Raw genomic sequence first — 57,671 nt, 5'->3', positions numbered from 1 at the left:
GTGCTCCACAAAAAGAAAATAATTTGGAGTTTCTAAACTCGTCCCTTCTCTTCTATTCTTTATTTTTGAGTCAACAATTCCTTTAAAAAGAAACTCTTGATAGTCCCAAGTCTTTTTGTAATCTTTGACCCCCAAGTCTTGCAAAACGACTTTCTTATTCATGTCACAAAGATACGAAGCCTGTATTAGTCTTCAAGTTCTACCTCGAGATTGATGGATTCTGGCATTTTCATCATATCAAGAAAACTTACTTCATAAATCATGGTTTTTCCATCCATTGAAAAAGTGGCTCCTTCGACATTCACGTTCTTTACACGTCTTGGAAAATGGTATTTGAACGTATAGGTAGAACTTGACAAAAACATTTCAGCTCCTGCAAGGCTATCCAAACTCTTTTGAAACAATTCTTGATTTATAATAGTAGTGCTTCTTGAAAATTGGTTCCCAGAAAAAGTATAATTGACTTGTGTAGTTGGATCTTGTACTGGCATTGGTGGGGCCTGGTTTCCGCCCATTGGACTAGGCCCAAGAGCACTAACATTTTGAAAAGCATTAAATGCATCGTTCACTTCATTGACATTTTTGAATTCACTGAACATTTCAAACTGCATTTTTTGCTCCTCTGGTTTCATGACGATATGCATGCTAAAAGCCTCTAACTTTTTGAGTTTTGCTTGTTCTTCTGAAGGAAGTTGAGCGATACTGTCTTTTTTTTCTTCCAATAAGTCTTTAAAGACAATGGTAGAATCCATTGCTTTCTCTTGTTTAAGACTATCCAATGAACCGGCCATGGCCATTAATTCATTGGCATCAAAGTTTATAGATAGTTTTCCTGAACCGTCATCATTTAAATATACTTCTTCAGTAAAATTGCATGCAGTGGCCGCAGCTATAATAACTGTAGCTACAAAAAGTCTTAATCTTTTCATGTACTATTAATTCGGATTGTTCAAAATAACCAAAGCTGCAATTACACCAGGTACCCAGCCGCAGAAGGTCAAAAGTAGTACAATTAGAAAAGAACCACAACCTTTACCAATAACAGATAAGGGTGGAAAGATAATGGCCAATAAAACTCTTAAAAAACTCATGGATTGATTTTGATTGATGTATCTTATAAGTAGTATAAATTGCCTTTTTGTTACATAAAAACTGTTATTTTTAAACGATTTCTTTTGTATGAGAACAATTATACGTTTTACGCTACTCCTGTATTCTCTCGTCAACTATAGCCAGTTTCAATTTACAGGAGAATTATCAGAGAACCATTCAAATAAAACAGTGTATCTATCCCATATAAATAATTATAGAAAAAGCTCACGAGTCTATTTAGATCAAATTATAAGTAAAGCAACTACCGATTCCTCAGGCAGATTCTTGTTTGAAGGTGACAATCTTACATCAAAAAACAACTTGTATAGAATACATTTTGACGATTGTGATACTACCGTGAACACATCGCATTTTTTAAAGGAGTGCAATTACACACAAAGCATACTTTTCTTAGCTAAAAATACAGATACAGTTGAGCTACCCTTATTACAGACCAATCAAGCTCTTTGTGAAATCAATTCTACTAATAATGCTTCTAGCTTAATTCTAGAGATTGACGCCCTTAAAGAAGAAATGATTCTAGATTTTATGGAGTACCCTAGCAAAGCCAATGAAACACTTACTTTTAAAAAGTGGTTCAACATATTGCAAGAATTTGGAGTTAAATCTGGAGAACCGCTAGCCGAACTTTATATATATGACTTTTTATCAGAAAGAGCTAGTGAAACCCATGCGTATTACCTGAGTGATCTGCAGACCAATCCGATGTATGGGGATCTTTTGAACAGATTGAGCGCGAATTATTCAGATGCTGCATTCACTGAACAATATGAAAGAGAGCTAACGGCCGACAATACAGCGCAAAACGATTTTCCAGTTAGTTCAAAAAGGTTACAGTTAAAGCATTTATTCCTAACCGGTCTAGTTCTCTTGATCGTTTCAATAGCATATTATGGATATAATCATCGTATTCGAAGTAAAAAAAGCAATCAATTTGAAACACTTACAGGGCAAGAAAAAAACATAATGACCAAGATAGCCGCGGATAAATCAAACAAAGAAATTGCTGCTGAACTTTTCATAAGTCTCAGCACTGTTAAAACACACATCAATAGCATATATAAGAAACTGGGAGTTTCATCAAGAGAAGACCTAAAATCGCTATTATAGTACAATTCAACCGGGGTCTAGTACCAATCTCAACCTAACAAATCTTCTTTAAAGCATTATTTAAAATGATTTTTGGACTTAAAACTAAAAATCATGAAATCAGGTATTCTCTTACTATTGGCATTGAGTATAAATTTATGCGCAGCACAAGAATTCAATCAAGAAATCAATACTCAAAATGGGCATCAATTTCTTGTTGGACCGATTACTTTAGAAGGTCTTCAAAATGAACCTTACAAAGGGTGGTTTGATTCCTCATATAACAGTTATATGGTAGACAAATCCTTGACTAAAATGATGAAAAAACAACTTAAAAATTATGACTTAAAGTTGTTTTTAGGTACTTGGTGCGGTGATAGCAAACGTGAAATGCCAAGAATTATTAAGATTCTTCAAGAGGCTAAATTTCCAATGGAAAATCTGGAAATCATTGCTTTGGATCGGCGAAAAGAGTTTTATAAAAAAAGTCCGGGGGGAGAAGAAAAAGGATTGAACATTATTAAAGTCCCAACATTGATCTTCTTTAAAGATGGCAAACAGGTAAATCGGATAGTCGAAAGCCCGATAGCTTCCTTAGAGGAAGATATATTATCAATTTTAAAAGGCACATCCTATATTCCCAATTATTCTAAGTGAATGCGGTCTGATTGCTCTAATTAAAGCGCAAAAGTGTAATTTTGCGCTTTAATTTTTTGACAATGCAATTATCGGAACAAGAAATCGTACGTAGAGAGAAATTGACTAAGCTTCGTGAAATGGGCATTAACCCATATCCCGCTGCTTTGTACCCTGTTGATGCCACATCAAAGAGCATCAAAAACGATTTTGAAGAAGGGAAACAGGTGGTGATTTCCGGCAGATTGATGTCAAGAAGAATTCAAGGGAAAGCTTCTTTTGCTGAGGTACAAGATAGTGAAGGACGGATTCAAGTCTATTTTAATCGTGATGAAATCTGTGCTGATGAAGATAAAACCTTGTACAATGATGTGTACAAGAAATTACTGGACATTGGTGATATTATTGGCATTGAGGGTGAGCTTTTCACTACTAAAGTTGGTGAGAAGACAGTGATGGTGAAAAACTTCATATTGTTAAGTAAGGCATTACGCCCATTACCATTGCCTAAAGTTGATGCTGAAGGAAATACTTTTGATGAGTTCAACGACCCCGAATTACGCTACAGACAGCGCTATGTTGATTTGGTGGTAAATCCGAAAGTAAAGGAAACCTTTATAAAGCGTACAAAAATCACGAACAGTATTCGCGAATTCTATAACGAAAGAGGTTATTTAGAAGTAGAAACTCCTATTCTACAACCTATTCCGGGTGGAGCTGCCGCGCGTCCTTTTTTAACACATCATAATGCTTTAAATATTCCTTTGTATTTGCGTATTGCGAATGAGCTTTACCTAAAACGATTGATTGTAGGAGGTTTTGATGGGGTCTACGAGTTTTCTAAAGATTTTAGAAATGAAGGTATGGATCGTACCCACAATCCTGAGTTTACGGTCATGGAACTTTATGTCGCATACAAAGACTACAACTGGATGATGGAAACTACGGAGCAGTTGTTAGAAAAAATAGCTCTTGATTCAACTGGCAGAACTCAAGTAACCGTGGGTGAAAACCAAATTGATTTTACGGCGCCCTATGACCGTGTCCCTATTCTAGAGGCCATAAAAATTCATACTGGACATAATGTAGCTGGAATGGGTGAGAAAGAGCTCCGAGAAGTTGCCAAAAACTTAGGCTTAGAAGTTGATGATACCATGGGTATTGGCAAGCTCATCGATGAAATTTTCGGCGAAAAGTGCGAACATTATTATGTGCAACCCACTTTTATCACCGACTACCCAAAAGAGATGAGCCCGCTTACAAAAGAGCATCGTGAAAACCCTGCTTTAACCGAACGCTTTGAACTGATGGTGAACGGAAAAGAATTAGCTAACGCTTATTCCGAATTAAATGACCCCATTGACCAACGTGAACGCTTTGAAGATCAATTAAAACTTTCTGAAAAAGGCGATGATGAGGCCATGTTCATTGACCAAGACTTTTTGAGAGCGTTGGAATACGGTATGCCGCCAACCTCTGGAATCGGAATTGGAATTGACCGTTTGGTGATGTTGATGACCAATAACTCATCCATTCAAGAAGTATTGTTCTTCCCACAAATGCGACCTGAAAAAAAGCAAGTAGAATTAACTGATGAAGAGAAAATAATTATGGATTTGCTTAAATCAGTCGAAGAATTACCGTTAAGTGAATTAAAAGAAAAAGCTGGGCTCAGCGGTAAAAAATGGGATAAAAGCACCAAAAACCTTTCAAAATTAGGTTTATTTTCAGTTGAAAAAAGAGAAGATGGTTTGTTTGCTAAAAAGGGAGATTAAAATCTATTTTTAATATTCGCTAAAAATATACTAGCTTAGAATCCATATGGAGCTAAGCAAAAAGTTAGGACTGGTTTTTGGTCCAATAATATTTCTAGTTTTAATCAATCAACCATTTCAATTAGTTTCAGAACAGGGAGACTCCGTAATCGCCGTCGCAGTTTGGATGCTAATTTGGTGGATTACAGAAGCAGTTTCCATTTCTGTTACCGCCTTACTACCACTTTTACTTTTCCCCTTACTTAAAATATTACCTATTGCGGACGTCGGGGCTAATTATGGGAGTCCCATCGTTTTTTTATTTTTTGGGGGCTTTATAATGGCTTTGGCATTAGAAAAAGTGAATCTACATAAACGAATCGCCCTCAATATTATTCGACTTACTGGCACCACCCCAAATAAGGTGGTTCTAGGCTTTATGATAGCTACAGCTTCATTAAGTATGTGGATAAGCAATACAGCAAGCACCGTGGTCATGTTGCCCATAGCCCTCTCTGTTATCAATTTGCTCATTGATGATGAAGATGGATTTACCAAAAGTGACAAAAATTTTGCTTTAAGTGTTATGCTTGGTATTGCGTTCTCGGCAAATGCTGGTGGTATTGCCACTGTAATAGGGACACCACCAAATTCTGTTCTTATCGGACTTTTAGAAAACGAATATAATATTCAAATTTCCTTTTTAAAATGGATGACTTTAGGTTTGCCATTTTCGATTGTAATGATAGCCATCACCTATTTTGTACTCATCAAATGGATGTTTCCTAACAAGGATTTAAAATTCAATGCTTCAAAAGAAGTGATTCAAGTAGAACTAGAAAAACTTGGGCCAACTTCTGGTAAAGAAAAAATGGTTTTGGCCATTTTCGGAGTAACTGTGTTTCTCTGGATTTTTAGAACACTTATTAATAACATTTTTCCAAATCTTGGACTATCTGATACGATGATCAGTATTTTTGCGGCGATTTCTTTATTTGCAATTCCATATAATATTAAGAAAAGTGACTTTATTATTCATTGGAAAGACACTTCAAAACTTGCCTGGGGAATTTTAATTCTTTTTGGTGGTGGTTTGGCCTTAGCTAAAGGCATGTCCGTAAGCGGCATTGTAGATTTGGTTGCCAATGCTATTGCAAGTAGTGAAATTAGCATACTATTGACCGCATCCTTACTTATTCTATTGATGCTTTTTATGACAGAATTGATGAGTAATGTAGCCCTAGTAGCTGTTCTAGCCCCTGTTGTGGCTGGTATAGCCATTGGGTTAGAAATTCCAATTCTTTATTTATTAATTCCAGTAACTATGGCTAGTAGCTGCGCATTTATGCTCCCTATGGCAACACCTCCAAATGCTATAGTGTTTGCCAGCGGCTACGTAAAAGTCCCTGAAATGGCAAGAGTGGGCATTATATTGAATTCAATAGCTGTAGCATTGCTAATTGTAGTTTTTCAATTTGTAATTCCTTTCCTATTTTAATGAAAAAAGCTCCTTAAAAGGAGCTTTTCATATATTATTTCTAAAAGAGCTTATTCTTGTTCTTTATAGTCTTCAAACTCCAATTTGGACAAGCCCTCTTTCGATTTTGTAAAATCAATTGGCAGCATGTTCCCATTTGTAAGTTTGACATCTGTCAATACAGTTTGCTGCTCTGCCAAAGGTCTTAAACTATTCATATCAGAAAACTCATTATTTGAAATATACAGTTTCTTCAGTTTCTTTAAATTTTCCATACCAACGGGCATAGGGCCATTTAAATCGTTGTTTGCAAGAGCCAAAGTATTCAACTTAGAAAGCGTATTGATTGTTTTTGGCAGCGCTCCTTCAAGTTTGTTATTACTTAGATTCAATTCTTGAAGATTCTGTAATTGATTAATGCTTGAAGGTATGTTGCCAGTCAATTCATTTTTACCTAAATCAACTTCCTTGAGATTATCAAACTTTCTGAATAACCCAGGAATTTTGCCCTTAATATTGTTGTTTGATAAATCTAAAGTTTCAAGATTTCTTAAGTTACCTATAGTAATTGGAATTTTACCTTGTAGGTTATTATTTGATAAATCCAATCCAACTACTTTACCATCCTTAATAGTTACACCATGCCATGTAGTAATAGGTTTACTCTCGTCCCATTGATTTGTCCATAAATGACCTTTAGTTTTTGCTTTTAACTCTAATAGAGCGATGACCTCTCGCTGACTTACCTCATCCTGCGCGGTGAGCAGGTTTCCAGAAAACAGAACTAGAGCAAGCAGTAAAGTAGATAATTTTGATGTTTTCATAATCTCTAATTTGATTTGGTTCAGTTACGCGCTTATAAAATTCAAAAAAGTATAGTTTAAATACAATTAAATGTGGTGTAACTGTTTATTTAGCATTTCAAAATAGGTAAAATTGAAGTTTAGATTCACTAACAGCTCATTTTTTCGATGAAATACCATAGAAAAAGCCCCGATATATTATCGAGGCCTTTAATATTCTATAATACTGAATATTTTTTAAACCGCTTTTACTTAGTGTACGGATTAAAGTTTTCTGGTAAATAATCTGCTGTATCAAATCCTAAATCGATAGAATCGTCCTCGATATAATTCAATGAATTTACAGAAACATTATCTTGGTATGGGTCAAACCCCTCAGGCAAATATTCAGCGGTATCAAAATCAAAACTTTCCTCTTGTTCTTGCTCAACAAAAACAACGGATTTAATATTAAAGTTCTCTTCTGTAGTCTTTTCTGCTTTTGCACTTAGCAAAGGCAAAAAAAGCGCCCCGATAAAGGCGATTACGATGTATTTTCTATATTTCATTCTGACAGTTTTTAAATTTTAACCAAAGGTAAAACCGTTAAATTCTACTTTTAGTATGCTTTTTATTTTCGTTAACAAAGCCGAAAAATCATGTAAGAAAAGTATTGTCAATAAGCCGTGTTGGTTTTTAATAAAAAAGCAATACCATGATTCCAATCTTGAGAAATTGTTAGAGATATCAAACAAATTTTAACAAAAACACTTCATCGATTTTATTGTTATTTTTCTGTTAATTCGAAAGAAGTAGATGGCAAATTAAAATCCCGGCGAATCGCCGGGATTTTTCAACTAACTAACTAACTCAAAAATTTGATAAAATGAAACATCCTACCTAGTTTGACCTTGCATAGGGGTCAAAGTTGTTTGGAAGATACTTTGCAGTATCAAAACCCAAGTTTATATCATCTTCTTCTATATAATTTACTGAACTGATGGCCAAGTCATCTGAATAAGCATCAAAGCCTATTGGCAAATACTTTGAGGTATCAAAACCCAAATCGTATTTAAAGTCATTCTCTAAAAACTCAATAGTATCTATATTAAAATAACTATTATATGGGTTGAAATCTGCTGGCAAGTAATCAAAGGTGTCAAAACCTAATTCTAAATCTTCCTCTTCAATATAGTTTATAGAATTGACATTGAAATTTTCCGAATAGGCATCAAAGTCTTTTGGTAAATAGTCGGAAGTATCAAAACCTAGTTCTAAATCTTCCTCTTCTATAAAGCTAATATCGTTTAGGTCAAAAAAAGTTTCATATGGATTAAAACCTTCTGGAAGGTAATCCGCTGTATCAAAACCTAGATCCAATACTGATTCTTCTTCAACGAACTCTATTTCACTTAAACTTAGTTCAGCAGGCTCTACGACATTAACATTAGTAATGTTAAAAGGAGCACTCTCTTTTTCTTCAGCATAAACATTCAATGCTGTAAAATTGTTTTCAATGGTACGCGTGGCATTTAAATTAGCATTCACCGTACTTACTTGTTCATCTACTATGGGCGAACTACTCATAAAGAAACACCCATAAATTAATAATAACTTGTTCATTTTTTGATTGATTTAATGATTGATGTAATATGCTTATAAGACTACTCAAAATTTAAATTGTTACAGGTTTTGAAGATTTTTAACAAAAGAACGTATCGCTCTCAGGCCATACATAGCAGGCTATACAGCTCAAACTATTAGTAAAAGACAATACTCCGAAAGGTTTAATATTTTTTGAAAAAATTTTTGCGTTAATATGATTTTAACAGTTTCTTCAAAGTATTTTTTGGTTCTTTGATCAAATTGACAGATTCAAAATTGACCTCAATGATCATCAAATTATTTTCTCGTGGACTCTTTCTCATTTTTTTGCTGGGAACTTTGCAGTCCACCGATGCACAACTTTTCAAAAAAAAGAAGAAAAAGAATACCGAAAAAGCCACTCCAAAACCAAAAAAGGGTGATATCCAACCTTATGGTAAGGTAATTACTAAAGATGCCGTGACGGATGAGGGCCTTTTCAAAGTCCATCATATTGAATCCAAACATTTTTATGAGATTCCTGATTCTCTGTTCAATCGCGAAATGCTCATGGTAAGCAGAATCTCTAAAACCGCCACTGGTATTGGATTTGGTGGTGGCAAAATCAATACGCAAGTGTTGCGTTGGGAGAAAAAACCGAAAAGAGTGCTTTTAAGAGTAGTTTCTTATGGAAATGTTGCCGCTGACTCACTTCCTATACATGAAGCTGTGGTCAATTCAAACTTTGAACCCGTACTTTTCGCGTTTGATATCAAGGCTATCAATGAAAAAGACTCATTGAACCCGGCAACAGTTATAGAGATCAACCCTTTGTTCACAAAGGATGTCAATGCTATTGGTATGCCCCAATTTTATAGAACACGATATAAGGTAAGTCGATTGGATAGTGAGCGAAGTTTTATTGAAAACATAAAAAGCTATCCGTTAAATATTGAGGCCCGCCATGTAAAAACGTATTCGGCTAAAAGTCCACCAAGCAATCAAAGCTTGGGCTCGATATCTATTGAAATCAATAATTCGATGATTTTGCTTCCTAAAGAGCAGATGAAACGTCGTTATTTTGATAAACGCGTAGGTTGGTTTGCCAGAGGGCAAGTAGATTATGGTCTTGATGCCCAAGAAAGCAAAAGGGTTACTTATTTAGATAGATGGAGACTTGAAGTAAAAGATCAAGATATAGAAAAATTCAAAAATGGTGAACTGGTAGAGCCCAAAAAACAGATTGTTTATTATGTAGATCGAGCCACGCCTAAAAAATGGTTGCCTTATATAAAGCAAGGTATTGAAGATTGGCAAGTAGCTTTTGAGGCAGCAGGCTTTAAAAATGCCATTGTTGCCAAAGAACCACCAACACCTGAAGAAGATCCAGAATGGTCTCCCGAAGATGTGCGCTACTCCGTCGTTCGCTATTTGGCCTCACCGATTCCAAATGCCAATGGTCCCCACGTCAGTGATCCACGAAGTGGAGAAATTTTAGAGTCTGACATCAACTGGTACCACAATGTAATGAGCCTACTTCGTAATTGGTTTTTTGTGCAAACCGCAGCTATTAATCCTGAGGCGCAAAGCACGGAGTTCAAAGACGAGATTATGGGTAGGTTGATTCGTTTTGTATCATCTCATGAGGTGGGCCACACCTTAGGGTTACCTCATAATATGGGGAGTAGTGTTGCATATCCTGTAGATTCTTTACGTTCGAAATCATTCACTCAAAAATTTGGTACTGCACCTTCCATAATGGATTATGCCCGTTTTAATTATGTGGCACAGCCAGGAGATGAAGGAGTTGCCCTTATGCCAGATATTGGAGTTTACGATAAGTATTCCATTAATTGGGGCTATCGCCCAATTTTAAATAAATCGGCGGAAGATGAAAAAACAACTTTGAACAGTTGGGTTCTTAAGCATGCCAATGACCCAATGTATCGTTTTGGCCACCAGCAAATAGGTGATATTCATGACCCAAGTTCTCAAACCGAAGATTTAGGGGACAATGCCATTAAAGCAAGTGAATATGGTATTGAAAATTTAAAAAGAATTGTTCCTAAGCTTATGGAATGGACCACAGAAGATGGTGAAGATTATGATAATCTAGAAACTATGTATGGACAAGTTGTAAGCCAGTTTAGAAGATACATGGGCCATGTTGCGAACAATATCGGAGGAGTTTATGAATATCATAAAACTGCAGACCAAGAAGGAGCAGTCTATACCCATGTGCCAAAAGAACACCAAAAAAACTGTTTGATGTTTTTACATAATCAATTGTTTGAAACACCAGAATGGATGCTTGATAACGAGATTTTCAATAAGGTGCAGTATTCAGGCTCTGTGGAACGCATAAGGGCGCTACAAGAAAGAAGTTTGAATACCATTCTTCATTTGGGTAAAATGGCCAGAATGATAGAAAATGAGACCCTCAATGGTAACGAAGCCTATAAATTAGTCGATATGATGTCTGATTTACGAAGAGGAGTTTGGTCAGAAACTCGTTCAGGTAAAAAAATTGATACGTACAGACGTAATTTACAAAAAGCCCATATTGATAGATTGCACTATCTGATAACCGCTGAAAATCAAAAAAAACTACCTGATTTTGGAGGCTTTAGAAAATCAACTGTGGTAAATACAAGTCAATCAGATATTCGTTCCGTGGCAAGAGCCGAATTGAACAGTTTAAAACGCGATATTAGAAATGGTCTCTCGAGAAGTACTGATACCATGAGTCGATATCATTTACAAGATGCATTGGAGCGTATTAATATGATTCTAGATCCAAAGTAAAATTTTGTAAGAATTATCGGTTTAATACACTAAAAAAAGGGCAAACCAAAAGTTTGTCCTTTTTTGACCACACAAATCAGCAATTCACCTACACTTTTCATGATTTCACAACATATCGAAAATGTGCCCTATAAGTTTTCGTAAATTAGTTATCCCAAATCTTACATCATGAAATCCTACAAAATCAAAAGCTTGATTTATTTAAGCTGCTTTATTCTTGCAGCTGTATTCTACAACAATTACGAACAAAAAGCTTTTCAAGAACAAATCTTAAGTTCTGAAGTGTCAGAAACTAAATTTGAAGATTCTCCTGAAATAAAAAAGGAACAATCAAAAGAAGAACTTACTCAAAATCAGTAAGGAAATCTGTTTTGGCCTCTACTAAATTGTTAATGCCTTCACAAACTTTTTATTGCTATTAAACTTTACCGGCGATTGGCCGTCTTATGTTTAAATCATAAAATTTAATAGCATGAAAAAAGTTTTTATAGCGGTAGTACTGCTAACAGGATTGACCACATTTGCCCAAAGAGGTGAAAGGCATGTTCAAAAAGAAAGGTTTGCAAAAGACTATAGCGTTGAACAATTGGCCACATTGAAAACCAAAAAAATGACCTTGGTGCTAGACTTGACCAACGAGCAACAAGAGCAAGTCATGGAGCTAAATCTCGCCAATGCTGAATTCCGTAAAACAAGAATGGAAGAACTCAAAGCCAAAAAAGAAGCTGGTGAAGCAAAAAAGCCAACAGCAGATGAAAAATTTGCTTTTGAAAATGCCAGATTAGATCGACAATTGGCACAACAAGAAAAGATGAAGCAGATATTGAATGACAATCAGTATCAACAATGGAAGAAACTAAGTATGCACATGCATGCGAGAGGCAAAAAAAGAATGCAGAAAGAAGGAAGAAGAGGTTAATGTTTTTTGTTGATTTTTAAAGCCCCCTGCTTTGTGTGGTTACTAAGCATAAAAGGGGGCTTTATATTTGCTATCCCGAATAAGTTGCGGTATTGCCTTCAATTTCAGTATAAGCTGCAGAACCTATGGTATCAATAAAACGGTACGATGCTGTAGCAGCGCCCTGTGTGAACTCTGCAAGAACATAACCTCGTTGTTTAGCATCAAAATATTGAAGACCATCGATCAATAAAGTGAATGCCTGCTCAATACCGGCTATGGTCGCAGGGTCAGTCCCAAAAATGCCTTCAAAACCAGGGGAAGTTACCGATGAACATGCGAATTCTTCACCAACTTTATTTCCACTAAAATCTGTCAACACATTATGCCATGCATTATGGGTGTCGCCAGCAAAAACAACAGTAGACTTTCCATTTAAAATCGCATAAAGCTGTTCTCGCTCAACTGCATAACCATCCCAAGCGTCTAGATTATAAGGTACTTGCGCTGCCAATCGCCCTAATTCTGCTTCTGTTAATGTTGGGTCTCCGGCCAAGGCACGTGCTTTTAGGGTAGATAAATCTACAATTGCTGTTTGCAAGGCCCCTAAAGTATCTGGCGAGGTGTCACCAGCCGCGACTTGGCCAATTAAAATCAATAATTCTGCAGGAACGGTCATAGTTCCCATTAATACTTGCTGCCCCAGTACCTGCCATTTAGCACTACTGCCACCAACCGCATTTGCCGTCCATGCCAATTGCTCTTGCCCCATCAATGCCCTGCCTGAATCTCCCAATGCTCCTGCAAAACCAACAAAGTCAAAGGCGCCATCTGCACCAAAGAAATCAGTAAAACTAAGCTGTTTGTCGCGACCAATGATACGCGTATCCAGCATGACCAAGTTTACTAAATTACCGTACTCAAAGTTTCTGTAAATGACCCCCAGCGTATCTGTACGAACTGGTAGATATTCGCTATGAACTTGAATAGCACGTTGTAAACGAGCCTGGTAATCTCCTTCGGATTCATCATGATTTTCAGCACCTTCGTTATAAGCATCATTGGTTATCTCATGATCGTCCCAAATGACTACAAAAGGTTTTTTCTGATGCGCCAATTGCAAACCTTCATCGGTACGGTATTGACGATATCTTAATCGGTAATCTTCTAAAGACAAAATTTCAGTTGCTGGATCATGTTCTCTGCCCAAAACAGAAGTATTTTCATTCGTTCCATAACCCCCAACCTGATATTCATAGATATAATCTCCAAGATGAAGCACTAAATCAGCATCACTATTTGCAATAGCATCATAAACATTAAAAAGTCCCGCTGGATAATTGCTGCAAGAACAGACTGCTACTTTTAGATTATCAACCGGAACACCTGCCTCAGGAAGCGTAATAGTTTCACCTGTCATTGAGGTTACGGCTACATCTTCTTGCATAAAGCGATAGTAGTATTTTCCATTTGAATTCAAACCGGTAACATCTTGTACAATCGTAAAATCATTTTCTAAATTGGCGTACTGCATCCCCTCTTTAACGATATTTTGAAAATCAATATCCGTTGCCATTTGCCAATTAATTCGAATTGCCTGTTGTACCTCATCTGCAGTCGGGGTAAAACGTGTCCATATAATCACAGCATTCGCTATTGGGTCAAAGCTCCCCACCCCATGCAAAAATCTAGGTATACCATCATCATCATTTCCACCGCCTAAAAAATCATCTAGCTTTTCACAGGCCGCTAGTTGTGAGGCTAAAATTACCCCACCCGAAGCTAATATCGATTTTGCCAAAAAGGCTCTTCTTGATTGTACTTTTCTTTCCATTTTTATGTGTTCTCTAGTTTCTTCTAAAACTATGTAACGGAAGTAGCTTTTGAGTTAGTAGAATATTACTAGAAAATTAAGCTTGTTGTAGTTTTCTTTAGTTTATGTTAAGTAATCAGAATTATCTTTAGTTACATCTAATCAAGTTCTTTAACACTATATGTAGCTCTTTTAATGTAACTTAACAACAAAAGTTCCCATTTAACTTATGTCATCTTATATCGTTAGGTATGATTATAAAGATGACACTAACATAAATTAATGGGACATGAGCACTTCACCAAATTCATTTTTTCGAAATCTATCTATTACATTTTTAGGGTTTCTCATTTTACTTGGATGTAAAAAAGAAGAAATTAGTATTGAAGATTTTAACCCTGAAATATTGGTGTCTTGGAATGAAAAACTAATCAAAATTGCTATTGAAGAAGATGGTTTACTTACGTTAAAAGGTTTACGAACCACTTCTATGCTACACGTAGCAATGCATGATGCATTAAATGTTATTTCTCCAAAATATGAATCATACTCTTATCATACAGCTACTTCCTATAAAAATCCTATAGCCTCTGTGGCCTATGCTGCTTATACAATCGCTTTGAATTCCTATCCCAATAAAAAAGAAGCATTTGATGAAGAGTTAAATCAATGGTTAAGTCCAATTCAAGATGCCAAAATTAAACTTCAAGCCAAAGAATTGGGGGAAGCAGCGGCTCTTTCTATTTTAGAAAAAAGAAAAGGGGATGGATGGAACGGTGAAGCTGAATATACTTGGCACCCAATGGCTCCTGGCGTTTATGCCGAATTCAATAAGCATAGTGGTACTCCAGAAGGTTTTATCTTTGGTTCAGGATGGGCAAAAGCAAAACCCTTTCTATTACCAAAACAAGATTTTTTTAGATCTCCGCCTCCACCAGAAATTAATAGCGCTGCCTATACCACGGCGTTTAATGAAGTTAAAAAAAATGGTGCTTCGAACAGCATAGAAAGAACAAATGACCAAACTCATCTGGCTATGTGGTGGAAAGATTTTGTAGAAAATTCCCATAATAGATTATTACGCGAGCTTGTTATAAAAGAAAACCTCAACTTATGGGAAGCAGCACGAGCTTTCGCGCTACTGAATATGGCTACTTATGATGCCTATATCAACGTTTTTGATAACAAGTTCCATTATAATCATTGGCGACCCTATACGGCAATACGCTGGGCATCCAATGACGAAAACCCAGATACAGAAGCAGATTTAGAATGGAATAATTTACATCAACACACTTATGCTTTTCCATCATATCCTTCAGCCCATGGAACCGCAAGTTCCGCCGCCATGACGACATTGGCAAACACATTAGAAACTGGTAATGACTATAAATTTGTAATGACAACGGAAGAGGTTGATAGTGCTGGCCCATTTTCTGATAAAGTAGCAATGAGTCCGCCAACACGTAGTTTTAATAGTTTTTCCGATGCGGGTTTTGAGGCATCAATTTCTAGGATATACTTGGGTATCCATTTTAGATATGATTCTGAAGAGGGTCATAAATTAGGAAATAAAATAGGTGAATATGCAGTGAATAACTATTTACAACCCATAGAATAAAATCTTATCTTGAGAAATAGAAAGAACACACACTTCAATGAAAGATTTATTCCATACGTATACCCCAGACGGATTTAGTTCTGTCAATAGCTATCTTTTTACCGAAAAACCAGAACAATTGATTGCCTTTCTGCAAAATGCCTTTTACGCAACAGAAATTAATCGTTCTATAAATCCTCAAAACGGGGACATTGGCAACTGCATTCTTAAAATAGGGAACAGCTGTTTTATGATCAGTCAGGCGCGAGGAATGTTCGAAAGTATGCGCACAGCCCTTTATTTATATGTAAATGATGTTGATGCATTACATAAAAATGCCTTAACATACGGTGCAGAAGAAATCTTCGAACCAGCCGATATGGATTATGGCGATCGCCAAAGTGGAATTAAAGACCCTGCCGGCAACTACTGGTGGATATCTATGCGCTTAGCGGAAAAAGGGTACCATGAGTAAGCGCAACTTGCGGATACTTCGCTTTTATATTGTTGGCTGGACCATGGCGATGATTTTTTTAGCTATTGTTCGCGGAGTAGGAACTGAAGAATTGGGTCAGTTAAAATTCGATTTTAAATCTAGCATAATTATCAGTGTAACCCTTGGACCCATCTTTGGAATTATTTCCGGCCTTGCCTCTATCTGGGCAGAAAAAAATCTATATAGAAAACTGACCCTTGGAAAACTTTTATTGCTACGCACCCTTTATGCCATTGCTTTTATAGCAGTAATGATTGTTGCCGCCTATTGGGTATATCAGCTCTATTTTGGCACAGACATCAGCATCACCACTTTTGCGTTAGATGAAGGAAGTGGAGCAATTTACTTCTATATTTTAGCGACTGATTTCTTTATGACCATACTAAGACAGGTAAACCTCATGCTGGGCGAGGGTAATCTCAGCAAAATTATTCGTGGGCAATTTTATACTCCTAGGGAAGAAGATAGAATTTTTATGTTTTTAGACCTACAAGCCTCAACAACTATAGCAGAAAGGTTAGGGCATGTAAGGTACAGTATGCTCATACAAGATTGCTTTAATGATCTGGGTGTGGCCGTAGAACAGAACAATGCAGAAATTTACCAATATGTTGGAGATGAAGCTGTATTGACCTGGCCTCTCAAAGAAGGGTTAAACAACAAGAATTGTGTAAATGCTTATTATAATTTTTCGGAATTGCTTGAAAAGAAAAAAGAGTACTACGATAACATGTATGATTGTCAACCTTTTTTTAAGGCTGGTATTCATTCAGGGGTTGTGACGGTAACAGAGGTGGGCAAATACAAAAAAGAAATTGCCTATCATGGTGATACTATCAATACCGCAGCGCGTATTCAAGGAAAATGTAATGCGCTAAAATCAGAAGTATTACTATCTGAAAATTTAAAAAATGAATTTGCGGAAAATAGATTTACTTTTTCAGAGAAAGGACAAGTACCTTTGAAGGGCAAAAAAGAACCTATTCAGATCTTTTCAATACATAAAGAACTAGCCAGATAAGATGTACCCTGCCATGAGAATTGTATATAAGATTTCGGTTTTTCTAATAATCCTCGCCTGTGGTAAATTACATAGCCAAACTGTTAGTGTACATCAGTCAGAAAAACTGAAAATTGAACGTATTACAGATAGGCTCTTTGTGCATATCTCTTATCTTGAAACCAATGACTATGGCAAGGTCACTTGTAATGGTATGGTTTACATAAATGAAGAAGAGGCAATAATTTTCGATACGCCAACTACTAATGAAGCTTCAAAAGAATTAATTGAATGGCTAGCCGATAAAAAAATAAATGCCGTTGTTGCTACCCATTTTCATGAAGATTGTTTAGGCGGATTAGGCGAATTTCATAGCAAAGGTATTCCCTCTTATGCCTCTAATTTGACAATTGAGTTTGCTAAAAAGAATACAGAAATCTTACCTCAAAACGGATTTGACAAAGCGCAAAAAATTAAAATTGGCGATGAAACAGTTTCTATAATTCATTTTGGACAAGGTCATACTTTAGATAATGTTGTTGGGTATGTACCTAGTGAAAATGCACTATTTGGCGGATGTTTATTAAAGTCGTTAAACGCAAAAAAAGGATATCTTGGTGATGCCAACGTCCTTGCTTGGCCAATGACTGTTGAAAGTATAAAAGTCCAGTATCCAAATTTAAAAACAGTAATTCCTGGTCACGGTAAAAGTGGTGGTGCTGAACTTTTAGATTATACTATTGAACTGTTTTCAAAGAAATAAAAAAGGCAGGCAATACCGCCTGCCCTTTTAATAAGCATATATGTATCTAAACCTCTACAACTTGGTTCCAGACCCCAGTTACAGTAGTTTCCGCTATGTATTCTAAAAAATCAGTAGGTTTTCGACCCAACAACTTTTCAATATCATTGGTCACCACCTGGTTGGCCTCATTGTCGAGTACCTCGGTAAACAAGTAGTCCATTAACCAAACGACATCTTCGGGCACACCCTCTTCTTTCATCGCCCCCACGTACTCAGCTAATGTAATGGGTATAAATTGTAGGTTTCGACCGGTGGCCTTGGCAATTTCAGCAATAATCTCTTCAAAATTCAATAGACGTGGACCCGTGAGTTCATAAATTTTGCCTTCGTGACCCTTGTTGAGCAAAATTTTAACTACCACATCAGCAATGTCATTGGCATCAACATAAGGTGCTTTTAACTGGGTCTTAGGCAGGGCTACCACCCCTTGTTGAATGGGGGGCAAGAAAAAGCTCTCGCTAAAGTTTTGGTTAAACCAGCTTGCACGAACAATAGTAGTTTCAATACCGCTGTTTAATACAATTTGCTCACAACGCTCTGCCTCAACTTCGCCTTTGCCTGAAAGCAGAACCAATTTCTGCACTCCTTTTTCCTTGGCTACTTTAGTCAAGGCAGCAATAGCTTCTTTGGCACCAGGTACGGCCAAATCGGGTTGGTAGGTGATATACATGCTATCCATACCTTCCAAAACAGCTGGCCAGCCAGCGGGCTTGTTCCAATCAAAAGCTGGATTTTCAGTTCTTGAACCTACTCGAACATGATGGCCCAAGTTTTTCAAACGGGTTACTATTCGGCTTCCTGTTTTTCCTTTTCCTCCTAATACTAAAATGTTGTTTTTCATAATTTTTAATTTTTTGATGCTTCGACTTCCCTTCGACAGGCTCAGGGTGACATCTCAGCACCGGTGTTTATACTTATTCAATTATTATTAATTCAAATGTCAGTTCGAGTGGATTTTGTGACTTTTTCAGGAACAAAATTTGTATCGAGAACATTACGTCTCCCAAAGCTTCTCGATACTTTTTTCTCCCAAGAAAGAATCGAAAAACACTCGAAGTGACATGCATTTTTTGATTTGATATTTGTTTTTTGGTTGCTTATTTATTGATACTTGCAATTACCAGCAATGCAAAAGATACCATGGCTGTGATGACTCGAATAATATGAAAACGGTTCCAAGGGTTTTCAAATCGTTCTCGTAATGACCTCAGTTCCTCCAAAGAACAGTTGGCCAAATCGGCCTTATCCAAAATTTGGTTTAAAGGCACATTTCCAAAGACAGTGATCAAGATTACTCCCAAAAAATAAATTCCTACCGCTACCAAAACCAGCCTAAAATGCTCAGGGGATACCCCTTTGTTGGCAAAAATGGCCGCGATTCCTATAAAAAAAGACCCAAAGAACACCGCAAAGAACAATGGGTTCTCAATGCTTCGGTTCATTTTCTGAAAGGCCCGCAGATAATTCAGGTCTTCCAATTGTCCAATACCAGGGGTAATGGCGTTTCCCCATGTAAAACATAGTCCTGCGGTAATCCCAATTAATAGTGTTGCCGCGAAAAGGGTTAGATTGCTCGTTGATAATTCCATGATTCATAATTTTGATTGATTAAACTGTTCTTTGTGTGTCGCGTGTGCCTCTAAAATGTCCATACAGAATGGCTGTGGTGATAAAAACCCCGCCTATAAGCCAAAAACCCGAGTCAGTAAAAAAGACATAGTGACTTCCCCCTTGGGGCGCCACCAAAAAAGGCACCGTGATTAAGGCATCCAAAATAGCAGCGACCCCAAAAAAGGTTATTCCAACCCACATGCCATGGGTCTTAGTGTCCTTTTTATAATACTGCTGTGACCCAAACCAAACCAAGGGTATGGCAGCTATAAGCAATACCAAATTGGCCTGTTGTTCTAAATTTTCTAGTACTGGGATAAAAAAGGAAAGTGTAAAAGCACTTACTCCAAGAATCCAAATTAGTATTCCTATTACAATAGCCCTTAATGTTTTCATCTTTGTTGCGTTTATTAATTGATTATTATTAGTGTCATATAATTAAATGCCCGTTATGGGCCTTCATGACTGTTTGTTTTTTAATTACAAGACAAAACTAGAGCAGACCCTAGTGGGCCATTTGTTCAAAAAGGAGAATGATTTGTTCGAAAAGGAGAAGACTAAATCAAGCCTTTATTTCACTAGGACGAAAGCCAAATTTTTTGGTAAAGGCATTGGAGAAAGAACTCAAACTATCATAACCCACATGCCAAGCCGCTTCTTGCACGGTGGCACTTTTGCTTCTGATGAGTTCATGAGCTTTGGTCATACGCTCGTTTTGAAGGTATTTGAACACGGGCACCCCAAAAAGTTCTTTAAATTCTTTTTTAAGAGCGAAGGTGTTCAGGCCAATCTGTCTAGAAAGTTCGGTCAATGATGGTGGGGTATCTAAATTTTCAGAAAGAATCTCCTTGGCCTGCAACAACTTTTCACGTTCTGAAGTTTTTATCACATCAGTTTGTATTTGAGATAATTGCCAAAAAAAGTGAGACAATAAGGCCGTAATCTGACTTCGAAAAAACATCATTTTGGCCTTGCCTTCATAACGGTTTTTAAAAATATTGTCAACAATATGTTCCATCTCTGGGGTCATAAAAAAACGTGGGCCCTCAACATAAGGCTCTGAAGGATGAACAAGTTCTTTTAAAAGGTCAATAAACAATTCCCCCTCACCATTAGGCAGGTTCTGTAAGTTTTTGGGCGCCGTAGCTATTAAAATACACTGCAAAGGTTTATCTGGCGAAACGGTATGCACGCAATCGACCGTGGTATCGGCGTAAAAAGAAATCGCCAGACCCTTGGTGTTATCGTACGGTCGTTTTTGATCACCATAATCCATGGAAAGGTGCACATTACCAGAACCATAAAAAGCCACGGCGATCAAAGGTTCATCAAATTTGCATGAATCTATAATCACCTTATCAGAGTTGGCCTCTTCGACCAAAATGATAAAATCATTGATATTGATAACGTCTCTTGTCATTACTCTATGAAAATAACTTAAAAATCTTTAGCTCAAAAGAAAAATACCACCCTAAACGAAGAAACACATCTTGGATAGAGAAAGTAGGTTCTTTGCAGTTTTTATAGCGAGCTAAATACGTTCATTGAGAATAGTAAAGTATATTCACAAGTTGTATATACAACTTTTTTGATATCTTTGGATTATGAACACTGAAAACTTCGCAAGTTTTAACCCTTCTGTATGTATATCCAATAAGGTAAGGCAGCTTAATCGTGTTGTTGCCAATATTTATAGAACGTATTTGGCCCCTTTTAATATTACCGATAGCCAGCTCACCATTCTATTTGTACTCAGTAAAAAAGAACAGCTTACCCAAACAGAGCTTTCTAATATGCTGCATCTAGAAAAATCATCAATCAACAGAAACCTCAAACGCCTTCTAGAGCGCAATTTCATCACAAAAAAGGACTTTCGTAGGCTTGCTTTAACCACCGAAGGGTATACCATAGTGCATCAAATCATACCCGAATGGGAAAAAGCCATGCATGAAACCGAGGCACTTTTAAATAATGACGGCGTACAAGCCGTAAATCTATTGACCAAAAAAATAAATTAAGATGGAACTCAAATTAGGATACATAGGCTTATCCATTCTCATGACCATTATATTGGTCGTTATAGCTAATAAAGCAACGAAAAGCAGTGCGAGCAAAGCTCCGGCAAAACTTTTGTACATATTGCTTGGTTGGCATCTTTACATATATCTTTTATCGATAACAGGTTTTCTTGAAAACCTAGATTTTCCACCTCGTTTTGTGTTCTTAACCATTATGCCCGCTTTTATTTTTGTAGGTTGGTTTGCTAAAAAAGCAAAGAACAGCCAATGGCTCTTGTCAATTCCATCGCATTGGCTCGTCTTCTACCAGTTTTTTCGCATACTCATTGAAACGCTTTTTGTGTTTACGGTAAGTGCTGGGCTCTTGCATGTCAATGTCACTATAGAAGGTTACAATTTCGATATGATATATGCCATTACCGCCCTTGCAGCCGGTTGGCTGGTAATGAAGGGATACTATAAATTTGGTCTCATCTGGAACTACCTAGGCCTATTGGTCATTGCTTCGATTATCATTCTATTTCAATTGACCATTTTTGCACCACATGTTTTTGGCCCAAACACGGCTTCTTTTCCTCTTGGCTTCTTACAATATCCATATATGTTGGTTCCTGCATTTTTAATGCCCTCTGCGGTTTTTATTCATGTATTGTCTATTGTACAGTTGCGGAAAAAATTAACCTAAAAAAGAATCATGACTGAAAATACATATCGGGTGCGCAATGCCGAACCTAACGAATACGACCAAGTCGGTCAATTAATGGTACAAGTCTATTCTCAAATAGAGGGTTTTCCGAATGCTGTAGAACAACCCAAATACTACGAAATGCTTGCCAAAATCGGTGATTGGAGAAAATAACCGGTCATTAAGATTCTAAATTCTTATTAAGCACTAAAAATATCCCCTAAAGAAAGTAAAAAAGCTTAATCACAGGTCACTTTTTGACTAAATACATCGGCCGCTTCAATACTATCATTCTTATTCATGTCTTCTTGAAACAAAAGCAGTCTGTCTATAGCGTGGAAATCTGACCTTGCCGATACCTCAAGTAAAAATACCCCTGGGCTGGAAAAGGTCACAAAAATATCATGCCCATCATTATCAGAAGTAGAGGCCTGCCATTTAAAAGCATTATTATTACCGCTGCGATAAATCTTGAACCATCCGTCAGATGAAGAGCCATTGGGGTTTGGTTCTTTACCTGAGCCCTTTGGATAAACCACACTTCCATTACCTTTTCTGCCAAAAAAGTCATCGGCATCAGGAAAACGAAGCCATGAATCGTTGTGCTCGGTGCCATTGTCACCTTTTCTATAAGAGGAGTACCATAAAAACTGATAGGTACCAGCCGTGTTTATTCGAACAGGAAATACGACCATGCCATTTCCAGGATTACCCAAACTAGCATTGCCTTCCCATTGCATATATCCTTCACCAGAAGCATCCGCAACATCATTTTTTAATACCCATCCATCAGGAAAGTTATTATTCTCAAATTCTATAGAAACAATTCCATTGTTTTCTTCAAAAACAAATCCTGTAGCATCAGGACAGTCATTGGTCTGCTCTTCGTCACTCGCAGTATCATCTGCACTTTCATCTTCATCGTTACTTTCCGTATCGGGTTCGTCATTACTTTCCATGTCCGGTTCATCATCGGTTTCTTCTTGAGCAACTTCGTCTAAGTCTAATATGCTTTCCTCTTTTTCGCAAGAAACCGCATTAAATAGTAGGCAAAGTGATATAAAGAATTGTAAAAAACTGATTAACAATGACTTTGATAAAAGTAGGCTTTTCATAACATCGTGTTTTATTTGCTAACGAGATTGCCAGTAAACCTATTGTAGGTCAACCCATCTTTTCGATAAAAAGAAATCCTCTTTTCGTTGAACGGTCAAAATGAGAACTGGTAAAAGTTCAATCTGAATAAGTATCAACTACATAATCGCCCCAATCCGCAATGGATTGTAAAAGCGGAATTAAGGTTTTTCCAAAATCAGTTAGGGAATATTCTACTTTAAGCGGAGGTTTGGTCGTATACACTTTGCGCTCAACCACGCCATCTTCTTGTAATTGTTGTAATTGCAAGCTTAACGTTCGCTCCGTAACGCCAATCATTGCCTTTCTTAATTCACTATATCGCAATGGCCCAGTAATTAAATGGAATAAAATAACCGTTTTCCATTTTCCACCAATGATTCCCATGGTGACACTGGTACAACATGGATACTCTTTTCCCTTTATTTTATACATCCGCAAGGCTTAAAAAATTGAACTATCATTTTTGACCGTTATTGCAAACTTATAATACTATAATTACTTTTGCAACTATAATATTTATAGTATACCTAAAAACATAAAACCTATGAAAGCAATCGTATTAGAACAAGCCGGCGGTGTTGAGAACCTCCTAATAAAAGAGATAGAAAAACCAACGATAAAAGACCATGAGGTTTTAGTATCGGTAAAAGCTATTAGTGTTAACCCTGTGGATTATAAAGTTAGAGGAAACGAAGCCGTAATCGATATGATAATGGGCAACGAACGACCTGTTATCCTAGGTTGGGATATTGCCGGTATCGTTACAGAGACTGGTAGTAAAGTATCTAAATTTCAGAAGGGAGACCTCGTATTCGGAATGGTAAATTTCGTTGGTCGAGGCAATGCCTATGCTGAATTTGTGGCAGCCCCAGAAAACCATTTGGCCAAAATTCCTGATGGAGTTTCTTTTGAAGAGGCCGCAGCGACCACTTTGGCTGCCCTCACGGCTCTGCAAGTGTTGCAACCAAGAGTTAAAAAAGGTGATAAAGTACTGATTCATGCTGGTTCTGGGGGTGTTGGGCACTTTGCCATTCAAATTGCGAAGTCTTTAGGGGCTTTTGTTATTACCACTAGTTCTGCAAAGAATAAAGCTTTTGTAATGTCACTGGGGTCAGATGAATTTATAGATTATCGTTCTCAAAATTTTGAAGAAGTCTTATCTGACTTAGATTTTGTGTTTGATATGTTCAATGGCGACATTTTATTGAACTCCATAAAAGTTGTAAAAGATGGTGGCACTATCATTTCATTACCTACACCAGATTTTTCGGAAGATATTCATGCCTTGGCTAAAGAGCACAATGTCGATGTACAATTTTTAATGGTCCAATCAAATGAAAAAGATATGGAAACACTCGCAGGACTTTTAGAAAATGGTAGTATCAAACCACATATTTCAAATACCTTCAATTTTAATAACATGGGCAAGGCGCACCTGCAGTTAGAAAGCGGAAGAACGGTAGGCAAAGTCGTAGTTACGGTATAGAACATTTGATATCATGAAAAAAAACATCTTAATTACCGGCAGTACTGATGGTATTGGCAAACTCACCGCATTAAAATTGGCCACAGAGGGGCATTCGCTATTTTTACATGGTCGAAACCCCAAAAAGTTGGAAGCGACCATTGCCGAACTACGAAAAGAAACGAATAACAAATTCATTTATGGGGCTGTAGCCGACTTTTCAGATTTGCAAAGTGTTCGCAAAATGGCAAAACGCACAAATCTTGAACTCTCTAAATTAGATGTGCTTATCAATAACGCTGGGGTTTTTAAAAGCTCGAAATTGGTAAATGAAGATGGCTTAGACCTAAGACTTACGGTCAATTACCTTGCACCCTATCTTTTAACACGAGAATTACTGCCCGTAATTAATAAGGCCGCTGCCCCACGAATCATCAATTTGAGTTCTGCTGCACAGGCACCTGTTTCCTTAGCGGCAATTGAAAGTACGACCAAAATTGGTGTTCAAGAGGGTTATGCACAAAGTAAATTGGCCTTGACCATGTGGAGTTTTGATTTTGCCAAAAAACAAAAGGATATTGATATTATTGCAGTGAACCCAGGATCTTTGCTCAATACCAAAATGGTCAAAGAGGCTTATGGTAACCATTGGTCTTCTGCAGACAAAGGTGCTCTTATTTTATATGATTTGGCCGTATCTGATGAATTTGATGGTGTAACGGGGGCTTATTTTGATAATGATAAGGGGAATCCTAGAGGTGATTTTGGCAAGGCTCATGCTGATGCCTATAACGCCACCAAAATTGAACATCTCATCAATACAACGGATGAACTTTTAACTCGATTAGGTTTTTAAAATGAGTACTTTTTCCCAAGTTGCTAGAAAAGGAAAACTCACTTTAGGTCTTGTTTTTCCTATTGAAGCCTATCAAGGGGCTATTGCTACCATGGTAAATCAAGAGCAATTGGCCGAACGTGCTGAAAATCTTGGGTTTAAAGCCTTATGGTTTAGAGATGTGCCTTTTCATGACCCAACTTTTGGTGATGCTGGGCAATTGTACGATCCTTGGGTGTATATGACCCACATCATGAACCAGACAAAAAAGATTGCTTTAGCGACCAGTAGTATCATTTTACCACTGCGCCACCCTGTACATATCGCTAAATCGCTGGCGAGTTTGCAAGTACTTTCTAAAGGTCGAATATTGATGGGTGTTGCCTCTGGTGACCGCCCCAATGAATACCCAGCGTTTAAAAAGGACCTTAATCAAAAAAGTGAACTCTTTCGCGATAGTTATGGGTATTTAAAAGCTTTGCAAGGCGATTTCCCTAAATACTGCTCCCCTTATTTTGGTGAATTGAACGGCAACATAGATTTGGTGCCCAAGTACCAACTGCAAACTCCCCTATTTGTGACCGGGCATTCTGGACAAAATCTGGATTGGATTGCAGAACATGCCGATGGGTGGTTGTACTACCCACGAGACTTTAATTTTTTAAAGCAGAGCCTACAAAACTGGCACGACAGTTTAGAGCGCACCAAACAGCCTTGGAAACCCTATATGCAGTCGCTCTATATAGATTTGGTCGAAGATACCAAAGCCATGCCCAAGCCTATCCATTTAGGCTTTCAAACGGGAATGGACTTTTTACATTCGTATCTAAAAAGCTTAGAAAGCTATGGGGTCAACCACGTCATCATCAATTTAAAATATAGCTCTCGACCTGCCAGTGAAGTTGTCGAAGAATTAGGCGAATCATTAGTTCCAAATTTTAATTAGCCAACTTCATTCTTTGTATAAAAACCCTATAAAGTTTACTGGGTTTTATCGATTATCTAAAATAATTTTATAGGTTAATGCCCACCCTATGTAAAGACGGATAATTGAGTCAGTACTGAAGTTTTTGAAATACTAAGAAATTGAGAACACTATATTAGCCTCACTCGAATGGACATGATGTATTGAATTATAGTCCGATTTCAATGTCACATCGATTGGACTTTGTGACCTTTTCGGCTCAAATTTATATCGAGAAGCTCTCTAACAGGCATTTATCTAATTGTGTATAGCACTGTTAAAGATTTTATAATTGCCGTAGTTCAACTAAAATATAATGCTTTTTATCGATGACGAAGGCCAAAATGAACGTTATCTCAGTAGCTATAATAGAGATTAATAGTGATCTAAGTTCATTTAAATTTTATACTATGAAAGCAAAACAGATGTTATCCATCCTTACCTTACTAGCCATCTGTTTGTTTGCAAACGCCCAAGAAAAACTGCATTGCATTTATGATGATTGTGGTTTTGAGCCCGGGCAAATCGTTTACCTTTTTGGTGACCAAGTGCGATTGCGCGAGGCACCTTCAATTCAGAGTAAAGTACTCAAGACCCTGCCTATCGGCATGCCTATGATAGTGCAAGAAAAGCATGAAAATTCATGGCCATACAAGGGGGTTGACCATCATTTTTACAAGGTCGATTATAAGGGAACCGAAGCTTATATACTTGGAGGACTCTTGGCGCTTGAAAAAAAGGTCATCAATAAGGTGACACACCTTTTTGGTAGGTCAAAATCAGGCGATGAAGACTATTTATTGATTCGTACGCTACAAGAAGATGGTTCCTTTCAAGAAAAGTCAACGCGATTGGTCAATGGCCAGTTTTATTTGACGAGTATGGGTACCAAAGGCCTAGCCCATATCGATGGCATCTTATTAGTCGATTATATGGCCGAAGCTTGTGGTGTTGAGGGTGGAGGCATCTATCTTTTTCAGCAAGAAGGCCAGCTACACCAGGCGGCACGCCTATCACAGGTGTCAGATGCTGGGGCTTATTATTTTTGGGAAGAATTTATTTTCCCAGAAGATAAGCATGGGATCATCGGAAAAATCCGCTATAAAAAAGAAGTGGGTGAAAACTATGATGAAACCGCCCACTGGAAAAAGAAAAGCATAGAAACCAAAGAGCTCGTTTGGTCAAATAATAGCTTGGTTTTGGCCCAGTAGTAAGACCCTCTAAATATCCGAATGCTGTGGTATATGCCTTAGCTTTCGGATATTTTTTTACTTTTAAAAGGTTAATCAACAAATTTTGAAGAGGTTTTCAGCATTATTATTGCTCTGGTTATGTGTGATTTGCGGTCTACAAGGGCAGTCTACAAAACAAGATAGTCTACTATTGCGCTTTGAGAATAGAAACCTACCAGATTCCGTTCGTTTTGAATCTGGCTTGGCATTGGCTCAGTTTAAAATGCGTTTTAGCGCAGACAATTCTAGGGCATTCGCCAAAAGACTATTAGAATTTACCCTATCAAAAGAAAACAAAACTTGGGAAGCTGATGCTATTAAATGGATAGGTATTACCCACACACAACAAGGTCAGTTTCCTAAAGCGCATGATTACTTTTTTAAGAACTATGAATTGGTCAAAGAATTGAATGATCAAAGGGGAATAGCTATTATTCTAGGAAATATAGGCGCCGTATATTATGAAATGGGTAATTATTCGCAAGCTCAAGATTATGTTTTGAAATCTTTGAAATTGGCAGAAAAAATTAACGAAGAGCCCATTATATCAAGAGCCTTGAATAATTTGGGCAATATCCACAACGATTTAAAAGATTACGACACTTCTTTAGATTACTATCAAAAAAGTCTCGCTATTAAAGAGAAGATAGGGCTTAAGACAAGTTTGCCCCTAGTTCATAACAATATTGGCCTAATTCATTCGCAATTAAATGACCACCAACTGGCTTCGGCCAGTTTCAATGAAAGCGTCCGGTTATCAAAAGAAGTGAACGATTTGAGTTCTGAAGCCAGGGGGTACAGCAATTTGGGGGTTGAATTTGCAAAAACCAACAACTTCAATAAAGCATTGGAATACCTCAACAAAAGTATTGCGATAAAAACTCAGATTAATGATAAAGATGGTCTCGCATCTGGTCTGGCCTATAGGGGTCAAACCTATGTAGAAATGTCAAGGTATAGCGCGGCACGTGACGATTGCCTTAAGGCCTTAGAAATATCCGTCGTATTCAAAACGACCAATCTACAAAAGACGGTCTGTGCTTGTTTGAGTGCGGCGTACAAAGGTTTAGGCGATTATAAAACTTCCCTGAAATATCATGAGCGCTTTACCCAACTAAAAGACACCTTATTCAATAAAGAACGTACACAAGAAATCACCAGGGCCGAAATGAATTATCAATTCGAGAAGCAGCAATTGGCCGATAGCATCAACTTTCACAAACAGCAAACGGCCCAACAGGTCGCCTATGAACAAAAATTAAATCGTCAAAATACCAAATTCTACATCCTCTTAATTGCCAGTTTGTTCATTATTGGGTTTTTAACCTTTTTATATTACAAATACCATCAGAACCTAAAATTAAAGAAGGTGGAAAACCAACTATTGAATTCTGAAATTGAATTCAAGAAAAAAGATTTGACCACTATGGCGGTCAATATTTCAAATAATCAAGAATGGGCCGCCTCTCTGGCAGAACGGTTACGAACTATTAAAGTATCGACAGGGCGCAAACGCCAAAAAGAATTTGAATTTTTAGAAGAAGAAATCAAGAACAAAGTTTGGGTCAATAAAGACAGTGGCGATTTTTATAAAAAAGTTGATGAGTTGAGCAGTTCTTTCTACGCCCGCCTTAATCAACAATTCGAAGGTCTTACCAAAACCGAAGTTCGGCTTTGCTCTTTCATCAAATTAAATTTGAACACTAAACAGATCGCTACCCTTCAAAATATTAATCCCTCTTCGGTGAAAATGAGCCGAAATCGACTTAGAAAGAAGTTAAGACTCTCCCCAGAAGATGATTTGTCGGCATTTTTACGCACGCTTTGATTATTTTTTTAATTAATTGATTTTTAGTTTTTTACAATTCAAAAAGAGCATTTTGTAACCCATTTGTAGTCCCCTTTTTAAGCTTGCGTAACCCATTTGTAATCCTGTAATATTCTTAAGGAAGGTTTTTTCGTGCCTAGGTTTGCCCCGAATTTAAAATCTAACGATTATGAAAAAAGTTTTAATGTTTACGTATTCCATCGTTGCATATCTCATAGCATTTGCATCCATCCTCTTTTGGATTGCCTCAGTGGGTAACTTAATTCCAGAAATTGGAATTGATCAAGAACCTCAGATGTCACTACTTTGGGCACTGTTGAACAACTTAATGTTGATCTCCTTATTTGGGGTGCAGCATAGTATTATGGCTAGAAAATGGTTTAAAGACCTGTTTGCCACCTATTTTCCAAAACCTGTAGAACGAAGCACTTTTGTACTCGCTTCCGGGCTTTTACTTTTCAACTTGGTTATAAATTGGCAACCAATTGGCGGACAAATATGGCAAGTTCAAACCGGTAGTATCTTATTTTATGTGCTTTACGGACTTTTCTTTGCAGGATGGGCCATACTCTTTATCAGTTCCTTTTTAATCAATCATTTTGATTTATTTGGGTTGCGACAAACCTTTTTAGAACTGAGAAACAAACCTTACACCCAGTTACAGTTTAGAGTGACCTTATTCTATAAGTATGTGCGTCATCCACTCTATTTCGGTATGTTGTTGGGTATGTGGGCCACACCTCATATGACCTTTACACATCTAGCATTTGCCATTGCCATTTCTATCTATGTAGTCATCGGAACCTTATTTGAAGAAAAAGATCTGGTCAATGAATTTGGAGAAACCTATAAAGGGTATCAGGCTAAAAAACCAATGTTGGTTCCTTTCACTAAATGGAGAAAAAAAGGAAATCAAAATCCGATATTAAAAAGTAATTGATCTTAACAAATAGCATCATCAAAAATAGATAATACCATTTATTTATGAAATCAAGAGCAACCTATAAAATGCCCATGTTCCTTGGATGGTACTCCATTAACTCTAGTGGTTATCAAAAAGGCATGCGACATCCCTTATCATCTAACGATCATTCTGGTAAGGTCATTAAATATTCAAACAATAAATAAAAACAAAAACCGAGGGGTGCCCCTCGGTTTTTTGAATCGTTAGGTTGATTCTTAGTACATTAGAAGGGTAAACCAACTTCATGCTTGCTCCGAAAACAAAAAGGTATATATTGAAAATACTGCCTTTCGGTATCATCACCGGAGTGTTTTATATGGTCTATGCCTTAGTAGAATATGGTATTTTAGGAGATCACCCCATATACCCCTCGACCAAAAATCCGTATGATTTCGTCCTATTGGTGCCCACAATCGTATGCTCCTTTTTAGGGCTGCTCATTGGTGCCATTGAAGTGCTATTTTTAAGTAAGGTGTTTTTAAAAAGCACTTTTACTAAAAAAATCATTTTTAAGACACTCATTTACTCACTGATGATTATGGCGGCCACGGTTACCATTTCCGTAGTAATTAATTCTTTTGAACTTCAAGTGAGTCCATTGTCTTCCACTGTTTGGGATGGCGTATATCGGTTTTTTACAAACTTTGCGTTTTGGAGCACTATTTGCTACTTCACCTTAAGCACCATTGCCTGTCTTTTCTATTCAGAAATCAGTGATAATGTGGGTGAAAATGTATTGCTTAATTTCTTTACAGGTAAATACCATCATCCGATGGAAGAGGAACGGGTATTTCTTTTTTTAGATATGAAATCGTCTACCACCATTGCCGAACAACTAGGGCATATCACTTATTTTAAATTGCTTCGTGACTATTATGCCGATTTGTCTGATGCTATTATCACCTACGGCGGTGAAATCTACCAATATGTTGGTGACGAAATTGTGGTCACCTGGCAGTTAAAACCAAACCAAAAGCACACCCAAAGTATCGAATGTTTTTTTGCTATGAAAGCCGCGCTTGAGGCCAAATCTCAAGATTATATGGCCAAATACGGACTGACCCCAACCTTTAAGGCAGGCATCCACTTGGGCAAGGTCACCACTGGTGAAATCGGAAACATCAAAAAAGACATTGTCTTTACGGGTGATGTTTTGAATACCACCGCGCGTATTCAAGGCCTTTGTAACGAATACAAAGTAGAACTGTTGCTTTCAAAAGACTTGATTAAAGCCTTAGACCCCAAATCGTCATACTCCGTTTTTGAACTTGGCGAAACCCAGTTACGGGGGCGAGATGAGAAAATTACGCTCTACTCGATTTGAATAAACCCTTCTGAAAATCAGCACAATAACAACATGTGTCACTTCGAGTGTTTTTATACGAACGATAGTGAGAATGAAAAGTGCCTGTCCTGAGCTATGTCAAAGGGTTCTCGATACAATCCGCTTACAGCGAATCACTCGAACTGACATTACGTATAAAAATACAATCAGGCCCCAATGTCACTTCGAGTGTTTTCAAATGAACGTGAGTGAGAGTGAAAATGTATCGAGAAGCTCTCATGTACCAAAACTCTGCTTACGATACCTACCTCGCCGGCAGGCAGGCAACACCACTTCCAGCGAATCACTCGAACTGACATGGCGTATTAAAATACAATCAGGCCCCAATGTCACTTCGAGTGTTTTCAAACGAACGTGAGTGAGAGTGAAAATGTATCGAGAAGCTCTCATGTACCAAAACTCTGCTTACAATACCTACAGGCGACACCGCCTGAAGCGAATCACGCGAACCGACATTTTTAAAACCCAAACATGCCATTGTTGTTTGCCAAACCTTCAGTTGGTATTTCTTGTATGACATCCCAATGTTCTACAGCTTTGCCGTTCTCAAATCGCAATAGATCGTAAAATACCTGTTGCTTGCCGCTCCACTCCCCTTCACTGATAGTCAGCACAAAGTCACCCTCACCCAGTACTTTATGTATTTTGCTGTACTTGAACATATTGTTTTGTGCAGTGAGGTACTCCACCGCTTCTATAATACCCGATAAACCATCTTTGATTCCAGGGTTGTGTTGGTCGTATTGTTCAGCACTGATGTAATCGGTGATTTTATTAGGATTTTTACCCATCAAAATATCTTCGACCATTGCTTTCGCCAAGACTTTGTTCTCATCCGTTTTGTCTAAATCAGTAATGCTAGATGCGCCATCTGTTTGCGACCTTCCACTGGCTGTTTCAGTTACAACGGGCTGCAATGCATCCCAATGTTCCGCTATTTTTCCGTTTTTATCGAAGCGTAAAACATCAAACGATACCATTTTTTCGGCACCAAAGGGCTTCGCCCCTGTCCATAACTGATGTAGCACCACAAAATCACCATCTTCTAGTATGCGGGCCGCCTGGGCCTGAGTACCATTTTCTTTAAGCACCGGAAACAAGCCAATGAAAGGCTCTAGACCCGTTGGTAAAAACGGATTGTGTTGTATGTAATCTTCATTCGCAAGGGCCCTGACCTTATCCGCATCTTGCGAGGTAACGGCCTGTACAAAAGCCAAAGCGGTTTCTTTTTTGTCCATTGTTGAAATTTTAGAATTCATATTTGTTTTATCTGAGTAGGCAGTGGTTTTTTGGGACCTATTGAATGCTGTCAATAGCACAGCAAACAACATTAGCGGGATTAACTTTCTCATTCGTTTCATATTTTTTACTTTTGTTATGCAAGCAAAAATATAATTTAACTTGCAAAAAACAAGTAATAATTGAAATTAATTGCATTTTGCAAGTAATTTTTAGATAAAAGCCGCTATGGACTTTAAATTTCGTTGTGATTGTCCGTTTACCTCAGCCCTTGATGTTTTGGGCGATAAGTGGATCTTGGTCATCGTAAAGCAGATGCTCGTTGAAGACAAAGAGACTTTTAAAGATTTTACGGAGAGTGAAGAAGCCATAGCCACCAATATTCTATCGGTAAAACTCAAATTACTTGAAGAGCTGGGTATTGTGACCAAAACCAAACGCCCAAACAACAAAAAGACGAATCTGTACTTATTGACGGAAAAAGGCCTGGCCTTAACGCCTATTCTCGTAGAACTTGCCCTATGGAGCGATGGACAATTACGAACGCTGCACCCTAACCTACAACAAGGTGATGGCATTGACGCCCTGCGCAATGATAAAGTTGCTTTTGCAAATGCGATAGAGATCAACTATCGCAAAAAACTGGCTGCCATTAAAGCACAAACCGCTTAAAAGGAATGCTCGAACTGACACCGTGCAGAATACTGTCATCAAAAACCTAATGGCATTTGTTAAGCTCATTTCTTGCTTATCTTTAAAACAGAAATTGAACTCATTTTAATTTTTATTCAATTGAAACGAAAACTAGTAGCTGCTCTTTTTATTGGTATCGCTCTGGTACTGGGCGTCCTTTTTTACATGGCCCTTGATTTTCCATTGGGTATAGACGGTTACTTTAAACCGAGTTTCTATAACCAATTGGGCCCACTCGCTATAAGTATTGAACTACTATATGCTGGCTATTGTTTATTTGTAAAACATCCTAAAACCAATTTTGTTTTAGCCGTTTTTGCCTTTACGGCCTTATTAGACCCGCTATTCAGCCTGACGGGCCTTTTTACCACTTCAGTACCCCTTTATGCTAGCATATTGTTTGTACTCTTTGCTTTGGTGGCCTTATGGTTGGCCTTTACCAACACCTTTAACCTAGGGCGTATTTCTTTTCTTGCCGCTTTTGGTAGTTTTATTTTAGGTAGTGTGGTAGAGCTGTTTTTTAATTTATGGATGAGCTAAAACCAGTGCCTATTTCAGAGCATTTTTTGACTTGACCCATTGCAAATCAGCGTTTTTGGTATTATCTTAAGGTCGCTATTTTTTAACCGATACCCTTAAAAAAGAAAAAACAAATGCAAGTTACCGCCGAAAAAAATGAAAAAGTTGCCCAAATGGTATTTGGCTCTATTTATACGCATTACGTAAATAAGATGCTGAAGAAGGGCCGAACAAAAGAAGAACTACATCAAGTGATCGAATGGTTGACCGGATTTGATGAAACTACGGTACAAGCCCTGATTGACGAGAAGGTCACCTTTGAAACTTTTTTTAAAAGGGCAAAAATGCACCCCAATGCGCACTTAATCAAAGGGGTCGTTTGCGGGTATCGCATTGAAGAAATAGCCGATGAATTTGCTGTGTATAAACAATGCAGGCAGTTAGAAAAGCTGATTGATGAATTGGCCAAAGGGCGTAAAATGGAAAAAATATTGCGCCAAGAAAAATAAATGCTCCTCCCCTTTTTTCAAGGGGAGGTGGATTCCGACCTTTTCGGGAGGAAGACGGAGGGGTAAAAACGCAAACCACCGTAATTTCATAAAAGTTCCAAGTCAATTAGCTGGTTTATTCACATGATAAAATAGCTCAATGTCACTTCGAGTGAAAATTTGCTCCGAGAAGCTTTCGTGTTCCTTAAGGTTCTCGATACAATCCGCTTGCAGCGAATCACTCGAACTGACAATACTGGCAAAAACTGAAATAAAAATACGATGTCACTTCGAGTGTTTTTAATCGACCCCAAAGGAGATTGAAAACGTATCGAGAAGCTCCCGTGCACCAAAATACATTGCCCTGAACGCATCAACTGCATCAAAAACTAGACAAAAACCCCAGAAAATTTGTGGTTTTCACCTATTGCAAACTAGGGTTTTACGTTTTATCTTGAACTTTTAGTTTCTCCCCCATTTTTAAACACTAGGTACGCTTTAGCTACTGATTTTAAAAGCTAAACGTACTATGGTACGTTTAGCAGGTCGTTGGCAACAAGCTGAAAATGAAAAAAAATATCACTGTTATAATTATTTTACTCTGCACAAATTTATGCCTTTCTCAAAATCTAAAAATGTCTATAGAGATTGATAGCTGCGTTAATGCATCTTCTAGAAACTATGTGAGTTTTATTATAGAAAACCCGACTGATTCAGACTTATGGATACAAACCTATTTTTTAACTTTTTATCGAGGTGTATATTCTCAGGATGGAAAAATGGTTTCAAGAAAATCTACAAGGCACTCAAATATTCTAGATATTGGAGAGGAAGAATATACTAAGATTGACAAAAATTCAACACGGATTATTAAATGGAAGGCAGATTTTTTTGAAAACCTTCAATTTGAATTAAACAAAGAATATTATTTAGAATGCGGATACCAACCGCCCCATTTAGGGAGAAAAGAAAAAAGGAAATTAAAAAAACTAAATATTGAGCTACTGGAAAATCAATTTAACGGAAAGTCAGACTTGTTTCGAATATGTAAACTATAAAGCCAGTTGCCAACAATACCTATAATTAATGCGGACTTCGGGTTTTACGCCAAGGCCTGTGTATATTTATGAAGTCGCAAAATCTTTGAGATTTTGCTTTCGTAAAAAAAAAGAAAAAACAAAACCAAAAGCTTTTGCTTAGCGCGTAGCTGGAAATCCGTCGGATTTCTGCGCCGCACTAATCATAGCCGAGACGTTAGGCACAATATAGAACCAACCATATGGAAGAACAAAAACCAGAAGAGGAAAACATTGAAACTTTCGAAGAAAAATTTGAAAAATTCATTGGAACAGCCAATACTGAAATTTCGACTTTAAAAAGTGAATTGAACGACATTACAGAACTTTATAATGATTTCGTTAAAAAACCAAGTTCTGCTGCATTGAGCAAAGCTGAAAAACTTAATGAGACATTCGAAAAAGTTAATGAGTATAATTCCGAAATATCTTCTATTGAAGAAAAAGTAAGTGACTTCGAAACAAAAGTTTTTGGAAAAACACCAGAAGACAAAGAATCTCTGAAATTCAAGCTGAACGACTTAAAAACTCAGCACGAAGAATTACACGGAGAATGGGAAGGAAATTATGAAACCTTGACGGCCAAAATTGAGGGACTTCTACCAGGAGCAACTTCAGCGGGACTTGCTCAATCCTATTTCGACCAAAAAAACAGCTATAAATGGCCGAATATTATTTGGTCTGCGGTTTTTACCTTAACAATGGTTGGAATGGTATACTATGCAGTTAAGACAGTAACTGAAAGTTCTGACATTGGAAACGCATTTATGAATATTCTATCAAGAGCACCTTTCTTCATTCCTACAATATGGCTCGCACTATTTGCGAGCAAACAACAAAGTCAGAATAGACGACTTGAACAAGAATATGCTTATAAAGAAAGTTTAGCTAAATCCTATGATGGTTATAAAAGAGAAATTGAAAACCTGCCTGCAAGCGAAGAAAAGAATGAAATAATGGAAAAGTTAGTTCGCACTATGATCGATACAGCAGGTTTCAATCCAAGTTCGACTTTGGAAAAACAATCACATAATGATAAACCACCTCTTTTTGGAAGTTTATTTGGTCGAAAAGGAACAGATGAAAAGAAATAAAATATTGTGCCCAACAATGGCTATAGGTAATGGCTTTCGCTTGGTTATTTTTTCCTAACCTGGGTTAACTAAAAAATGTCGGGCGCTGGCCACAGGATCATAGGAGACCGTTAGGCATTATAGAAAACTCAAATAGAAAAGACCGATGGAAATATTATCAGAAATTCTAAAGAACACCTCTTTATGGGAAGTAATAATGCTTCTAGTTGTTGTTTATTTCCTATTTCGTCCTGACTTAATAAATAGAATAACCAAATTTAAAGTTGGAGATTTTGAAGTTGAATTAAGCGAACTCAAGAAAGAAATCGCAAAAGGGAATGAAAAGATTTCTGAATTAGAGACTGAACTTGAACACGAGAAAAGACAATTCGAAGAATTGCTTGATAGTTTTGATGCCGATGTACCACTAAGTGAGCTTAAATCAATAAGACAGTCAATTAAAGCACAAGCAAGAAATCTTTATGAAGAAGAATCATTAAAAAAATATCTCAAGAAAACAGCAAAGCCTGAAGAATTATATGCTGCTGCTGTTGGAATTAGGGAAAAAAGACCTGTTGGTCTGTTTCCTGACCTAGTTGCACTATTAGATGATTTGTCGATACAGAAAGATTTAGGTGGATTTAGACTAAACACAATTTGGACTCTTACCAGTGCAATTCACAAAATCTTGATATCGATTGTACGTGATGGTGTAAGGCCAATTCCATCTAAAGACCAATTGAATAAGTGCGAAAAAGTATTAAAAAGACTAGATAATAACCCGAGAGTACTTGCTGATCGACCGGATAAACCTATGAAGGGAATCAAGGGACCAATAAAATACAGTTTAGATTGGTTAAAAAAAGTAGAAAATAAAGAAAACAATGCCTAACAATGTATAAAAAGCATTGAAACGATTTTTTATACTCACCGTTAGAGCACATTCAGCTGAAGCTGACTTTTTTTGCTACGTGCTGCGCACTCCCGCCCAAAAAGAAATGTGCTCTAACGACCTGCTAAACCAAATTGCAAAGTACATTATTGCCACAAACAGCTCTCAGCCGTCCGCTCAAGCGGCCAACGTGCAATAACATAAGCTAAAACTCAATTTGGCCCGATAATTTATACTCCCAATAACGCAAAATCCAACAAGGGAACGTCCGCTCTTGCGGACTCCTTGGTGAACAATGACATGTGATAACACGGAAGCCCGATTCACATATCATTGTTAAAAGGATTTTGCTATATTTCCGTAGAAATCATCGAACTGCGTTTAGCAGGTCGTTATGAGCAATATTGAATAAAAAATATCAACCAATATAAAACCATCCATTATGAAAACAGTACTTATCATTATCGCAATATTAGGGTTATGGATTAACACATATTCTCAAGTTGATAGTCTATCATCAAGAAGCATACAGGAACGGAATAAAGAAATTGCTCGTAACTTTTATCAAGACCTCTGGTTTACGAACAACACCGATAATTATACTAATTATGTTGCCGACGAATATGTTGTTCATGATATTGGTGACCGAAAGGGGGTAACTGAACCTGCCATTGAACAGAAAGAAATTGCCGACCTATTTTGGGAAAATGGAACTTGGGACTCTAAAATCAATTATCAAGTTGCTGAAGGAGATATTGTTGCTACTCGTTGGGAAGCTACATTTAAACCAAAAACATTATTGGGAAGGGTAGTGTTTGGCTCAGGAACGACTCCTATCATTAATGTTTTTAGGTTTAATGAGGAAGGTAAAATCGTAGAAATTTGGAATCATCGTCATGACATTGACACACCGCAAACAATGAAATTCACCATAAAAGGTTTGTTTATTGGTTTGTTGATAGCTCTTATTCCCACAATTATAGCCTTTAGATTGAAAAGAAAATTAAAAGCCGCTCGTAACTAAAAAATAAAGCTCAAAACAACAGCTATAAGCAATTGCTGTTTCTCGCCTACTAATTAACCATTCGGATGAAACCAAAATACGATCAAATAGGAACGAATTATAATCTGACCCGTAGGGCAGACCCCTATTTGACCGAACAATTGCTTTCACACCTGCAACCCATCCAAACTGGCAGGTATTTAGATATTGGCTGCGGTACTGGTAATTACACCCATGAGTTTCAAAAAAAGGGGTTTAGTTTTCTGGGTATTGATCCTTCTGAATTGATGTTGCAAGAGGCTCGTCGAAAGAACAAACAAATTGAGTGGCGATTGGGTACCGCAGAAAATACGGGCCTGCCCCCAACTTCTGTTGATGGTATTATTGCATCCTTAACCATACACCATTGGGCCGATTTAAATGCAGCAGTTTTAGAACTCCAAAGGGTTCTGAAACGAAAGGGCAACATCGTCATTTTTACGGCGACGCCGCTACAAATGAAAGGGTATTGGCTCAATTATTTTTTTCCAAAAATGTTGGCCGATGCTGCCAAACAAATGCCCAGTTTAGAAGTAGTGACCACAGCCATGAATACCAATGGTATTCAACTTTTAAAAACGGAACCTTATTACATTCAACACGATTTAAAAGACCAATTTCTATACAGTGGCAAGCACAACCCTGAACTGTATTTTAAACCACAAATCAGAAACGGAATTTCTTCTTTTGCAGCATTGGCCAAGAAAACAGAGGTAGACCAAGGCTTAGCGCAACTAAGAGAGGCTATTGACAGTGGTGCCATTGACGACATTATCAAATCGTATGAAAACGATTTTGGTGACTATTTGTTTATCTTGGGGCAAAAGCAATGAAACCAAACCCACAATTACATACTTTTTTAGCGCCCTACGACAAGGGCATTCAGCAATTGACCCTACAGTTGCGTGATTATATTACTGATTTGGTGCCACAGGCCAATGAGCTCATTTGGGACAATTATAATGCCGTGGCCCTAGCGTACTCAAAATCAGAAAAACTAAAAGATGCCTTTTGCCATATTGCAGTTTATGCCAAGCATGTCAATTTTGGCTTTAACCGTGGTGCAGAGTTAACGAAAACAAATGTGCCCTTAAATGGCAAGGGCAAGTTGATACGCCATATTTCGGTAAAAGATTTTGAACGCTTCCCACAAGAAGAACTCAAAAAAATGATTTGGGAGGCGGTAGGTATCTCTGAAAACTTGAATCCGGCCTTAACCGAAAATACCAATCCAAAAAGTATGGTCATGTCCATTTCAGCGAAGAAAATTAGACCCAATTCATAAGCCCTTATATAAAACGATTACTAATATCAAAACCCATATTGTTCCTGCTCAGCCCGCACCTATTAGCATTCAAGAATACGGTGTCGGTATTTTTATGGAGGTCCCCACCAAATCAGCCTTAAAAAAAGTTTTAAAGAAAGGATTTATTACTGTAAATGGTGTTTTAGCGACCACGGCGACCCTACTTTCTGGCGATGAGGAAATCGCCTTATATATTCCTAAAAAAACGCAGACCCATAAAAAATTGGTCTTTCCGCTTACGGTACTTTTTGAAGATAGGCACCTGGCCGCCATTCACAAACCCGCAGGAGTTTTGGTCAGTGGCAATACCTTTAAAACCATCGCTGCCGCCCTACCCCAAAACCTAAAACCCAGTTCATTGCCCGATGCCACTACCCCACAACCCGCCCACCGTTTGGATTATGCCACTACAGGGGTTTTGTTAGTTGGTAAAACGGGTAGTGCCATTCGTGCTTTGAACCAACTGTTTGAAGACAAAGCCATTCAAAAAACCTATTATGCCATTACTATTGGAACTATGCCACCTAGTGGAACAATAACCACCGCCGTTGATGACAAGCCTGCGCAATCTGTTTATGAAGTTGCGGAGAGCGTAGCTTCCGAACGGTTTGGACACCTCAACTTGGTGCGCTTACATCCAAAAACAGGCAGAAGACACCAATTACGGAAACATCTATTAAGTATTGGCAATCCTATATTGGGTGATGCCACCTACAGTTTAGAAAATATGGTCTTAAAAGGTAAAGGCTTGTATTTGCATGCGCATTCTTTGGCATTTACACATCCGTTCACTCAAGAAGAAGTGCTTATCCAAGATGAGCTTCCGCAAAAGTTTACGCGTATTTTTAGTAGTTAAAAATCAAATTCGACCCCTGCGAATAATATGTCGCCCGTAGTATTAAAGTTGAAAAGTCTTGCCAAGAAAATGGACTGACCTATTTTGACACCTCAGAAAATTTTATGGGGACCATGGAAAAAGCTGCGGACTATTTGTTGGGAAATGATAGAAAAACTACGTGAATAGGCTATTTTTAAGGCAATGACATAAACATGACATCTAAATGTCGTAATGAAGGCAAGTGGAACGCCATACATTTGTTTCATCAATAAATTCAAAATTCATGAACAATCGATCACTTGCCGAGAGACTTAAATATTACAGAAAAAGTAAGGGCTATTCCCAAGAAGAATTATCACACCAAACCCAAGTTACGGTGCGTACGATTCAACGTATCGAAAAGGCAGAGGTGAATCCGCATTTAAACACTTTGAAATCACTTGCGGCCGCGTTGGATATTGAAGTGAATGAATTGCTTCCGCTAGAAAACCCAAAAGAAGAAACCATAAAGAAAAAATGGCTCTTGTTGCTTCATGGAACGCCCTTATTGGGCATTTTCATTCCCTTGTGCAACGTACTCATCCCCCTTTTTATCTGGATTCACAAGAGAGAGGACAATCCTATTTACGATGAGCATGGCATTAAAGTCATTAACTTTCAAATTACCGTATTATTATTAGCCGTTTTAGCCTTTGTAAGTCTTGTGACTATAGAAAAATGGGGGTTCTTCATCTTCATTGCCACCTTACCTATTTGTATCGCTATTGTTATTTTTAATATCATCTACGTTCTTAAAAAAGAAAAATGTTATTATCCCTTAGCAATACCTTTTTTAAAGTTCAAAAGTTCGAGTTCCTTAAAATCTGTAGCCCTGCTATTTTCGGTGCTTATTTTTAGCAATTGTGCAACCAAAACCAATGACGGAATAGCGCGGTTAGACGGCAGTATGATTTCAAAAGACCTCATAACCGAAAAAATGAATCAATTGACCAAAGATGCTAATGTACAGGGCTTGGCCGTGTCCATTTTTGAAGACTACCAACTAGTCTATGAAAATGTGGTTGGGTATAAAGACGCTCCGAAAAAACTGGAATTAACAGACTCTACAAACATCTATGGGGGTTCATTAAGCAAAGCTGTATTCAGTGTTTTGGTCATGAAGCTAGTGGAAGAAGAAATCATTGATTTAGATACTCCCCTTGAATCGTATCTACCCAAAAAGATTCATGAATATGAGCCTTTAACGCGCTGGCATGATGATTATACCGATTTAAAGACAGATAGCCTCTATCATAAAATAACCGCAAGAATGTGTTTGGCCCATACCACCGGATTTGCTAATTGGAGGTTTTATGAATCGGATAAAAAGTTGAAAGTAAACGAGGTTCCAGGTACTACCTATGGCTATAGTGGCGAAGGGTTTGTGTACCTACAGGTCGTTTTAGAGAAAATAACCGGAAAAGGGTTGGAAGAGCTTGCACAAGAGTATATTTTCAAACCTTTACAAATGAAAAACTCTTCGTACCAATGGCAAGCAAGATTTGAAAAAGACTTTGCCTATGGGCATCAAGAAGATGGTACCACATTTCATAAAGACATAGACAATGAACCCAGGGGTGGGAGTACTTTAGAAACTACTTCGAGTGATTATGTACAGTTTTTAACTGCTGTTCTTAATCAAGAGCTCCTGAGCAAAGCTTCGTATGATGAAATCTTTAGCCCACAAATCCGTATTAAATCAGCAACTAATTTTGGCCCGGGAGCGGCATTAACAACGAATAAATTTGATGCTATCAACTTAAGTTATGGATTGGGATGGGTTTATTTTGAAACACCATATGGCATTGGAGTTTCAAAAGGTTGTCATGGAGATGGCTTTGAACACTATTCCGTTCTTTTTCCTGAAACTGGCAAGGGCATGCTCATCATGACCAATTCGGCCAATGGTGAAAGTATTTATAAGGAGTTGCTGGCCTATGCCATTGCGGATACCTATACGCCATGGGAATGGTCGAATTATATTCCTTATGTAAAATAACTGTGTTCAACTAAAATTCTTGTTGTTTCGCAAACGATCAATCCAATCAAAAAACACCTTAGGCGAGGTAGAACTTGTATCGAGAAGCAAAGGTGTTCCAAATGGCGTTGGCCTGAGCGTTGCCGAAGGGTTCTCGATAGTTCTGCTGAGTGAAGCCGAAGTACAATTCGCCTGCAGCGAACCACTCGAACTGACAACACAAAAGAAAACAAAATCAAAAACCCAAATGTGTATATTTAATCATTATTTAACCCGACCCTATATGAACTTAAGATATCTTCTTCTTGCAATAATTATCATTTTCTTCATTGCGTGCAAGCCTTCATCGACTTCCAAAAAAGAGCAACTGGCGCGCAACTATTACCAAGCTCTGGACCAATCTAACTTTGCCCGTATTGCTGAACTGCAATTTGATAGTATTCGCGTAAAAGAAGGGTCTTACACCTCAGTTTATTCTGTTGAGGATTATGTAAATTGGTTAAAGTGGGATTCCGTCTTTCAACCTACTTATGAGGTGCTTGATATCACATCTGATGAAGAAAAAGTGGAACTTACCATATCTAAGGTTTGTAAAAGAATTCAATTCTTAAATGGTGGCCCCATGATATCAAAAGAGGTCATGCAGTTTAAAGAGGGTAAAATATATACTTTGGAAATTAAAGATTTCACTTCATACAACGGAGAGCGTTGGAATGCCGAACGTGAAAAACTGGTCAACTGGATCAAAGCCAACCATCCTGAACTTGAAGGTTTTATCTACGATCAAACCCTGCAAGGGGGAATAAACTATTTAAAAGCTTTAGACCTTTATCAGAGTCGAGCTATGACCGAAACGGCCACAACCTTGAATCTAGCGGAAGAAAAAAAGGCCATACTCGCCACCTTAAATAATGAAACCAAGGCCGCTTTTCAACGCGACTATCAGACATGGCAAGCTTATTGGGTTCATGACAACGACATGACCAAGGTATATTTAGATTTTCCTGAAAATACTTTTTCAGAATCTCTGGGGTGGTCAGAGATAAGCGGATTTGTAAAAGACTTTTTTGAGAAACACCCAGAACCGGAACCTTTGCCTGAACTGCTCAACGACATTGAAGTGCGCCTTTACCAAAGTGGTGCTTGGGTAACCTACGCACAAAAAGATTCGCTGCGTGGTCTAAAACGGGAAACACGACTTATGGAAAAGGTTGATGGGCAATGGAAAATTGCTGGTATGCAAACCACTATTTATGGTTTTGAGCAATAAAACTTTCAAAAAACCTCTTTCAATACGCAAAAAGTAAGGGCATTATAACTCAATTTCTCCCATTTGCCTAATATCTCTAGATGAAGCCCCTATTTTAATGGTATACAGTCCGTTTTCAAGATTCCAACCTTTCTTATCCTCGTCCCAATAACGCAGTTCTTTCACTGGTATTTGTAGGCTAATACTATCCATCGCCCCGGGTTGTAAGTTTTGTGTTTTTGTAAACGCTTTCAATTCTTGCGTAGGTCTGTCGATAACAGAATTCAATTTCTCCGCATATACTTGTACCACTTCTTTACCAATTATTTGACCACTGTTGGCAATGGTAAACGATACATTGATCGTATCATTTTCTACAAGGGCTTCCATTTCGCCATATTCAAAGTTGGTATATGATAATCCATACCCAAAAGGGTAAGAAACTTCCATATTTTGCTTATCAAAATGACGATAACCCACATAAATACCTTCATCATAATGGGTATAATCCCGGTTACGCACTTTTTCAGCTTCTGGGCGCTCATCTGGCGGAAACATAAGCCCTGTCAGCATTTGACGTAAGGACCAAGTGTCACCACCTTCTGGAAAGTTAGCGTGTGAAGCATGGTCACCTAAATTCACAGGAAAGGTAACCGGTAATTTGCCGCTAGGGTTAGTCATACCACTCAGAATATCTGCAACGGAGTTACCCCCTTCTTGACCCCCTTGCCAAGCCAACACAATGGCATCTGGGCCCGACTTCCAAGAAGCGGTTTCTACCACCCCGCCAATATTCATAACCACAATCAATTTTTTTCCAACCTCTTGAAAGGCAGTGCTTGCCTCTTTGATCAGCTGCTTTTCCGTTGCAGATAGCAAAAAATCATCAACTTCAACACGGTCGCCACCTTCACCGGCATTTCTGCCCAAAGTAAAGATTCCGATATCTGAAGTAGCTACGATTTCTGCTAATTTCTCAGAAGAGTAATCCATTTCAGGTGGTGTAAATGGGTTAAAAATCACATCCATCCCCTCGGGTTTTTTAAATCCTTCAGGGTTTGCTGCCTCATGCGCCTTATAGGCTTCGTTGGCCACTTTATTGATTTCGTAACCAGCATTGGCCAAACCTTCTTCCAAAGAAATGGTATAGGCCTCGTTGACATCACCAGAACCGGTTCCTCCAGCAATAAAGTTGTACGAGGTTGTTCCTAAAAGTGCTACGTTCAACCCTTTAGTCAATGGTAATGCATTTTCATTTTTAAGCAAGACTATGCCCTCAGCAGCAGACTGCCTCGTTATCTGAGCATGTTTTTTCAAATCGGGCTTGTTACCGTAACGATACCCTTGCATCTTTTTTGAATTAAAGACCAATGCCAAAATGCGCCCAGCAGCCCTGTCAATATCGGCTTCAGGTAGCTCGCCATTTTCGATAGCTTCATTCAATGCTTTCCATTGTCGCTTGGTACCGGGTTCTAATAGGTCATTACCCGCACTGATCATAGCAACAGCATCTCTGCCCCCAAACCAGTCTGACATGACCAAGCCTTTAAAATTCCACTCTTTACGTAAGACATCGGTCAATAAATACTTGCTCTCAGCCACATAAGTTCCGTTGACTTTGTTGTACGAAGACATAATGGTCCATGGCTGCGCTTTATCCACGATAATCTCAAATCCCTTTAAATAAATTTCACGCAACGCACGTTCTGATATGATCACATCGTTAAAAGTCCGTTCTGTCTCTTGGTTGTTGGCCACATAATGCTTTACGGCAGTACCCACACCATTTGCTTCAATTCCATTGACAATGGCCGCCCCCATATAACCGCTTAAAAAGGGGTCTTCTGAATAATATTCAAAGTTTCGCCCGCATAGGGGATGGCGGTGCATATTGGCCCCAGGACCTAAAATGACATCAATACCATACTCTAAAGCTTCAGTACCCATGGCATTGCCCACTTGGAGCACTAAATCTTCGTTCCATGAAGAGGCCAACAAAGTAGCTATTGGAAAAGCGGTACAGTAGTAGGTATTCTCATCTCCCTCACGAGTAGGTTGAATTCGAAGCCCGGCCGGACCATCAGATAAATACACTGTCGGAATACCCAGTCGTGGTGTCGGAACTATGGTGCCAACGGCGCCAGCAATGCCCGTACCCGGTTCTGTCCTACCCATAGCTGATGCCAGACCAGAACCTTTGAGCAAATGTATTTTTTCTTCTAAAGTCATCTGTGACAGTGCATCGCTCACCCGGGCTTCTAGAGTTTGGCGGTCATCTTCATAAACATCTAATGTTCCATTCTCATTTCTATCTAAAAAAGTATAACCGTCAACGGTCACTTCTTTAAAATCAGATTTCTCCGCATAGTCATCTTCAAAACTTAAAAAGGTCTTACTAAAGTGTCTAGCAGTAAAAAAACCTACAATTGCCAATAAAAGAATTAGTGCCCCTAAGACTTTTAAAACAAGTATCACTTTCTTCTTCATGATGTTATAATTGTGTCTATTTGTCACAAATATAAAATTTATTTGTGACATAACGCCACGAATTAGTATTTTTACCATATGGAACTCGAAAATTTTCTGAAGTATGGGGAAAATCAATTTCTTCCCAACTTATCCATCGACCTAGTGATTATCGGATATCAAAAGGATGATTTAAAGTGCCTTTTATTGAAAGTAGGCCCTAAATGGGTGTTGCCCGGTGGGCATATTAAAATTGATGAATCGGTTGACATGGCTGTATCGAGAGTATTGCAAGAGCGTACCTCATTAAAAAAACCCCATTTCAAATTTTTAAAGGTTTTTGGTGATAAGCACCGAAATTTTAAAGAAGAATTCAAAGTTTTTTTTAAAGAAAAGGGAATTCCATGGCAAGAAGGCCATTGGCTTACCAATCGTTTTGTAACCCTAGCCTATTATTCATTGGTCGATATCGAAAATACTGACCCCAAACCTGGAGATTTTGATGAAGCAGCCGAATGGTTCAGCTTTGATGAGCTACCAGATATTGGCCTCGACCATGAATCTATTATCAGAACCGCCCGTCATCGCTTGAAAGAAGATATTCAACGTGAACAACTTACTTATAATTTGCTGTCAAATGAGTTTACCATGCCCGAACTTCATCGATTGCATGAAACCATTCTCAAAGAAAAACTAGATCGAAGTCGTTTTCAGAAGAAAATGTTGGGATCTGGTCTATTTGAACGACTGCCCAAGCTGAACAAAAGCACTCCTGGTAGCAATCCCTACCAATACCGCTTAGTTCAAAAAAACTAAACCACTTGCATAGGGTTATTTTAATGGTTTGGGTTACCTTAGAGCTATGAACCTCAATCAAATTACGGTTCCTTCATTGGACATAGCTAAATCCATAGCTTTTTACAAAATCCTTGGTCTTAAACCAATTGTAGAGGCCCTACCCCATTATGCCCGATTTGTTTGCCCCGATGGCAATGCTACCTTCTCTTTACATTTGGTCGAAGAGCTTCCAAAAGGCGAAGGTATTTCTATTTATTTTGAATGTGCAGAGCTAGATAAAACCGTAGAAGAGCTAGTCGCAAAAGGCATAAAATTTGATGAGCAACCCAATGACAAACCTTGGCTTTGGCGCGAGGCTCGTTTGAAAGACCGCGACGGCAATCAAATCATCTTATATTATGCTGGTGAGAACCGGTTGAATCCCCCTTGGCGTGTTAACGACTAATTTCAAGAGCAAATGAAACGTATTGAACTATTTGAATTTGAAGATTTTGACTGGCTGCCATCTGCTGTTCGCACAGGTGCCACCAATTTAATCATCATTTTTCATCAACTTATGGGCACCAAAGAGGTCATTGCCCAATTACTGTTGGATCTTCAAAAACAACACCATTTTAATCGAATCGTAGATTTAGGTTCTGGTTCCGGAGGGCCTATGCCCGATGTAGTGCAACAGTTGAACAAATCCACTCCCGAAAAACCTGTTTCATTACTATTGTCAGATTTACATCCCAATCCTAAAATCGTTGCCGCTACTAACGGTCAGAACAATGAGCATATAAAATATCATACCAAACCAATAAACGCCTCTGAGATTGGCAATGCTCCTGAAGGGCTAAAAACAATGATCGCTAGTTTTCACCATATGAATCCTAGCACGGCTAAAAAAATACTGCGGTCAGCGGAAGAAAATAGGGAACCGCTATTCATTTATGAGGTAGCCAAAAACAATGTGCCCCTATTACTTTGGGTTCTTCTTCTGCCACTTTCACTGACCATTCTTTTGATCATGAGTTTGGTGATGACCTTATTTGTTAGACCCTTGACTTTTAAACAACTCTTGTTTACCTATATCATTCCCCTTATTCCCATTGTCTATGCCTGGGATGGTCAGGCCTCGCTCATGCGTACCTATACGTTTAATGATATTGAGCACTTACTTGCCGAGAACAAGAACCCCAACTACCAGTGGACTATAGCGGATGCTACAAAACCTAATGGGAAAAAATTAGGTTATTACATTTCTGGAATGCCAACAAAATCCGAATAAACCAATTTTTTGCAGCCCCCAAAACACATATTACCCGTTATCGTTGTTGCACAATTTTTTTGCACCTCACTTTGGTTTGCGGGCAATGGGGTACTGGTCTCTTTAATTGGCCATTTTAATTTGGGTGTAAACAGCTTTGGCAACATTACTTCTGCTGTTCAATTTGGTTTTATTATGGGCACCCTACTTTTTGCGGTATTGACCTTAACAGACCGTTTTTCGCCTTCAAAAGTGTTCTTATGGTGCGCTATTTTAGGTGCCTGTTTTAATTTAGGCATTGTTTGGGAAGGTAACAACTGGACCAGTATTCTGATATTTCGATTTATGACCGGTTTTTTCTTAGCTGGTATTTATCCCGTTGGGATGAAAATCGCTGCGGACTATTTTGACAAAGGTTTAGGTAAATCGCTAGGATACCTTGTAGGCGCCTTGGTCTTGGGTACCGCATTACCACATTTTTTAAAATGGCTTACCGCATTATTTTTATGGCAATATGTAATTTACGCTACCTCGGCACTTGCCTTTTTTGGTGGTCTTCTTATGGTATTATTAGTACCTAACGGGCCTTATAGAAAACCCAGTCAACATATAGATTTCACTGCTTTCTTCTCAATATTTAAAAAGAAAGATTTTAGAGCAGCGGCATTCGGTTACTTTGGCCATATGTGGGAACTCTATACCTTCTGGACTTTTGTACCTGCATTGCTTGCCCTGCATGCAGAACAGCAAGGACATAATTTATTTCGCGTTTCGTTCTGGTCATTTTGGGTCATTGCTATTGGCGGACTTGCATGTATACTAGGGGGCTATATTGCCCAAAGGAACGGTACTAAACGTACGGCTTCCATTTTTTTGTTTTTATCTGGGTGTTGTTGTTTGCTAGTGCCTTTAGTATCGCTCTATGCCACTACTCCAGTTTTTACTTTATTCCTATTGTTTTGGGGCATTGTCGTTATAGCCGATTCACCCTTATTTTCAACTTTGGTCGCTCAAAGTGCACCCCCAGAACTTAAGGGCACAGCACTTACCATTGTCAACTGTATTGGTTTTGCGATTACTATTATTAGTATCCAGTTGATGATTACATTACAAGGCACAAACTATAGTTTTTGGCCATTCTTACTTCTGGCTTTAGGGCCACTATTTGGGTTAATAGCATTACTAAAAAAACCATAAGTCTTGGTTTATCAGTCAAAAAATCGTTGAAACATACCAACTACACAAAAATTCTTTTAAAATTCACTCTATTTAACTATCTTATTTTCAGTTATTTCTATCAACATTACGAACCAAAACAACCAAAAAAAAGATGGAAAAATACAAAAATCTGCACCTTTGGATGATCATTCCAATGGCCTTTATGCAATTCGGAATATTTAGAGATTATTGGGGTGATTTCACAGAAAACGGATGGTCTGTGCATATCCATTATTGGACAGGTACAATTTGGTACTTATACCTCATCATTCAACCTTATTATGCCACACATGGTCAATTGGTAAAGCATCGCACCAATGGTATCATCGGAATGTTTTTAGCAGGCGGGGTCTGTATTACGGCGCTCAGTATGTTGTTCAGGGATATTGCAAATGCTGATAGTTCAGCTCAATTTCCAGATAATTTTGGTCCGTTTGAACCTTGGTTTTTTTTGGGGTGGCAGCGGTAGAAATACCTATGATATTGGCTTTTGGTTATGCTGTGATTATGGGTATCGTTCATCGTAAAAATCTGGAAAGTCATGCTTGGTGGCTCATAAGCACCGTTTTTTTGATTATGATGCCGGCTTTAGGCAGGGGAATTCAAAATGCTTACGTTTTCATGAATCTTGAAGATTGGCCTAATATTGATATCATGGGGCCAACTTATTTTACTCAGTTTTTGATAATTGCCATGATTCTTTTGGCAGCATGGAAACTTAAAAAGTTAAAACACCCTGCAACTATCTTGGCCGTTGCCATTAACATATACACTTGTTTTTTAGAACCATTGGGCCGGTCAGAAATGGTCGAGCTTTTTTTAAGGACCATGATTAAAGATTAGGTTACTAAGGGCAAAGCACTATCTTTAGTTTTTAACCGACTATCAAATGAATTTTTCTTTAAAAAAACTCCTCCTTTTTGGGGTAATGGCCGAGGTGATTATTTTCTTTTTTTGCCATTTAACTCAACCCTCGCTTGAAGAAACATTTCGTCTCTCTGCCAGATACTCGGGTCGTTTGTCATTTGGAGTGTTTTTAGTCGCTTTTTATCGCTTTGCCTTTGGTCACCCAAAACAGATAAAAGAAAACACAAAACTGCACCATTGGCTCATCCTTTTCGCGGTAGTCCATGTCATACATTTTGGTTTTTTGGCAACAAATGTCATTTTAAACGAAATTCCGATTGTTCCTTTAAAGCTTGCCGGTGGGGCCTTGGCTTATCTCATGATTGTTTTAGCGCCATTGGTTTTACATAAACTAAAACTAGGTTGGCAATTGGTCTACTTTTATTATGTAAGTCTGGTCATGGCCATTACTTATTTAGCAAGGGCCAAAGGTGATTTTGAGGGCGCAGAACCCTTTTGGTTTCATTACTTAGCACTGGGCGTTTTAATTTTGGCTTCATTGTTTTTTGGTTATAAAATTTTTAAAACCAAAAGGGAAATTGATTCGAAACCATAGTAAGCACTTAGCGTGTATAGATTGTAGGACGATTTTACTATATTCCAATAAAATTCATCTTAACTCCGCAACCATACCTTGCAAGACCTGACCAAAAACTAGAAAATGAAAAAAATATATCAAAAAATACTCCACTGGCTCAAAAATCAAATTGAAACCATTACACCAGGTCAACATGCTATAAAAGGAGCCTCATTAGGTCTCTTGTATGTAACAGCCTTTTTTTGGATCATGTTTGCTTCTGGGGTTTTTTCAGGACTTAAAGATGGATGGGTCTTTTTGTTATTTCTGTCTTTTGCTCTGCTGGCTATCTTAGCTGCATTTCTGACCCGATGGCTAATTAAATTATTGAGCAATTTCAATAACACCTATAAGCTTGCCCTTTTAATTACACTACCGCTACTCTTCATCATGAGCTTTGATTGGATGCTACCTGTACTTATTCTAGTATTGGCATCGCTTTCTGGTGCGGCCATTTTGGTCTTAAAAAAAACAGGTTTTAAAAAGTTATCAAATCGACAAAAGCTAGTAACTATTATAGGAATGATTATTGGATTTGGAGGTTTTACTGCAGCAGGAATTCTCTACAGTCGGGCAGGATTTGATGTAGACCCCATGGTAAATGCAGCCAAATCCGTTGATGTGAAAATTGCCGCAATTAGGGCAACTTCACCTGCAGAAAAGGGAGTTTATAAAACAAAAACATTGACCTATGGTAGCGGAAAAGATCTTCACCGACCAGAATATGGCGAAGAAGTGGACCTAAAAACGGATTCTGTTAATGGGGTGCCTTTTATTGATGACTGGGATGGTTTTGGAGGTTGGTGGCGAGAAAAATACTGGGGTTTTGATTCTAGATCACTGCCTTTAAATGCCCGAGTTTGGTATCCCGAAGGAGAGGGACCTTTTCCACTTGCGTTGATTGTTCACGGAAATCATAGTATGCAAGACTATTCTGATATTGGATATCAATATCTTGGAGAATTACTGGCTTCAAAAGGAATTATTTTGGCATCGGTCGATGAAAACTTTATCAATGGCTCTTGGTCAAATATCTTTGGAGGGTTGGACAAAGAAAATGATGCTAGAGGATGGTTGTTACTAGAGCATTTAAGGCAATTTCATGAATGGAACAACACTGAAGGCCATCTATTCCATGGTAAAATTGATACTGAAAACCTAGCATTGATAGGGCACTCAAGAGGTGGAGAAGCGGTGGCCCATGCTGCTATGTTCAACAAACTGCCCTTTTATCCTGATGATGCTTCTATAAAATTCGACTATAATTATGGCATTAAGTCCATTGTCGCCATTGCTCCTGTAGATGGGCAATACAAAGCAGGAAATAGCAGAACTGTCATAGAAGATGTCAATTATTTTGTAGTTCATGGAGCACAAGATGCCGATGTTACTTCCTTTATGGGTTCCCAACAATATGAAAGGGTAAAGTTTAAGGACAGTAGTTATCATTTCAAATCTGGATTGTATGTCTATGGGGCCAATCACGGTCAATTCAATACGAGTTGGGGCAATAACGATACTGGCAATCCTTTTACTGGGTTCCTGAACCTCAAACAACTGCTTCCGATTGAAGATCAATTGAAAATAGCAAAGGTTTACATTGGTTCATTCTTAGATATCACCCTAAAAAATAAAAAAGAATACCTACCCTTATTTATAGACCCAAGAAAAGGCGCAGATTGGCTTCCTGAAACGGTCTATTTAAGTCAGTTCGAAGATTCAAGTTTTAAATCTGTGGCCAATTTTGATGAAGATTTTGATGTATCTACCGCCACACAACAGGACGGGAGAATCACCGCAGAAAATCTGACCATCTGGCGTGAACAAGAAATAAAACTGAAATCGCAAGAAAAAGGAAGTAGGGCACTTTTTGTTGGTTGGGACTACGATTTCGATAATAAAAAGAAAACAATGGAATCCGTTGCCGATTCGGTGATTGCCAATTACGCTATAAGCTTATCTTCCGCCAAAATTGATTCCACCGCTGTTTTGGTGTTTTCGGCTGCCGAATCAAAAGAAAAAACCGACCCTAAATCTGGGGGCAAATGGGTGAAAGGCATTGAAAACGAAAACGCTGCGGACGATGATACCGAACAAAAAGAAGACGAAGATGAAATAGCAGAAGACGATGAAGATCAAGACGAAGAAGAAATCAAAGTTCCTATAGATTTTACCATTCAATTAAAAGATTCTGTAGGACAACAAATTTCCTTTCCTTTGAGTACTTTTTCACCCCTGCAGAGAACTATTGAAGTTATGATCAATAAAACAGGGTTTCTTAATGATGACAAAGAATCAGAAATCGTATATCAAACCTTTTATTTTCCATTTGAAGAACTTCAAAAAATGAATCCCGACTTTAGCTTTACTGCTATCGAAAAACTCATCTTTATTTTTGATAAAAATGAAAATGGTGTTATTTCTATAGACAATATCGGGTTTATGAAAAGGCCATAATACCATTCAAGGTATCATTCTGAAATGCTAAAATTTACATTTTTCAGAAAACCTTCCTCACCGCTTCAATAGTCTTGGCTAAATCTGAATAACTGATGGCAAAGAATATTGTTTGGCAATCTGTATTATCTTAACACTATAAATAAAATAACGGTATCAAATTCGTATAGTCTTCGATTCATGAATTATAAAATGTCCTACTTTCCAATTCTTATTTCATTTTAAATACACATTTCTGAATCATCGTTTTATAATCTTGAAGCCTTCTTCCAATTCCGCTCCGCTTAAAAAGACGGTATAGGTTCCAGAAGCCAGGTTTTCCAAATTTATTTGCAGCTCCCGGTTATCCGGTACTTGCAACAGTTGTGAAAACACCATAGTGCCAAGGTTGGAGGCCACTTGTACCCGTACCTCACTTTCAGAACCAGGAACGAGGACGTGTACCACACCTATCGTAGGATTGGGGTAGAAGCTCACATTATCCACTAATCCTATTTCCTCTTCGTACACCCCTTGGCATTCCAAATCTGTCCGTACTCGAAGTTGCGTAAGCGGTTCGGAAAGGATAGCACTAAAACTATTGGCGTCCACAGCAAATTCCTGGTCGTTCAAGGTGACCAAATATGTCGCACTGCCAGATAGCATCAATTCCAGAGTATTTGTAGCCCTATCTACAGTACTTTCAACCAAAAGCGGTACCGCCTGAGCAATGACCACTTGGGTGCATACTTCTTCCTCCTGTGCTACCACCCTGGAAATGCAGAGCGTATATTGCCCTGCAGCTAAATTTTCGATCCTTAAAGGACCCTCTGTTGGGTTAAGCTGCACACCAACTTCACTAGCTATCCGTACCAGAAAATCCTGATCCGTTTGCGAAGCACTTACTATTAAGGTTCCTGTTGTACTATCCTTGCAAGCATCGTTGCCTACCGTAAAGCTAAAGTCTTGGATGTTTAAGGCCGGAAGTTCACAACCGCTGGCATCTACCACCGTACCATTTGGGGTATTGGGGCAATTGTCTAGAAAATCGGCCACGCCATCGCTATCACCATCCAAGAAGGATACCGTTACCATGGCCGTGGCTGTTGCACTATTCCCGCCGCTATCCGTTACCGTTAGGCGCACTTGGTTTTCCCCAATATTGTCAAGAGTAAAATCCGTCACATCCAATTGCATGTCCGCAATGGTACAATTGTCAAAAGAACCGTTATCAACGAATTCCGGACTAAGTTGGGCGATCCCCGTATCGTCCAAGATAAGGCTGATATCCCTGGTAAGGACAGTAGGAGCTATGGTATCCATTACGGTAATCAATACCTCACAGCTTGTAGCGTTCCCTGCCGTATCGGTGATGATCAGCACCCCATTATTCTCACCAAGGTGGGCACAACCAAAGGTTGTACTGTTCAAAGACCTATCCGAAATTCCATTTTCATCAAAAGAACCGTTATCCACCTCTTGGGGACTGATACTAACAGCGCCCGCAGCATCTAGCTCTACCGTAATGCTTTGGCAATTGGGTGTTGGAGCGCTTGTATCTACAATAACATTACTCCCATCCGTAGTAGCGGTTGCAAAGGTACCCAGTTCATTGATTCCCCTAGCAAAGAGCTCAAAAGGCACTTCGCCTTCCGGGCTACTTTCGTTGATCATTAACGTACCCTGCCAAAGGTTCCCAGAAACATTGGTAAAAGAAACCACAGTGGAATTGATACTTCCAATGGCTCCGTTCAATGGGGTACCGGATTCAAAAGTAAGGGTTACCTCATCCCCAACGGTAGCCAAAGCGGTATTAAAAGCATTGTTGGAGCTTAAGCTTACGAACTGCAATACCGGAGGCTGCGTATCAAAAACGATATTTTGAACCGTTGTTGCCGCGGCAGGATTGCCATTTTCATCGCTATAGGAAAGGGTAAAGTCATACGAAGTGCCTTCCTCTAGCCTGTTTCCCCCTGTTGTGCTTTCAACTTCAGGTGCGTTCGCCAGGTCTTCTAGATCCAATGCTATTTGATAATCCCCAGCTGAACCCACGCTAGCATTAAAATCCAAACTTATGGTGGCTGTAGGGTTTGCAGTTTCCGAAATTAACAGATATACCGATTCTTCTTCGGCATTTTCGGGTAATGTAAAGTCAAGATGTAACCCACTATTGGTTGTATTGCCCAAAGGTGCATTGATTACAGGAGCTAGGGTTTCTGGATCATAAATAACAGTAACCGGTAGTAAAGGATTGCTTAAATTTCCGGCAAGATCTTTTGCCATTCCAGCAAATTCATTGAAAAATACAAGTTCTCCTGCTATGGTAGGGGTAACCACAATGGTATATACCGCTTCTGGAGTAGCAACTACAGCACCTAAAGTGGCTGTTCCCCTGGTGTCATCTGCCGGAGCCACTTCCACAGGGTTTGGAATAAGTTCGTGCACTTCTTCATCAAAAACCAGTTCTAGGGTAAACGGTCCGTTTACCACCGCAGGAACGTTCTGCAGGCTTGGTGTGGGAGCCTGGTTGTCTTCCAGAGTTGTAAAGCTTAGCGTTTGCCCATAGGTTAACGTATTGGAAGCATCGCTAACAAAGGCACGTACAAAATAGGTGGTGTTCTGGTCCAAAAGACGGTATTCTGCTGTAAACGCACCTATATCTTGGGGTGTCCCTAGAACAAGGGTGCTGGCAGTTTCAAAGTTTGCGGTAGGCGCCAACTGAAAACCGTGTTCCCCCACCTCAGGAAATCCGAGGTTTGTAAGGGTAGCGTTAACGGTTACCGATGTAGCAGTGACCTGTGTCACAGCATCTGTAATCACTTCGGGATCAAATTCTTGCCATTGCAGGTAGGGATAGCCATTGTTGTTGACGCCATCTATCTTCCACACCGTGCTAAAATCCCAATTGGTAAAGGTAGCCTGCTGTTGCATTTCCGCTGTGGTTTTACCGATACCCTCAATACTTGTATCCTGCCCTGAGGTCTCGGTATCCCAAAAAGAATCTGCTACAGAACCCAAAGAAACACCCACCAAGCCCCCTGCCAATGGGCCGGAAACCGCCCCACTTGAAAAACAATTTTGCACTGGAGCAGATTCTACAAACCCAATCAATCCTCCTGTATCACCCCCTCCATTTACACTGCCCAGGGCATAACAATCGAGGATAGATGGCCCCGTAGTGCGCCCAACAAGTCCTCCTGAAAAGCCACTTGTACCGTTTACTGTTGCATTGGTAAAACAACTTGCTATTGAAATACCTATATTGAATCCGATAAGGCCACCTACATTGGAACTACCGTTAACGCTACCCGTACCATGGCAATCCCTTACTTGGTTACCGCCATTGTCACCTATTAAAATTCCCACATCAAAATTGCCGGTGATGCCGGCATTGGTAAGATGTACATCAACAATATCAGCCATGCCAGTTACCGACCCAAAAAATCCGATTTCATTTCCGGTAGGCCTATTGATGGTAAGGTTTGTAATGGCATACCCTTTACCATTGTAAAGGCCTGTGAAACCAGTACTCTGCGTTCCAATTGGGGAAAACCCTTCATTATTTCCAGCACTGGTAAGATCGCTGGGGTCGTTATAGGGGTCCCCATCGCTGTTGTCATCCGCATCATCCAAAAATTGGGTGTCAGCCGCAT

At 38.5% G+C, this 57,671-nt stretch carries 58 protein-coding genes (2 of these 58 only partly in view); 42 read left to right on the top strand and 16 right to left on the bottom strand.

The annotated features are described in order from the left end of the window. The 3 genes in view from lipB to RM706_RS07590 are tightly spaced (at most 23 nt apart) and all read right to left on the bottom strand, a layout consistent with a single transcriptional unit that may run on beyond the window. A protein-coding gene (gene lipB, locus RM706_RS07600) for a lipoyl(octanoyl) transferase LipB (protein WP_311350431.1) crosses the window boundary here: on the bottom strand, positions 1-162 show its 5' end (the start). Its footprint begins 555 nt before the window's first position; the window shows 162 of its 717 coding nt (coding positions 1-162); it begins with the start codon at positions 160-162; its stop codon lies off the left edge, out of view. 23 nt (positions 163-185) lie between these two features. Beyond that, positions 186-929 (bottom strand): hypothetical protein, encoded by a 744-nt coding sequence (locus tag RM706_RS07595; RefSeq protein ID WP_311350430.1) that lies wholly within the window; start codon positions 927-929, stop codon positions 186-188. Between the two features lie 6 nt (positions 930-935). Continuing rightward, positions 936-1,091 (bottom strand): YqaE/Pmp3 family membrane protein, encoded by a 156-nt coding sequence (locus RM706_RS07590; protein WP_083467550.1) that lies wholly within the window; start codon positions 1,089-1,091, stop codon positions 936-938. 88 nt (positions 1,092-1,179) lie between these two features. Between RM706_RS07590 and RM706_RS07585 the strand changes: the two genes are divergently transcribed. The 4 genes from RM706_RS07585 (at position 1,180) to RM706_RS07570 (ending at position 6,090) form a co-directional block, all read left to right on the top strand. Further along, positions 1,180-2,223, top strand: a complete 1,044-nt coding sequence (locus RM706_RS07585; RefSeq protein ID WP_311350429.1) for a helix-turn-helix transcriptional regulator — start codon at positions 1,180-1,182, stop codon at positions 2,221-2,223. Positions 2,224-2,316: 93 nt separating this feature from the next. Next, positions 2,317-2,859, top strand: a complete 543-nt coding sequence (locus RM706_RS07580; protein WP_311350428.1) for a TlpA family protein disulfide reductase — start codon at positions 2,317-2,319, stop codon at positions 2,857-2,859. Positions 2,860-2,921: 62 nt separating this feature from the next. Then, entirely contained in the window at positions 2,922-4,613 is a 1,692-nt protein-coding gene (lysS, locus tag RM706_RS07575) for a lysine--tRNA ligase (protein ID WP_311350427.1), read from the top strand. A gap of 46 nt (positions 4,614-4,659) precedes the next feature. Beyond that, positions 4,660-6,090, top strand: a complete 1,431-nt coding sequence (locus RM706_RS07570; protein ID WP_311350426.1) for an SLC13 family permease — start codon at positions 4,660-4,662, stop codon at positions 6,088-6,090. Positions 6,091-6,140: 50 nt separating this feature from the next. Here RM706_RS07570 and RM706_RS07565 read toward each other — a convergent pair whose 3' ends face one another. The 3 genes from RM706_RS07565 to RM706_RS07555 all read right to left on the bottom strand — a co-directional run bounded on the left by RM706_RS07565 (position 6,141) and on the right by RM706_RS07555 (position 8,474). Next, the gene (locus RM706_RS07565; RefSeq protein WP_311350425.1) at positions 6,141-6,893 is read right to left on the bottom strand and encodes a leucine-rich repeat domain-containing protein; all 753 of its coding nucleotides are present in this window, start codon (positions 6,891-6,893) and stop codon (positions 6,141-6,143) included. A gap of 227 nt (positions 6,894-7,120) precedes the next feature. Beyond that, on the bottom strand, positions 7,121-7,420 hold the full coding sequence (locus RM706_RS07560; RefSeq protein WP_311350424.1) for a hypothetical protein: 300 nt from the start codon (positions 7,418-7,420) through the stop codon (positions 7,121-7,123). A 331-nt stretch (positions 7,421-7,751) separates the two neighbouring features. Next, positions 7,752-8,474: a hypothetical protein gene (locus tag RM706_RS07555; RefSeq protein WP_311350423.1), complete on the bottom strand. Its 723-nt coding sequence runs from the start codon at positions 8,472-8,474 to the stop codon at positions 7,752-7,754. Positions 8,475-8,741: 267 nt separating this feature from the next. Between RM706_RS07555 and RM706_RS07550 the strand changes: the two genes are divergently transcribed. From RM706_RS07550 to RM706_RS07540, 3 genes are all read left to right on the top strand, one after another. Continuing rightward, on the top strand, positions 8,742-11,240 hold the full coding sequence (locus RM706_RS07550) for a zinc-dependent metalloprotease (RefSeq protein ID WP_311350422.1): 2,499 nt from the start codon (positions 8,742-8,744) through the stop codon (positions 11,238-11,240). Between the two features lie 168 nt (positions 11,241-11,408). Continuing rightward, entirely contained in the window at positions 11,409-11,600 is a 192-nt protein-coding gene (locus tag RM706_RS07545; RefSeq protein WP_311350421.1) for a hypothetical protein, read from the top strand. A 112-nt stretch (positions 11,601-11,712) separates the two neighbouring features. Next, the gene (locus RM706_RS07540) at positions 11,713-12,159 is read left to right on the top strand and encodes a DUF4890 domain-containing protein (RefSeq protein WP_311350420.1); all 447 of its coding nucleotides are present in this window, start codon (positions 11,713-11,715) and stop codon (positions 12,157-12,159) included. 70 nt (positions 12,160-12,229) lie between these two features. Here the strand turns inward: RM706_RS07540 and RM706_RS07535 are convergent, their stop codons facing one another. Then, on the bottom strand, positions 12,230-13,972 hold the full coding sequence (locus RM706_RS07535; protein ID WP_311350419.1) for an alkaline phosphatase D family protein: 1,743 nt from the start codon (positions 13,970-13,972) through the stop codon (positions 12,230-12,232). Between the two features lie 268 nt (positions 13,973-14,240). Here RM706_RS07535 and RM706_RS07530 point away from each other — a divergent pair, with 268 nt between their 5' ends. From RM706_RS07530 to bla, 4 genes are read left to right on the top strand one after another with little or no spacing between them, the layout of a single operon-like run. Then, positions 14,241-15,572 carry a vanadium-dependent haloperoxidase gene (locus RM706_RS07530; protein WP_311350418.1) on the top strand — a complete coding sequence of 444 codons (1,332 nt, stop codon included), beginning with the start codon at positions 14,241-14,243 and terminating at the stop codon, positions 15,570-15,572. A 37-nt stretch (positions 15,573-15,609) separates the two neighbouring features. Next, on the top strand, positions 15,610-16,026 hold the full coding sequence (locus RM706_RS07525) for a VOC family protein (protein ID WP_311350417.1): 417 nt from the start codon (positions 15,610-15,612) through the stop codon (positions 16,024-16,026). Further along, entirely contained in the window at positions 16,019-17,068 is a 1,050-nt protein-coding gene (locus RM706_RS07520) for an adenylate/guanylate cyclase domain-containing protein (protein ID WP_311350416.1), read from the top strand. Before RM706_RS07525 ends, RM706_RS07520 begins: the two co-directional genes overlap by 8 nt. Before the next feature lie 13 nt (positions 17,069-17,081). After that, the gene (bla, locus tag RM706_RS07515; protein ID WP_432264965.1) at positions 17,082-17,810 is read left to right on the top strand and encodes a subclass B1 metallo-beta-lactamase; all 729 of its coding nucleotides are present in this window, start codon (positions 17,082-17,084) and stop codon (positions 17,808-17,810) included. 46 nt (positions 17,811-17,856) lie between these two features. Here the strand turns inward: bla and RM706_RS07510 are convergent, their stop codons facing one another. From RM706_RS07510 to RM706_RS07495, 4 genes are all read right to left on the bottom strand, one after another. Then, positions 17,857-18,693: an NmrA family NAD(P)-binding protein gene (locus RM706_RS07510; protein WP_311350414.1), complete on the bottom strand. Its 837-nt coding sequence runs from the start codon at positions 18,691-18,693 to the stop codon at positions 17,857-17,859. 256 nt (positions 18,694-18,949) lie between these two features. Further along, positions 18,950-19,441 (bottom strand): anthrone oxygenase family protein, encoded by a 492-nt coding sequence (locus RM706_RS07505; RefSeq protein WP_311350413.1) that lies wholly within the window; start codon positions 19,439-19,441, stop codon positions 18,950-18,952. Positions 19,442-19,460: 19 nt separating this feature from the next. After that, on the bottom strand, positions 19,461-19,859 hold the full coding sequence (locus RM706_RS07500; protein ID WP_311350412.1) for a DUF5367 family protein: 399 nt from the start codon (positions 19,857-19,859) through the stop codon (positions 19,461-19,463). A 166-nt stretch (positions 19,860-20,025) separates the two neighbouring features. After that, positions 20,026-20,883 (bottom strand): helix-turn-helix domain-containing protein, encoded by an 858-nt coding sequence (locus RM706_RS07495; protein ID WP_311350411.1) that lies wholly within the window; start codon positions 20,881-20,883, stop codon positions 20,026-20,028. A gap of 184 nt (positions 20,884-21,067) precedes the next feature. Here RM706_RS07495 and RM706_RS07490 point away from each other — a divergent pair, with 184 nt between their 5' ends. From RM706_RS07490 to RM706_RS07480, 3 genes are read left to right on the top strand one after another with little or no spacing between them, the layout of a single operon-like run. After that, positions 21,068-21,481, top strand: a complete 414-nt coding sequence (locus tag RM706_RS07490; protein ID WP_311350410.1) for a MarR family winged helix-turn-helix transcriptional regulator — start codon at positions 21,068-21,070, stop codon at positions 21,479-21,481. A gap of 1 nt (position 21,482) precedes the next feature. After that, the gene (locus RM706_RS07485; RefSeq protein ID WP_311350409.1) at positions 21,483-22,166 is read left to right on the top strand and encodes a hypothetical protein; all 684 of its coding nucleotides are present in this window, start codon (positions 21,483-21,485) and stop codon (positions 22,164-22,166) included. A 9-nt stretch (positions 22,167-22,175) separates the two neighbouring features. Continuing rightward, a complete protein-coding gene (locus tag RM706_RS07480) occupies positions 22,176-22,340 on the top strand; it encodes a hypothetical protein (RefSeq protein WP_311350408.1) in 165 nt (54 codons plus the stop codon). A 65-nt stretch (positions 22,341-22,405) separates the two neighbouring features. Here RM706_RS07480 and RM706_RS07475 read toward each other — a convergent pair whose 3' ends face one another. Both RM706_RS07475 and RM706_RS07470 read right to left on the bottom strand, forming a co-directional pair. Continuing rightward, on the bottom strand, positions 22,406-23,281 hold the full coding sequence (locus RM706_RS07475; RefSeq protein WP_311350407.1) for a hypothetical protein: 876 nt from the start codon (positions 23,279-23,281) through the stop codon (positions 22,406-22,408). A 118-nt stretch (positions 23,282-23,399) separates the two neighbouring features. Further along, positions 23,400-23,735 (bottom strand): winged helix-turn-helix transcriptional regulator, encoded by a 336-nt coding sequence (locus RM706_RS07470; protein WP_311350406.1) that lies wholly within the window; start codon positions 23,733-23,735, stop codon positions 23,400-23,402. Positions 23,736-23,847: 112 nt separating this feature from the next. Between RM706_RS07470 and RM706_RS07465 the strand changes: the two genes are divergently transcribed. The 8 genes from RM706_RS07465 to RM706_RS07430 all read left to right on the top strand — a co-directional run bounded on the left by RM706_RS07465 (position 23,848) and on the right by RM706_RS07430 (position 31,915). Then, positions 23,848-24,789: an NADP-dependent oxidoreductase gene (locus tag RM706_RS07465; RefSeq protein ID WP_311350405.1), complete on the top strand. Its 942-nt coding sequence runs from the start codon at positions 23,848-23,850 to the stop codon at positions 24,787-24,789. A gap of 13 nt (positions 24,790-24,802) precedes the next feature. Next, positions 24,803-25,624 carry an SDR family NAD(P)-dependent oxidoreductase gene (locus RM706_RS07460; RefSeq protein ID WP_311350404.1) on the top strand — a complete coding sequence of 274 codons (822 nt, stop codon included), beginning with the start codon at positions 24,803-24,805 and terminating at the stop codon, positions 25,622-25,624. Position 25,625: 1 nt separating this feature from the next. After that, on the top strand, positions 25,626-26,549 hold the full coding sequence (locus RM706_RS07455) for an LLM class oxidoreductase (RefSeq protein ID WP_311350403.1): 924 nt from the start codon (positions 25,626-25,628) through the stop codon (positions 26,547-26,549). Positions 26,550-26,977: 428 nt separating this feature from the next. Further along, positions 26,978-27,778: an SH3 domain-containing protein gene (locus tag RM706_RS07450; protein WP_311350402.1), complete on the top strand. Its 801-nt coding sequence runs from the start codon at positions 26,978-26,980 to the stop codon at positions 27,776-27,778. A gap of 85 nt (positions 27,779-27,863) precedes the next feature. Continuing rightward, on the top strand, positions 27,864-29,627 hold the full coding sequence (locus RM706_RS07445; RefSeq protein WP_311350401.1) for a tetratricopeptide repeat protein: 1,764 nt from the start codon (positions 27,864-27,866) through the stop codon (positions 29,625-29,627). A gap of 169 nt (positions 29,628-29,796) precedes the next feature. Continuing rightward, complete coding sequence (locus RM706_RS07440) at positions 29,797-30,567, top strand: methyltransferase family protein (RefSeq protein ID WP_311350400.1); 771 nt, start codon at positions 29,797-29,799, stop codon at positions 30,565-30,567. A gap of 44 nt (positions 30,568-30,611) precedes the next feature. Then, the gene (locus RM706_RS07435) at positions 30,612-30,755 is read left to right on the top strand and encodes a hypothetical protein (RefSeq protein ID WP_311350399.1); all 144 of its coding nucleotides are present in this window, start codon (positions 30,612-30,614) and stop codon (positions 30,753-30,755) included. A gap of 80 nt (positions 30,756-30,835) precedes the next feature. After that, positions 30,836-31,915 carry an adenylate/guanylate cyclase domain-containing protein gene (locus tag RM706_RS07430; RefSeq protein ID WP_311350398.1) on the top strand — a complete coding sequence of 360 codons (1,080 nt, stop codon included), beginning with the start codon at positions 30,836-30,838 and terminating at the stop codon, positions 31,913-31,915. Between the two features lie 479 nt (positions 31,916-32,394). Here RM706_RS07430 and RM706_RS07425 read toward each other — a convergent pair whose 3' ends face one another. Then, positions 32,395-33,288, bottom strand: coding sequence for a nuclear transport factor 2 family protein (locus tag RM706_RS07425; protein WP_311350397.1), 894 nt, complete (start codon positions 33,286-33,288; stop codon positions 32,395-32,397). Between the two features lie 115 nt (positions 33,289-33,403). On the opposite strand from RM706_RS07425, the gene RM706_RS07420 reads away from it, so the two are divergent. The 12 genes from RM706_RS07420 (at position 33,404) to RM706_RS07365 (ending at position 44,389) form a co-directional block, all read left to right on the top strand. After that, positions 33,404-33,847 carry a winged helix-turn-helix transcriptional regulator gene (locus RM706_RS07420; RefSeq protein ID WP_311350396.1) on the top strand — a complete coding sequence of 148 codons (444 nt, stop codon included), beginning with the start codon at positions 33,404-33,406 and terminating at the stop codon, positions 33,845-33,847. 120 nt (positions 33,848-33,967) lie between these two features. Beyond that, on the top strand, positions 33,968-34,408 hold the full coding sequence (locus tag RM706_RS07415; RefSeq protein ID WP_311350395.1) for a hypothetical protein: 441 nt from the start codon (positions 33,968-33,970) through the stop codon (positions 34,406-34,408). Positions 34,409-34,521: 113 nt separating this feature from the next. Continuing rightward, positions 34,522-34,896: a DUF2200 domain-containing protein gene (locus tag RM706_RS07410; RefSeq protein ID WP_311350394.1), complete on the top strand. Its 375-nt coding sequence runs from the start codon at positions 34,522-34,524 to the stop codon at positions 34,894-34,896. Positions 34,897-35,510: 614 nt separating this feature from the next. After that, a complete protein-coding gene (locus RM706_RS07405) occupies positions 35,511-35,933 on the top strand; it encodes a hypothetical protein (RefSeq protein WP_311350393.1) in 423 nt (140 codons plus the stop codon). A gap of 221 nt (positions 35,934-36,154) precedes the next feature. Further along, a complete protein-coding gene (locus tag RM706_RS07400; RefSeq protein ID WP_311350392.1) occupies positions 36,155-37,045 on the top strand; it encodes a hypothetical protein in 891 nt (296 codons plus the stop codon). Positions 37,046-37,190: 145 nt separating this feature from the next. Beyond that, the gene (locus tag RM706_RS07395; protein ID WP_311350391.1) at positions 37,191-37,916 is read left to right on the top strand and encodes a hypothetical protein; all 726 of its coding nucleotides are present in this window, start codon (positions 37,191-37,193) and stop codon (positions 37,914-37,916) included. A 442-nt stretch (positions 37,917-38,358) separates the two neighbouring features. Beyond that, positions 38,359-38,940 (top strand): nuclear transport factor 2 family protein, encoded by a 582-nt coding sequence (locus RM706_RS07390; protein ID WP_311350390.1) that lies wholly within the window; start codon positions 38,359-38,361, stop codon positions 38,938-38,940. Positions 38,941-39,005: 65 nt separating this feature from the next. Next, complete coding sequence (locus RM706_RS07385; protein WP_311350389.1) at positions 39,006-39,791, top strand: class I SAM-dependent methyltransferase; 786 nt, start codon at positions 39,006-39,008, stop codon at positions 39,789-39,791. Beyond that, positions 39,788-40,243, top strand: coding sequence for a DUF1801 domain-containing protein (locus tag RM706_RS07380; RefSeq protein WP_311350388.1), 456 nt, complete (start codon positions 39,788-39,790; stop codon positions 40,241-40,243). The genes RM706_RS07385 and RM706_RS07380 overlap by 4 nt, the downstream gene beginning before the upstream one ends. A gap of 94 nt (positions 40,244-40,337) precedes the next feature. Next, positions 40,338-41,120: an RluA family pseudouridine synthase gene (locus RM706_RS07375; protein WP_311350387.1), complete on the top strand. Its 783-nt coding sequence runs from the start codon at positions 40,338-40,340 to the stop codon at positions 41,118-41,120. A 265-nt stretch (positions 41,121-41,385) separates the two neighbouring features. After that, entirely contained in the window at positions 41,386-43,140 is a 1,755-nt protein-coding gene (locus RM706_RS07370) for a serine hydrolase (protein WP_311350386.1), read from the top strand. A gap of 22 nt (positions 43,141-43,162) precedes the next feature. Beyond that, a complete protein-coding gene (locus RM706_RS07365) occupies positions 43,163-44,389 on the top strand; it encodes a hypothetical protein (protein WP_311350385.1) in 1,227 nt (408 codons plus the stop codon). A gap of 42 nt (positions 44,390-44,431) precedes the next feature. Here RM706_RS07365 and RM706_RS07360 read toward each other — a convergent pair whose 3' ends face one another. Then, positions 44,432-46,855: a beta-glucosidase gene (locus RM706_RS07360; RefSeq protein WP_311350384.1), complete on the bottom strand. Its 2,424-nt coding sequence runs from the start codon at positions 46,853-46,855 to the stop codon at positions 44,432-44,434. A 78-nt stretch (positions 46,856-46,933) separates the two neighbouring features. On the opposite strand from RM706_RS07360, the gene RM706_RS07355 reads away from it, so the two are divergent. The 8 genes from RM706_RS07355 to RM706_RS07320 all read left to right on the top strand — a co-directional run bounded on the left by RM706_RS07355 (position 46,934) and on the right by RM706_RS07320 (position 54,039). Next, positions 46,934-47,650 carry an NUDIX hydrolase gene (locus tag RM706_RS07355; protein ID WP_311350383.1) on the top strand — a complete coding sequence of 239 codons (717 nt, stop codon included), beginning with the start codon at positions 46,934-46,936 and terminating at the stop codon, positions 47,648-47,650. A gap of 46 nt (positions 47,651-47,696) precedes the next feature. Further along, positions 47,697-48,077, top strand: a complete 381-nt coding sequence (locus tag RM706_RS07350; RefSeq protein ID WP_311350382.1) for a VOC family protein — start codon at positions 47,697-47,699, stop codon at positions 48,075-48,077. Between the two features lie 12 nt (positions 48,078-48,089). Then, the gene (locus RM706_RS07345) at positions 48,090-48,902 is read left to right on the top strand and encodes a hypothetical protein (protein ID WP_311350381.1); all 813 of its coding nucleotides are present in this window, start codon (positions 48,090-48,092) and stop codon (positions 48,900-48,902) included. Positions 48,903-48,911: 9 nt separating this feature from the next. Beyond that, positions 48,912-50,078 (top strand): MFS transporter, encoded by a 1,167-nt coding sequence (locus tag RM706_RS07340; RefSeq protein WP_311350380.1) that lies wholly within the window; start codon positions 48,912-48,914, stop codon positions 50,076-50,078. Between the two features lie 133 nt (positions 50,079-50,211). Next, the gene (locus tag RM706_RS07335; protein ID WP_311350379.1) at positions 50,212-50,568 is read left to right on the top strand and encodes a hypothetical protein; all 357 of its coding nucleotides are present in this window, start codon (positions 50,212-50,214) and stop codon (positions 50,566-50,568) included. Beyond that, positions 50,556-50,942, top strand: coding sequence for a hypothetical protein (locus RM706_RS07330; protein WP_311350378.1), 387 nt, complete (start codon positions 50,556-50,558; stop codon positions 50,940-50,942). The genes RM706_RS07335 and RM706_RS07330 overlap by 13 nt, the downstream gene beginning before the upstream one ends. 46 nt (positions 50,943-50,988) lie before the next feature. Next, positions 50,989-51,561 carry a hypothetical protein gene (locus RM706_RS07325; protein ID WP_311350377.1) on the top strand — a complete coding sequence of 191 codons (573 nt, stop codon included), beginning with the start codon at positions 50,989-50,991 and terminating at the stop codon, positions 51,559-51,561. A gap of 105 nt (positions 51,562-51,666) precedes the next feature. Further along, positions 51,667-54,039 (top strand): alpha/beta hydrolase, encoded by a 2,373-nt coding sequence (locus tag RM706_RS07320; protein ID WP_311350376.1) that lies wholly within the window; start codon positions 51,667-51,669, stop codon positions 54,037-54,039. Positions 54,040-54,279: 240 nt separating this feature from the next. Here the strand turns inward: RM706_RS07320 and RM706_RS07315 are convergent, their stop codons facing one another. Continuing rightward, positions 54,280-57,671 carry the 3' portion of a T9SS type A sorting domain-containing protein gene (locus RM706_RS07315; protein ID WP_311350375.1) on the bottom strand. 1,411 nt of this gene lie beyond the right edge of the window, so only the last 3,392 of its 4,803 coding nucleotides appear in the window; its start codon lies beyond the right edge, outside the window — the gene reads right to left on this strand; the stop codon is at positions 54,280-54,282.

Origin of the sequence: Croceitalea rosinachiae, from assembly GCF_031846445.1 — a bacterium.
In the GTDB taxonomy this organism is placed as follows: domain Bacteria; phylum Bacteroidota; class Bacteroidia; order Flavobacteriales; family Flavobacteriaceae; genus Croceitalea; species Croceitalea rosinachiae.
The sequence above is the reverse complement of the archived record's forward strand: the minus strand, read 5'-3'. Positions and strand labels throughout refer to the sequence as shown.

Excerpts from the sequence above, each read along its gene's own strand:
- RM706_RS07355 (WP_311350383.1), top strand. The coding sequence starts at position 46,934 with ATGGAACTCGAAAATTTTCTGAAGTATGGGGAAAATCAATTTCTTCCC.
- RM706_RS07380 (WP_311350388.1), top strand. The coding sequence starts at position 39,788 with ATGAAACCAAACCCACAATTACATACTTTTTTAGCGCCCTACGACAAG.
- RM706_RS07510 (WP_311350414.1), bottom strand. The coding sequence starts at position 18,693 with ATGAAAAACAACATTTTAGTATTAGGAGGAAAAGGAAAAACAGGAAGC.
- RM706_RS07580 (WP_311350428.1), top strand. The coding sequence starts at position 2,317 with ATGAAATCAGGTATTCTCTTACTATTGGCATTGAGTATAAATTTATGC.
- RM706_RS07335 (WP_311350379.1), top strand. The coding sequence starts at position 50,212 with ATGGAAAAATACAAAAATCTGCACCTTTGGATGATCATTCCAATGGCC.
- RM706_RS07370 (WP_311350386.1), top strand. The coding sequence starts at position 41,386 with ATGAACAATCGATCACTTGCCGAGAGACTTAAATATTACAGAAAAAGT.
- RM706_RS07585 (WP_311350429.1), top strand. The coding sequence starts at position 1,180 with ATGAGAACAATTATACGTTTTACGCTACTCCTGTATTCTCTCGTCAAC.
- RM706_RS07535 (WP_311350419.1), bottom strand. The coding sequence starts at position 13,972 with ATGGAAAGAAAAGTACAATCAAGAAGAGCCTTTTTGGCAAAATCGATA.
- RM706_RS07545 (WP_311350421.1), top strand. The coding sequence starts at position 11,409 with ATGAAATCCTACAAAATCAAAAGCTTGATTTATTTAAGCTGCTTTATT.
- RM706_RS07525 (WP_311350417.1), top strand. The coding sequence starts at position 15,610 with ATGAAAGATTTATTCCATACGTATACCCCAGACGGATTTAGTTCTGTC.
- RM706_RS07540 (WP_311350420.1), top strand. The coding sequence starts at position 11,713 with ATGAAAAAAGTTTTTATAGCGGTAGTACTGCTAACAGGATTGACCACA.
- RM706_RS07555 (WP_311350423.1), bottom strand. The coding sequence starts at position 8,474 with ATGAACAAGTTATTATTAATTTATGGGTGTTTCTTTATGAGTAGTTCG.
- RM706_RS07530 (WP_311350418.1), top strand. The coding sequence starts at position 14,241 with ATGAGCACTTCACCAAATTCATTTTTTCGAAATCTATCTATTACATTT.
- RM706_RS07560 (WP_311350424.1), bottom strand. The coding sequence starts at position 7,420 with ATGAAATATAGAAAATACATCGTAATCGCCTTTATCGGGGCGCTTTTT.
- RM706_RS07375 (WP_311350387.1), top strand. The coding sequence starts at position 40,338 with ATGGAGGTCCCCACCAAATCAGCCTTAAAAAAAGTTTTAAAGAAAGGA.
- RM706_RS07430 (WP_311350398.1), top strand. The coding sequence starts at position 30,836 with ATGCTTGCTCCGAAAACAAAAAGGTATATATTGAAAATACTGCCTTTC.
- RM706_RS07595 (WP_311350430.1), bottom strand. The coding sequence starts at position 929 with ATGAAAAGATTAAGACTTTTTGTAGCTACAGTTATTATAGCTGCGGCC.
- RM706_RS07400 (WP_311350392.1), top strand. The coding sequence starts at position 36,155 with ATGGAAGAACAAAAACCAGAAGAGGAAAACATTGAAACTTTCGAAGAA.
- RM706_RS07425 (WP_311350397.1), bottom strand. The coding sequence starts at position 33,288 with ATGAGAAAGTTAATCCCGCTAATGTTGTTTGCTGTGCTATTGACAGCA.
- lysS (WP_311350427.1), top strand. The coding sequence starts at position 2,922 with ATGCAATTATCGGAACAAGAAATCGTACGTAGAGAGAAATTGACTAAG.
- RM706_RS07480 (WP_311350408.1), top strand. The coding sequence starts at position 22,176 with ATGACTGAAAATACATATCGGGTGCGCAATGCCGAACCTAACGAATAC.
- RM706_RS07325 (WP_311350377.1), top strand. The coding sequence starts at position 50,989 with ATGAATTTTTCTTTAAAAAAACTCCTCCTTTTTGGGGTAATGGCCGAG.
- RM706_RS07460 (WP_311350404.1), top strand. The coding sequence starts at position 24,803 with ATGAAAAAAAACATCTTAATTACCGGCAGTACTGATGGTATTGGCAAA.
- RM706_RS07590 (WP_083467550.1), bottom strand. The coding sequence starts at position 1,091 with ATGAGTTTTTTAAGAGTTTTATTGGCCATTATCTTTCCACCCTTATCT.
- RM706_RS07440 (WP_311350400.1), top strand. The coding sequence starts at position 29,797 with ATGAAAAAAGTTTTAATGTTTACGTATTCCATCGTTGCATATCTCATA.
- RM706_RS07470 (WP_311350406.1), bottom strand. The coding sequence starts at position 23,735 with ATGTATAAAATAAAGGGAAAAGAGTATCCATGTTGTACCAGTGTCACC.
- RM706_RS07405 (WP_311350393.1), top strand. The coding sequence starts at position 35,511 with ATGTCTATAGAGATTGATAGCTGCGTTAATGCATCTTCTAGAAACTAT.
- RM706_RS07500 (WP_311350412.1), bottom strand. The coding sequence starts at position 19,859 with ATGAAAACATTAAGGGCTATTGTAATAGGAATACTAATTTGGATTCTT.
- RM706_RS07350 (WP_311350382.1), top strand. The coding sequence starts at position 47,697 with ATGAACCTCAATCAAATTACGGTTCCTTCATTGGACATAGCTAAATCC.
- RM706_RS07475 (WP_311350407.1), bottom strand. The coding sequence starts at position 23,281 with ATGAAAAGCCTACTTTTATCAAAGTCATTGTTAATCAGTTTTTTACAA.
- RM706_RS07360 (WP_311350384.1), bottom strand. The coding sequence starts at position 46,855 with ATGAAGAAGAAAGTGATACTTGTTTTAAAAGTCTTAGGGGCACTAATT.
- RM706_RS07345 (WP_311350381.1), top strand. The coding sequence starts at position 48,090 with ATGAAACGTATTGAACTATTTGAATTTGAAGATTTTGACTGGCTGCCA.
- RM706_RS07395 (WP_311350391.1), top strand. The coding sequence starts at position 37,191 with ATGGAAATATTATCAGAAATTCTAAAGAACACCTCTTTATGGGAAGTA.
- RM706_RS07490 (WP_311350410.1), top strand. The coding sequence starts at position 21,068 with ATGAACACTGAAAACTTCGCAAGTTTTAACCCTTCTGTATGTATATCC.
- RM706_RS07495 (WP_311350411.1), bottom strand. The coding sequence starts at position 20,883 with ATGACAAGAGACGTTATCAATATCAATGATTTTATCATTTTGGTCGAA.
- RM706_RS07435 (WP_311350399.1), top strand. The coding sequence starts at position 30,612 with ATGAAATCAAGAGCAACCTATAAAATGCCCATGTTCCTTGGATGGTAC.
- RM706_RS07410 (WP_311350394.1), top strand. The coding sequence starts at position 34,522 with ATGCAAGTTACCGCCGAAAAAAATGAAAAAGTTGCCCAAATGGTATTT.
- RM706_RS07420 (WP_311350396.1), top strand. The coding sequence starts at position 33,404 with ATGGACTTTAAATTTCGTTGTGATTGTCCGTTTACCTCAGCCCTTGAT.
- RM706_RS07390 (WP_311350390.1), top strand. The coding sequence starts at position 38,359 with ATGAAAACAGTACTTATCATTATCGCAATATTAGGGTTATGGATTAAC.
- RM706_RS07465 (WP_311350405.1), top strand. The coding sequence starts at position 23,848 with ATGAAAGCAATCGTATTAGAACAAGCCGGCGGTGTTGAGAACCTCCTA.
- RM706_RS07455 (WP_311350403.1), top strand. The coding sequence starts at position 25,626 with ATGAGTACTTTTTCCCAAGTTGCTAGAAAAGGAAAACTCACTTTAGGT.
- RM706_RS07320 (WP_311350376.1), top strand. The coding sequence starts at position 51,667 with ATGAAAAAAATATATCAAAAAATACTCCACTGGCTCAAAAATCAAATT.
- RM706_RS07485 (WP_311350409.1), top strand. The coding sequence starts at position 21,483 with ATGGAACTCAAATTAGGATACATAGGCTTATCCATTCTCATGACCATT.
- RM706_RS07565 (WP_311350425.1), bottom strand. The coding sequence starts at position 6,893 with ATGAAAACATCAAAATTATCTACTTTACTGCTTGCTCTAGTTCTGTTT.
- RM706_RS07505 (WP_311350413.1), bottom strand. The coding sequence starts at position 19,441 with ATGGAATTATCAACGAGCAATCTAACCCTTTTCGCGGCAACACTATTA.
- RM706_RS07550 (WP_311350422.1), top strand. The coding sequence starts at position 8,742 with ATGATCATCAAATTATTTTCTCGTGGACTCTTTCTCATTTTTTTGCTG.
- RM706_RS07385 (WP_311350389.1), top strand. The coding sequence starts at position 39,006 with ATGAAACCAAAATACGATCAAATAGGAACGAATTATAATCTGACCCGT.
- RM706_RS07450 (WP_311350402.1), top strand. The coding sequence starts at position 26,978 with ATGAAAGCAAAACAGATGTTATCCATCCTTACCTTACTAGCCATCTGT.
- bla (WP_432264965.1), top strand. The coding sequence starts at position 17,082 with ATGAGAATTGTATATAAGATTTCGGTTTTTCTAATAATCCTCGCCTGT.
- RM706_RS07570 (WP_311350426.1), top strand. The coding sequence starts at position 4,660 with ATGGAGCTAAGCAAAAAGTTAGGACTGGTTTTTGGTCCAATAATATTT.
- RM706_RS07520 (WP_311350416.1), top strand. The coding sequence starts at position 16,019 with ATGAGTAAGCGCAACTTGCGGATACTTCGCTTTTATATTGTTGGCTGG.